The sequence below is a fragment of the Streptomyces sp. NPDC005408 genome (assembly GCF_040606445.1).
In the GTDB taxonomy this organism is placed as follows: domain Bacteria; phylum Actinomycetota; class Actinomycetes; order Streptomycetales; family Streptomycetaceae; genus Streptomyces.
Map to the genome: position 1 here is coordinate 56,185 of NZ_JBEXEX010000016.1, position 56,203 is coordinate 112,387.

54 protein-coding genes, 3 pseudogenes and 1 riboswitch (2 of these 58 running past the window's edge) are annotated in these 56,203 nt (G+C 69.2%); of the genes and pseudogenes, 41 read left to right on the forward strand and 16 right to left on the reverse strand.

What is annotated here, in order from left to right; translation table 11 throughout:
* A protein-coding gene (gene ffh, locus ABZS64_RS17470; RefSeq protein WP_355829763.1) for a signal recognition particle protein crosses the window boundary here: on the forward strand, positions 1–635 show its final stretch. Its footprint begins 916 nt before the window's first position; the window shows 635 of its 1,551 coding nt (coding positions 917–1,551); its start codon lies off the left edge, out of view; the stop codon is at positions 633–635.
* A gap of 165 nt (positions 636–800) precedes the next feature.
* Positions 801–2,723, forward strand: a complete 1,923-nt coding sequence (ftsH, locus tag ABZS64_RS17475) for an ATP-dependent zinc metalloprotease FtsH (protein WP_355829765.1) — start codon at positions 801–803, stop codon at positions 2,721–2,723.
* Positions 2,724–2,789: 66 nt separating this feature from the next.
* Here ftsH and ABZS64_RS17480 read toward each other — a convergent pair whose 3' ends face one another.
* Positions 2,790–3,629 (reverse strand): SAM-dependent methyltransferase, encoded by an 840-nt coding sequence (locus tag ABZS64_RS17480; RefSeq protein ID WP_355829767.1) that lies wholly within the window; start codon positions 3,627–3,629, stop codon positions 2,790–2,792.
* Between the two features lie 211 nt (positions 3,630–3,840).
* Here ABZS64_RS17480 and proS point away from each other — a divergent pair, with 211 nt between their 5' ends.
* The 18 genes and pseudogenes from proS to ABZS64_RS17570 all read left to right on the forward strand — a co-directional run bounded on the left by proS (position 3,841) and on the right by ABZS64_RS17570 (position 18,516).
* The gene (gene proS, locus ABZS64_RS17485; RefSeq protein WP_355829770.1) at positions 3,841–5,253 is read left to right on the forward strand and encodes a proline--tRNA ligase; all 1,413 of its coding nucleotides are present in this window, start codon (positions 3,841–3,843) and stop codon (positions 5,251–5,253) included.
* A 226-nt stretch (positions 5,254–5,479) separates the two neighbouring features.
* Entirely contained in the window at positions 5,480–6,073 is a 594-nt protein-coding gene (locus ABZS64_RS17490) for a hypothetical protein (protein WP_355829773.1), read from the forward strand.
* Positions 6,074–6,291: 218 nt separating this feature from the next.
* Positions 6,292–6,729 carry a 30S ribosomal protein S16 gene (gene rpsP, locus ABZS64_RS17495; protein WP_355829776.1) on the forward strand — a complete coding sequence of 146 codons (438 nt, stop codon included), beginning with the start codon at positions 6,292–6,294 and terminating at the stop codon, positions 6,727–6,729.
* 2 nt (positions 6,730–6,731) lie between these two features.
* Positions 6,732–6,971 carry an RNA-binding protein gene (locus tag ABZS64_RS17500; RefSeq protein WP_018850017.1) on the forward strand — a complete coding sequence of 80 codons (240 nt, stop codon included), beginning with the start codon at positions 6,732–6,734 and terminating at the stop codon, positions 6,969–6,971.
* Between the two features lie 81 nt (positions 6,972–7,052).
* Positions 7,053–7,598: a ribosome maturation factor RimM gene (gene rimM / locus ABZS64_RS17505; RefSeq protein ID WP_355829779.1), complete on the forward strand. Its 546-nt coding sequence runs from the start codon at positions 7,053–7,055 to the stop codon at positions 7,596–7,598.
* A complete protein-coding gene (gene trmD, locus ABZS64_RS17510) occupies positions 7,598–8,419 on the forward strand; it encodes a tRNA (guanosine(37)-N1)-methyltransferase TrmD (protein ID WP_355829782.1) in 822 nt (273 codons plus the stop codon). The genes rimM and trmD overlap by 1 nt, the downstream gene beginning before the upstream one ends.
* A gap of 131 nt (positions 8,420–8,550) precedes the next feature.
* Positions 8,551–8,901, forward strand: a complete 351-nt coding sequence (rplS, locus tag ABZS64_RS17515) for a 50S ribosomal protein L19 (RefSeq protein WP_355829785.1) — start codon at positions 8,551–8,553, stop codon at positions 8,899–8,901.
* An 81-nt stretch (positions 8,902–8,982) separates the two neighbouring features.
* Positions 8,983–9,786 (forward strand): signal peptidase I, encoded by an 804-nt coding sequence (gene lepB / locus ABZS64_RS17520; protein ID WP_355829788.1) that lies wholly within the window; start codon positions 8,983–8,985, stop codon positions 9,784–9,786.
* Positions 9,779–10,853, forward strand: a pseudogene (lepB, locus tag ABZS64_RS17525) (signal peptidase I); the annotation flags it as partial. The gene lepB (ABZS64_RS17520) and the pseudogene lepB (ABZS64_RS17525), both read left to right, overlap by 8 nt.
* Positions 10,756–11,709, forward strand: coding sequence for a signal peptidase I (gene lepB, locus ABZS64_RS17530; protein ID WP_355829996.1), 954 nt, complete (start codon positions 10,756–10,758; stop codon positions 11,707–11,709). The pseudogene lepB (ABZS64_RS17525) and the gene lepB (ABZS64_RS17530), both read left to right, overlap by 98 nt.
* A 74-nt stretch (positions 11,710–11,783) precedes the next feature.
* Entirely contained in the window at positions 11,784–12,548 is a 765-nt protein-coding gene (gene lepB / locus ABZS64_RS17535; RefSeq protein ID WP_355829791.1) for a signal peptidase I, read from the forward strand.
* 67 nt (positions 12,549–12,615) lie between these two features.
* Entirely contained in the window at positions 12,616–13,116 is a 501-nt protein-coding gene (locus ABZS64_RS17540; RefSeq protein WP_355829999.1) for an NUDIX hydrolase, read from the forward strand.
* Between the two features lie 55 nt (positions 13,117–13,171).
* On the forward strand, positions 13,172–13,480 hold the full coding sequence (locus ABZS64_RS17545) for a DUF2469 domain-containing protein (RefSeq protein WP_003993268.1): 309 nt from the start codon (positions 13,172–13,174) through the stop codon (positions 13,478–13,480).
* 117 nt (positions 13,481–13,597) lie between these two features.
* A complete protein-coding gene (locus ABZS64_RS17550; RefSeq protein ID WP_355829793.1) occupies positions 13,598–13,960 on the forward strand; it encodes a YraN family protein in 363 nt (120 codons plus the stop codon).
* A complete protein-coding gene (locus ABZS64_RS17555) occupies positions 13,960–15,576 on the forward strand; it encodes a YifB family Mg chelatase-like AAA ATPase (protein WP_355829796.1) in 1,617 nt (538 codons plus the stop codon). Before ABZS64_RS17550 ends, ABZS64_RS17555 begins: the two co-directional genes overlap by 1 nt.
* Entirely contained in the window at positions 15,576–16,808 is a 1,233-nt protein-coding gene (gene dprA, locus ABZS64_RS17560; RefSeq protein ID WP_355829799.1) for a DNA-processing protein DprA, read from the forward strand. The genes ABZS64_RS17555 and dprA overlap by 1 nt, the downstream gene beginning before the upstream one ends.
* A gap of 243 nt (positions 16,809–17,051) precedes the next feature.
* On the forward strand, positions 17,052–17,888 hold the full coding sequence (whiG, locus tag ABZS64_RS17565; RefSeq protein ID WP_355829802.1) for an RNA polymerase sigma factor WhiG: 837 nt from the start codon (positions 17,052–17,054) through the stop codon (positions 17,886–17,888).
* Between the two features lie 70 nt (positions 17,889–17,958).
* Positions 17,959–18,516 carry a TetR/AcrR family transcriptional regulator gene (locus ABZS64_RS17570; protein WP_355830002.1) on the forward strand — a complete coding sequence of 186 codons (558 nt, stop codon included), beginning with the start codon at positions 17,959–17,961 and terminating at the stop codon, positions 18,514–18,516.
* 181 nt (positions 18,517–18,697) lie between these two features.
* Here the strand turns inward: ABZS64_RS17570 and ABZS64_RS17575 are convergent.
* Positions 18,698–19,165 (reverse strand): annotated as a pseudogene (locus ABZS64_RS17575) (M23 family metallopeptidase); the annotation flags it as partial.
* A gap of 338 nt (positions 19,166–19,503) precedes the next feature.
* On the opposite strand from ABZS64_RS17575, the gene rpsB reads away from it, so the two are divergent.
* The 9 genes from rpsB (at position 19,504) to ABZS64_RS17620 (ending at position 29,297) form a co-directional block, all read left to right on the forward strand.
* Entirely contained in the window at positions 19,504–20,460 is a 957-nt protein-coding gene (gene rpsB, locus ABZS64_RS17580; protein ID WP_355829805.1) for a 30S ribosomal protein S2, read from the forward strand.
* A 107-nt stretch (positions 20,461–20,567) separates the two neighbouring features.
* Positions 20,568–21,404, forward strand: a complete 837-nt coding sequence (tsf, locus tag ABZS64_RS17585) for a translation elongation factor Ts (protein WP_355829807.1) — start codon at positions 20,568–20,570, stop codon at positions 21,402–21,404.
* Positions 21,405–21,564: 160 nt separating this feature from the next.
* Positions 21,565–22,347, forward strand: a complete 783-nt coding sequence (gene pyrH / locus ABZS64_RS17590) for a UMP kinase (protein WP_355829810.1) — start codon at positions 21,565–21,567, stop codon at positions 22,345–22,347.
* A 124-nt stretch (positions 22,348–22,471) separates the two neighbouring features.
* Positions 22,472–23,029: a ribosome recycling factor gene (frr, locus tag ABZS64_RS17595; protein WP_142213399.1), complete on the forward strand. Its 558-nt coding sequence runs from the start codon at positions 22,472–22,474 to the stop codon at positions 23,027–23,029.
* Positions 23,029–24,138 carry a phosphatidate cytidylyltransferase gene (locus tag ABZS64_RS17600; RefSeq protein WP_355829814.1) on the forward strand — a complete coding sequence of 370 codons (1,110 nt, stop codon included), beginning with the start codon at positions 23,029–23,031 and terminating at the stop codon, positions 24,136–24,138. The genes frr and ABZS64_RS17600 overlap by 1 nt, the downstream gene beginning before the upstream one ends.
* 79 nt (positions 24,139–24,217) lie before the next feature.
* Positions 24,218–25,324, forward strand: coding sequence for a 23S rRNA (adenine(2503)-C(2))-methyltransferase RlmN (gene rlmN / locus ABZS64_RS17605; RefSeq protein ID WP_355829817.1), 1,107 nt, complete (start codon positions 24,218–24,220; stop codon positions 25,322–25,324).
* Between the two features lie 19 nt (positions 25,325–25,343).
* A riboswitch (TPP riboswitch) is annotated at positions 25,344–25,453 on the forward strand.
* 69 nt (positions 25,454–25,522) lie between these two features.
* A complete protein-coding gene (locus ABZS64_RS17610) occupies positions 25,523–26,614 on the forward strand; it encodes a thiamine ABC transporter substrate-binding protein (RefSeq protein ID WP_355829819.1) in 1,092 nt (363 codons plus the stop codon).
* A gap of 38 nt (positions 26,615–26,652) precedes the next feature.
* Positions 26,653–28,269, forward strand: coding sequence for an iron ABC transporter permease (locus tag ABZS64_RS17615; protein ID WP_355829822.1), 1,617 nt, complete (start codon positions 26,653–26,655; stop codon positions 28,267–28,269).
* Positions 28,269–29,297, forward strand: coding sequence for an ABC transporter ATP-binding protein (locus ABZS64_RS17620; RefSeq protein WP_355829825.1), 1,029 nt, complete (start codon positions 28,269–28,271; stop codon positions 29,295–29,297). The genes ABZS64_RS17615 and ABZS64_RS17620 overlap by 1 nt, the downstream gene beginning before the upstream one ends.
* On the opposite strand, the gene ABZS64_RS17625 is transcribed toward ABZS64_RS17620, so the two are convergent.
* The 6 genes from ABZS64_RS17625 to ABZS64_RS17650 form a co-directional block, all read right to left on the reverse strand.
* Positions 29,284–30,225: a hypothetical protein gene (locus ABZS64_RS17625; protein WP_355829828.1), complete on the reverse strand. Its 942-nt coding sequence runs from the start codon at positions 30,223–30,225 to the stop codon at positions 29,284–29,286. The two genes, ABZS64_RS17620 and ABZS64_RS17625, sit on opposite strands and share 14 nt — an antisense overlap.
* 84 nt (positions 30,226–30,309) lie before the next feature.
* Positions 30,310–31,452 carry an LOG family protein gene (locus ABZS64_RS17630; RefSeq protein ID WP_355829831.1) on the reverse strand — a complete coding sequence of 381 codons (1,143 nt, stop codon included), beginning with the start codon at positions 31,450–31,452 and terminating at the stop codon, positions 30,310–30,312.
* Between the two features lie 80 nt (positions 31,453–31,532).
* Positions 31,533–32,735 (reverse strand): hypothetical protein, encoded by a 1,203-nt coding sequence (locus ABZS64_RS17635; protein ID WP_355829834.1) that lies wholly within the window; start codon positions 32,733–32,735, stop codon positions 31,533–31,535.
* A complete protein-coding gene (locus tag ABZS64_RS17640; RefSeq protein ID WP_355829837.1) occupies positions 32,717–33,445 on the reverse strand; it encodes an ATP-binding cassette domain-containing protein in 729 nt (242 codons plus the stop codon). The genes ABZS64_RS17635 and ABZS64_RS17640 overlap by 19 nt, the downstream gene beginning before the upstream one ends.
* A 222-nt stretch (positions 33,446–33,667) precedes the next feature.
* Entirely contained in the window at positions 33,668–35,047 is a 1,380-nt protein-coding gene (locus ABZS64_RS17645) for an aspartate aminotransferase family protein (protein WP_355829840.1), read from the reverse strand.
* Entirely contained in the window at positions 35,032–35,523 is a 492-nt protein-coding gene (locus tag ABZS64_RS17650; RefSeq protein WP_355829843.1) for an Lrp/AsnC family transcriptional regulator, read from the reverse strand. Before ABZS64_RS17650 ends, ABZS64_RS17645 begins: the two co-directional genes overlap by 16 nt.
* A gap of 180 nt (positions 35,524–35,703) precedes the next feature.
* On the opposite strand from ABZS64_RS17650, the gene ABZS64_RS17655 reads away from it, so the two are divergent.
* Positions 35,704–37,143, forward strand: a complete 1,440-nt coding sequence (locus ABZS64_RS17655; RefSeq protein ID WP_355830005.1) for a gamma-aminobutyraldehyde dehydrogenase — start codon at positions 35,704–35,706, stop codon at positions 37,141–37,143.
* A gap of 82 nt (positions 37,144–37,225) precedes the next feature.
* Here ABZS64_RS17655 and ABZS64_RS17660 read toward each other — a convergent pair whose 3' ends face one another.
* Both ABZS64_RS17660 and ABZS64_RS17665 read right to left on the reverse strand, forming a co-directional pair.
* A complete protein-coding gene (locus tag ABZS64_RS17660; protein ID WP_355829846.1) occupies positions 37,226–37,792 on the reverse strand; it encodes a TetR/AcrR family transcriptional regulator in 567 nt (188 codons plus the stop codon).
* Positions 37,789–38,151 (reverse strand): DUF1304 domain-containing protein, encoded by a 363-nt coding sequence (locus ABZS64_RS17665; RefSeq protein ID WP_266488906.1) that lies wholly within the window; start codon positions 38,149–38,151, stop codon positions 37,789–37,791. The genes ABZS64_RS17660 and ABZS64_RS17665 overlap by 4 nt, the downstream gene beginning before the upstream one ends.
* 161 nt (positions 38,152–38,312) lie before the next feature.
* On the opposite strand from ABZS64_RS17665, the gene ABZS64_RS17670 reads away from it, so the two are divergent.
* Together ABZS64_RS17670 and ABZS64_RS17675 are read left to right on the forward strand one after the other, a co-directional pair.
* Entirely contained in the window at positions 38,313–39,467 is a 1,155-nt protein-coding gene (locus ABZS64_RS17670; RefSeq protein WP_355830008.1) for a spermidine/putrescine ABC transporter substrate-binding protein, read from the forward strand.
* A 36-nt stretch (positions 39,468–39,503) separates the two neighbouring features.
* Positions 39,504–40,037: a hypothetical protein gene (locus ABZS64_RS17675; protein WP_355829849.1), complete on the forward strand. Its 534-nt coding sequence runs from the start codon at positions 39,504–39,506 to the stop codon at positions 40,035–40,037.
* Positions 40,038–40,288: 251 nt separating this feature from the next.
* Here the strand turns inward: ABZS64_RS17675 and ABZS64_RS17680 are convergent, their stop codons facing one another.
* From ABZS64_RS17680 to ABZS64_RS17690, 3 genes are read right to left on the reverse strand one after another with little or no spacing between them, the layout of a single operon-like run.
* Complete coding sequence (locus tag ABZS64_RS17680) at positions 40,289–41,074, reverse strand: SAM-dependent methyltransferase (protein WP_355829852.1); 786 nt, start codon at positions 41,072–41,074, stop codon at positions 40,289–40,291.
* 46 nt (positions 41,075–41,120) lie between these two features.
* Complete coding sequence (locus ABZS64_RS17685) at positions 41,121–41,831, reverse strand: glycerophosphodiester phosphodiesterase (protein WP_355829855.1); 711 nt, start codon at positions 41,829–41,831, stop codon at positions 41,121–41,123.
* Between the two features lie 21 nt (positions 41,832–41,852).
* Positions 41,853–42,878, reverse strand: coding sequence for an adenosine deaminase (locus ABZS64_RS17690; RefSeq protein ID WP_355829858.1), 1,026 nt, complete (start codon positions 42,876–42,878; stop codon positions 41,853–41,855).
* Positions 42,879–42,990: 112 nt separating this feature from the next.
* On the opposite strand from ABZS64_RS17690, the gene ABZS64_RS17695 reads away from it, so the two are divergent.
* Positions 42,991–43,701: a DUF4190 domain-containing protein gene (locus ABZS64_RS17695; RefSeq protein ID WP_355829861.1), complete on the forward strand. Its 711-nt coding sequence runs from the start codon at positions 42,991–42,993 to the stop codon at positions 43,699–43,701.
* Positions 43,702–43,828: 127 nt separating this feature from the next.
* Here the strand turns inward: ABZS64_RS17695 and ABZS64_RS17700 are convergent, their stop codons facing one another.
* Positions 43,829–44,377 carry an NADAR family protein gene (locus ABZS64_RS17700; protein WP_355829863.1) on the reverse strand — a complete coding sequence of 183 codons (549 nt, stop codon included), beginning with the start codon at positions 44,375–44,377 and terminating at the stop codon, positions 43,829–43,831.
* A 175-nt stretch (positions 44,378–44,552) separates the two neighbouring features.
* Here ABZS64_RS17700 and ABZS64_RS17705 point away from each other — a divergent pair, with 175 nt between their 5' ends.
* The 8 genes and pseudogenes from ABZS64_RS17705 to ABZS64_RS17740 all read left to right on the forward strand — a co-directional run bounded on the left by ABZS64_RS17705 (position 44,553) and on the right by ABZS64_RS17740 (position 54,208).
* Positions 44,553–46,067 carry a gamma-aminobutyraldehyde dehydrogenase gene (locus ABZS64_RS17705; RefSeq protein ID WP_355829865.1) on the forward strand — a complete coding sequence of 505 codons (1,515 nt, stop codon included), beginning with the start codon at positions 44,553–44,555 and terminating at the stop codon, positions 46,065–46,067.
* A gap of 55 nt (positions 46,068–46,122) precedes the next feature.
* Positions 46,123–47,370 (forward strand): spermidine/putrescine ABC transporter substrate-binding protein, encoded by a 1,248-nt coding sequence (locus ABZS64_RS17710; RefSeq protein WP_355829868.1) that lies wholly within the window; start codon positions 46,123–46,125, stop codon positions 47,368–47,370.
* A gap of 39 nt (positions 47,371–47,409) precedes the next feature.
* The gene (locus ABZS64_RS17715; RefSeq protein WP_355829871.1) at positions 47,410–48,579 is read left to right on the forward strand and encodes an ABC transporter ATP-binding protein; all 1,170 of its coding nucleotides are present in this window, start codon (positions 47,410–47,412) and stop codon (positions 48,577–48,579) included.
* Complete coding sequence (locus tag ABZS64_RS17720) at positions 48,576–49,511, forward strand: ABC transporter permease (RefSeq protein ID WP_355829874.1); 936 nt, start codon at positions 48,576–48,578, stop codon at positions 49,509–49,511. The genes ABZS64_RS17715 and ABZS64_RS17720 overlap by 4 nt, the downstream gene beginning before the upstream one ends.
* A complete protein-coding gene (locus ABZS64_RS17725) occupies positions 49,511–50,308 on the forward strand; it encodes an ABC transporter permease (protein WP_355829877.1) in 798 nt (265 codons plus the stop codon). Before ABZS64_RS17720 ends, ABZS64_RS17725 begins: the two co-directional genes overlap by 1 nt.
* Positions 50,309–50,327: 19 nt before the next feature.
* On the forward strand, positions 50,328–51,740 hold the full coding sequence (locus tag ABZS64_RS17730) for an FAD-binding oxidoreductase (protein WP_355829880.1): 1,413 nt from the start codon (positions 50,328–50,330) through the stop codon (positions 51,738–51,740).
* A 113-nt stretch (positions 51,741–51,853) separates the two neighbouring features.
* A pseudogene (locus tag ABZS64_RS17735) lies at positions 51,854–52,311 on the forward strand (hypothetical protein).
* 94 nt (positions 52,312–52,405) lie between these two features.
* Positions 52,406–54,208, forward strand: coding sequence for a glycoside hydrolase family 18 protein (locus ABZS64_RS17740; protein WP_355829882.1), 1,803 nt, complete (start codon positions 52,406–52,408; stop codon positions 54,206–54,208).
* Here the strand turns inward: ABZS64_RS17740 and ABZS64_RS17745 are convergent.
* The gene (locus ABZS64_RS17745) at positions 54,144–54,950 is read right to left on the reverse strand and encodes a phosphatase PAP2 family protein (protein ID WP_355829885.1); all 807 of its coding nucleotides are present in this window, start codon (positions 54,948–54,950) and stop codon (positions 54,144–54,146) included. The genes ABZS64_RS17740 and ABZS64_RS17745 overlap by 65 nt on opposite strands.
* Before the next feature lie 124 nt (positions 54,951–55,074).
* Positions 55,075–56,203, reverse strand: the 3' portion of a protein-coding gene (gene gabT / locus ABZS64_RS17750; RefSeq protein ID WP_355829887.1) for a 4-aminobutyrate--2-oxoglutarate transaminase. It continues 206 nt past the right edge of the window; the window shows 1,129 of its 1,335 coding nt (coding positions 207–1,335); its start codon lies beyond the right edge, outside the window; it ends in the stop codon at positions 55,075–55,077.

Sequence of the window (56,203 nt, forward strand, 5' to 3'; positions counted from 1 at the left end):
TCGAGAAGGCCGAGCAGACCTTCAGCCAGGAAGAGGCCGCCAAGATGGCCTCCAAGCTGGCGAGCAGTCAGGGCAAGGACTTCACGCTCGACGACTTCCTGGCCCAGATGGAGCAGGTCAGGAAGATGGGTTCCATCTCCAAGCTGCTCGGGATGCTGCCCGGGATGGGCCAGATCAAGGACCAGATCAACAACATCGACGAGCGGGAAGTGGACCGTACCGCCGCGATCATCAAGTCGATGACCCCGGCCGAGCGCCAGGACCCGACGATCATCAACGGCTCGCGCCGGGCCCGTGTCGCCAAGGGTTCGGGCGTCGAGGTCAGCGCCGTGAAGAGCCTGGTGGAGCGGTTCTTCGAGGCCCGCAAGATGATGTCGAGGATGGCCCAGGGCGGCGGGATGCCGGGTATGCCCGGCATGCCGGGCATGGGTGGCGGCCCCGGCCGCCAGAAGAAGCAGATCAAGCAGGCCAAGGGCAAGCGCAAGAGCGGCAACCCGATGAAGCGCAAGGCCGATGAGCAGGCGGCAGCGGCCCGCCGCGAGCAGGCGGCGCAGGGCGGGGCGTTCGGGCTGCCGGCCGGTGAGCAGGGCAAGGACTTCGAACTGCCGGACGAGTTCAAGAAGTTCATGGGCTGACGTCAGCCCTCAGACAGAGCCTTGAAGGGCCCGCGGCCAGTACCGGCCGCGGGCCCTTCTGCTCACTCGGGCCCGGCGGCCAGGCCCCGTCTCCTCGGCTGGCGACGCAAAAGGATCCATGCGGTCATGGGCAGAGGGGCCCAGGCAGGGCGGAGGAGAGCAGGCGTGGCCAACCCCGTACCCCCACGCGACCGGACGGACCAGCCGTGGCGCTCCGAGGGCGCGCCCCCGCCGCCTCCGCCCAGGAGGAAGATGCCCGGCGGCTGGATCGGGCTGGTCCTCACCGCGCTCGTCGTCTATCTGATCGCCAACCTCCTGCTGTCCTTCTTCAACGGCGTCGGCGAGCCCACCATCCCGTACACGGAGTTCAGCAAGCAGGTCACGGCGGGCAACGTCTCGAAGATCTACTCCAAGGGCGACGCGATCCAGGGCCAGCTCAAGAAGAAGGCCCCGGCCCCCGACGGCGAGGGTGACTACACCAAGTTCAAGACCCAGCGTCCCGCCTTCGCCGACGACAAGCTGTGGGACGAGCTGAGTCGGCAGAAGGTCACCGTGACGGCCCAGCCGGTCGTCCAAGAGCGCAGCTTTCTGGCCAATCTGCTGATCTCGCTCGCACCAATGGCGCTGCTCGTACTGCTGTGGGTGTTCATCGCCCGTCGTATGGGCGCCGCGTTGGGCGGCGGCTTGGGCGGCATGCTCCGGCCCAAGCCGCCGCCCAGACCGGTCGAGCTCGAGCCGGGCAAACGCACCACGTTCGAGGACGTCGCCGGGATCGACGAGGTCAAGGGCGAGCTCGATGATGTCGTCGACTTCCTCAAGAACCCGCAGGTGTACCGGCGGATGGGCGCGAGGATGCCGGGCGGGGTACTGCTCGCAGGGCCGCCCGGGACCGGGAAGACGCTGCTCGCGAGGGCGGTCGCGGGCGAGGCAGGGGTGCCGTTCTTCTCGGCGTCGGCGTCGGAGTTCATCGAGATGATCGTCGGCGTCGGCGCGAGCCGCGTCCGCGAACTCTTCGCCGAGGCGCGCAAGGTGGCCCCCGCCATCGTCTTCATCGACGAGATCGACACCATCGGGCGGGCTCGCGGCGGCGGCGCGGGCATGGGCGGGCACGACGAGCGCGAGCAGACGCTCAACCAGATCCTCACCGAGATGGACGGCTTCACCGGCTCGGAGGGCGTGATCGTCCTCGCCGCCACCAACCGCGCGGACGTTCTCGACCCCGCGCTGACCCGGCCCGGCCGCTTCGACCGGGTCGTCCAGGTCTCACCGCCGGACAGGGCAGGCCGGGAGGCGATCCTCAGGATCCACACCCGGGAGATCCCGCTCGCCGATGATGTCGACCTGGGCCGGATCGCAGGCGCGACACCGGGAATGACGGGCGCGGACCTCGCCAATCTAGCCAACGAAGCAGTGCTTCTCGCGGTCAAGCGCAAGCAGCCCGCGGTCACTCAGTCAGCTCTCTTCGACGCCCTGGAGAAGGTCCAGCTCGGCGCGGAGCGCCCGCTGGTGATGCCGGAGGAGGAACGCCGCCGCACCGCTTACCACGAGAGCGGCCACGCCCTGCTCGGCATGCTTAAGCCGGGCGCCGACCCGGTCCGCAAGGTCACCATCGTGCCGCGCGGCCGGGCGCTCGGCGTCACGCTCTCCACCCCGGACGCCGACAAGTACGCGTACACCGAGGAGTATCTGCGCGGCCGCATCGTCGGCGCGCTGGGCGGCATGGCGGCCGAGCATGTCGTCTACGACGTGATCACGACGGGCTCGGAGAGCGACCTCGAACAGGTCACCCAGCTGGCCCGGGGCATGGTCGGCCGCTGGGGCATGAGCCAGCGGGTCGGCAGACTGACCGCGATCCCGGGCGACCCCCAGCAGCCGTACGGCCTTGCGGCGGCCCCCGCGACCCTGGACACCGTGGACCACGAGATGCGCCGCATCGTCGACGAGTGCTACGAGAGCGCCTGCCGCCAACTCCGCGACAACCGCGACCGGTTGGACGCACTGGCCACGGCGCTCCTGGCCCACGAAACGCTGGACGAGGACGCGGCATACCGAGCGGCGGGCATCGCGCGCCTCGACAAGGACGCGTAGGCGCCGCCGGGGGACCGTAAGCTGCGGAGCGTCCCTCACCCCACCGCGGCCGCCGGACCGCCTCCCTCAGCGCGTCCGCGCGATCAAGTACCGGAACACATTCGGCATCCACACGGTCCCGTCCCGCCGTCGATGCGGATGCAGCGCCTCCGTAATCTCCTTCTCCACCTGCGACTGATCCGTCGCCCGCACCGCCGCCCCGTACAGCCCCGTCGACAGCAGTCCGCGCACCGCGCTCTCCATGTCCGCGTAGCCGAAGGGGCAGGCCACACGCCCCGAGCCGTCCGGCTTCAGGCCGGCACGGGAGGCGACGTCCTCCAGGTCGTCCCGCAGGGCCGGGCGCCAGCCGCCCGTGCGCAGAGGGTCGGTCAGCCGGCCCGCCACCCGCAGCACGCCCGAAGTGGCGCACCGCTCCGGTGGGCCCCAGCCGGTCAGGACCACCGCGCTGCCGTGGTCGGCCAGTTCGACGGCCGCCGCGAGCGCCGGCCCCAGGCCCTCCGAGTCACCCGCCGCACACCCGATCGGCTGGAACGCGGTGATCAGGTTGTACGGAGGCCGCGCGGGATCCGCCGCAGGATCGCCTTCCACCAGCTCGACGTCACGGCGCTCACCCGCGTCCGGAGCCATCCGTTCCCGCGCCAGCGCGAGCCGCTCGCGGTGCGTGTCGCAGCCGGTCGCGCTCGCACCGCGCGCGGCCGCGATCAGCAGCGCCAGACCGGACCCGCAGCCGAGGCCGAGCAGTCGCGTCCCCGAACCGACCTCCAGGCGCTCGTACACCGCCTCGTACAGCGGCACCAGCATCCGTTCCTGGATCTCGGCCCAGTCACGGGCCCGCGCACACGCCTCCGCCGGGGACGGAGCCGCGGACGTCGCGTGGGGTCGGTGCTGGACGAGCGTTGGTGTCATCAGAAAGCGCCCCAATCCGCCAAGAGGTCAGCCGAGCCCTGAAGGACAGCCCCCCGTGTGCGTACGCCTGCGCTCCCCCCGTATGCCAGAGAACTCCGCATGCGTCCGCAAGTCCAGGGGTTGAAAGGCAATGCTTGCGTGCCACCGGCGTGCGCCCCCAGGGCGCAGGCCGATTCACGTTCGGTACCGCTGTCGCCGTACGATGCGCGCCATGGCAAAGGCACCCGTTCTCACGCCCCAGGCGGAAGACTTCCCACGCTGGTACCAGGACCTGATCAACAAGGCCGAGCTGGCGGACAACGGCCCGGTGCGCGGCACCATGGTCATCCGACCGTACGGATACGGCCTGTGGGAGCGGATGCAGCAGGAGATGGACGCCCGCATCAAGGACGCGGGTGCCCAGAACGCCTACTTCCCGCTCTTCATCCCCCAGTCTTACCTGACTCGGGAAGCTGAGCACGTCGAGGGCTTTGCGCCCGAGCTCGCGGTCGTCACCCACGGTGGCGGCAAGGAGCTCGACGAGCCCGTCGTCGTACGCCCCACCTCCGAGACGATCATCAACGACTACTTCTCGAAGTGGATCCAGAGCTACCGCGATCTGCCGCTCCTGATCAACCAGTGGGCCAATGTGGTCCGTTGGGAGATGCGCCCGCGGGTCTTCCTCCGTACGACGGAATTCCTCTGGCAGGAGGGCCACACGGCCCACGCCACCTACGAGGACGCCCGGGACTACGCCGCGTACATCCACAGGGATGTCTACGCGGACTTCATGGTCAACGTCCTCGGCATCGACGTGGTGCTCGGCCGCAAGACGCCCAGGGAGCGCTTCGCCGGAGCCATCAATACCCTTACGCTCGAAGGCATGATGGGCGACGGCAAGGCTCTTCAGATGGGTACGAGCCATGAGCTCGGCACCAACTTCTCCAAGGCCTTCAACACCACGTATCTGTCGAAGGACGGCAAGCAGGAGCTGGCCTGGCAGACCTCGTGGGGCAGCTCCACCCGGATGGTCGGCGGCCTGATCATGTCGCACGGTGACGACAACGGACTGCGCGTCCCGCCCCGCCTCGCCGCCGTCCAGGTCGTCGTCATGGCCATCAAGGGCGACGAGGCCGTCGCAAAGGTCCGCGAGATCGGCGACCGGCTCAAGGCCGCGGGCCTGCGGGTGCAGGTCGACGACCGCACCGACACCCCCTTCGGCCGTCGCGCTGTCGACTGGGAGCTCAAGGGCGTTCCGGTACGGATCGAGATCGGCCCGCGCGACCTGGAGGCGGGCACCGCGATGCTCGCCCGCCGTATCCCGGGAGGCAAGGAGCCGGTCCGGCTCGATGTCCTGGCCGAGCTGCTGCCCGCGCTTCTGGAGGAGGACCAGGCGCAGTTGCTGCGGGAGTCGCGGGAGCGCCGTGAGTCCCGTACGACCGAGGTGAGCACGATCGAAGAGGCCGCCGAGGCGGCAGTCGCGGGCGGCTGGGCCCGTATCCCCTGGTCGACGCTGGGGCAGGACGGCGAGGCCAAGCTCGCCGAGCAGGCCGTGTCCGTACGGTGTCTGGTCGCCGAGGACGGGTCGGTGCCCGAGGCCGACGACGCCCCCGGTACTGTCGCGATCGTGGCCCGCGCCTACTGAGGCTTGAGCGACCCGGTACCGGGTAGCAGCCCCGGCGCGCGGACGTTGTCTACGCGCTGGGGCGTACGCGCCGCTACGTACCACCTTGTTGTGAGCTGCGAAGCTTCTCCGCAGATCAGCGCACCCGCCCTCGTCAGGACGCATCAGTGGCAACTGACGGGTACGTGCAAATTATTTGGGATGCCCCGGAATGGAACCCGCGAGCGCCTCGGCTCGTTATCACGACGTGAGCACGACACCACCTGTTCTCGCCGCAGAGCTGGCACAGGCGTGGGCCGATATTCAGCGGCACCACCCCGAGTTGCCGGATCTTGCCGCGCCAGAGTCCCTGATCGGAGAGTCCTCGTCCGCCTGTGGCGCCGAGCTCTCCTTCGAGCGACTGCTCCATGAGGCAGTCCACGGCATCGCCGCCGCCCGAGGTGTCCGCGACACCTCACGCGCCGGCCGCTATCACAACCGCCGATTCCTGGCGATCGCCGAGGAGATGGGCCTGGACCATGTCGACGAGCCGCATCCCAGCAGCGGCTTCTCGCTGGTCGCGCTCAATCCCGAGGCAAAGAGGCGGTACCGACCCACGATCGAGAGACTTCAGCGCGCCCTCAAGGCGCACACGGTGGCCACGGCCTCCGACACCAAGCGCACCTTCCGCGGGCCTGCCGCCCGGCACGGCTCGTCCGGCGGCGGTGTGCGCGTGAAGGCGGTCTGCGACTGCGGGCGCAATGTCCGGGTCGTTCCGTCCGTTCTCGCCCAGGCACCCATCGTCTGCGGCGGCTGCGGCAAACCCTTCCGGATCCCGGAAGTGGTCGCCGCGGCGAGCTGATCGCCGACGCCCGCCGGGTCGGGCCGCCGACGGGGGCGGTGCGAGCCGGCCGGGTGCAAGCCCGCCGCAGGTGTGTGGCACAATGGCTAGCTGTACTCGACAGCCGCACAGGAACCCTCTCGCCTCCGGCTGACGCGTCCATCGGGCACCCGAGTACCGCAACCCCACGTGGCATCTCGTTGTGCCCAACCACGTCAAGACCAGGAGACACCACTCCCGTGGCAGTCAAGATCAAGCTGAAGCGTCTGGGCAAGATCCGTTCGCCTCACTACCGCATCGTCGTCGCCGACTCCCGTACCCGCCGTGACGGCCGGGCCATCGAGGAGATCGGTCTGTACCACCCGGTTCAGAACCCCTCGCGCATCGAGGTCGACTCTGAGCGCGCGCAGTACTGGCTTTCCGTCGGCGCCCAGCCGACCGAGCCCGTCCTCGCCATCCTGAAGCTCACCGGCGACTGGCAGAAGCACAAGGGCCTGCCGGCCCCGGCGCCGCTGCTCGTGGCCGAGCCGAAGGACAAGCGCGCCGCGTTCGAGGCCTTCACCAAGGCCATCGAGGGCGACGAGCCGAAGGGTGAGGCGATCACCCCGAAGGCGAAGAAGGCCGACAAGAAGGCGGACGAGGCCGAGGCCGCGTCCACCGAGTCGACCGAGGCCTGAGCATGCTCGAGGAGGCTCTCGAGCACCTCGTGAAGGGCATCGTCGACAACCCGGACGATGTGCAGGTCGCCTCGCGCAACCTGCGCCGCGGGCGTGTGCTCGAGGTCCGGGTCCACCCCGACGACCTCGGTAAGGTGATCGGCCGCAATGGCCGCACCGCACGCGCCCTGCGTACCGTCGTGGGCGCCATCGGTGGCCGTGGCATTCGCGTCGACCTCGTCGACGTGGATCAGGTTCACTGACACGTTGTTGAACACCGGCTCGGGCCGGGGAGGGCTTACGAGCCCGCCCCGGCCCGTAGTCGTATCGGAGGAGAGAGAAGAGTGCAGCTGGTAGTCGGGCGGATCGGCCGCGCCCACGGCATCAAGGGCGAGGTCACCGTCGAGGTGCGCACGGACGAGCCGGAACTGCGGCTCGCCCCCGGCGCCGTACTGGCCACCGACCCGGCCGGCACGGGGCCGCTGACGATCGAGACCGGCCGGGTGCACAGCGGCCGTCTGCTGCTGCGTTTCGAGGGCGTACGGGACCGCAACGCCGCCGAAGCCCTGCGCAACACTCTGCTGATCGCCGACGTGGACCCCGAGGAGCTCCCCGAGGGACCCGAGGAGTACTACGACCACCAGCTGATGGACCTCGATGTCGTCCTCTCCGACGGCACCGCGATCGGCCGGATCACTGAGATCAGCCACCTTCCCTCGCAGGACCTCTTCATCGTCGAGCGGCCCGACGGCAGCGAGGTGATGATCCCCTTCGTCGAGGAGATCGTGAGCGAGATCGACCTGGAGAAGCAGCGGGCCGTCATCACACCGCCGCCCGGGCTCATCGACGACAGCGAGGCGGAGATCGCATCGTCGAGGGACGAGAACTGATGCGGCTCGACGTCGTCACGATCTTCCCCGAGTACCTCGAACCGCTGAATGTCTCGCTCGTCGGCAAGGCACGCGCGCGTGGACAGCTCGATGTCCATGTGCACGACCTGCGCGCGTGGACGTACGACCGGCACAACACCGTCGACGACACCCCCTACGGCGGCGGTCCCGGCATGGTCATGAAGACCGATCCCTGGGGCGACGCTCTCGACGACGCGCTGGCGAGCGGCTACGAGGCGGGCGCGCACGGACCGGTCATGGTCGTGCCCACCCCCAGCGGCCGGCCCTTCACCCAGGAACTCGCCGTCGAGCTCTCCGAGCGGCCGTGGCTGATCTTCACGCCTGCCCGCTACGAGGGCATCGACCGCCGGGTCGTCGACGAGTACGCGACCCGGATTCCGGTCTACGAGGTGTCCATCGGCGACTACGTCCTGGCCGGCGGTGAGGCTGCCGTACTGGTGATCACCGAGGCCGTGGCCCGGCTGCTGCCGGGCGTCCTGGGCAACGCCGAATCGCACCGGGACGACTCCTTCGCCCCCGGCGCGATGGCCAATCTGCTCGAAGGTCCCGTGTACACGAAGCCGCCCGAGTGGCGTGGTCGCGCCATTCCGGAGGTGCTGGTCAGCGGGCACCACGGGAAGATCGCGCGCTGGCGGCGGGACGAGGCGCTGCGGCGTACGGCCGCCAACAGGCCCGATCTGATTGAGCGTTGCGATCCGTCCGCCTTCGACAAGAAGGACCGGGAGATCCTGTCCATCCTGGGCTGGGCACCGGAGCCCGGCGGCCGATTTTGGCGCAGGCCCGAGGCCGTGGAAGAATAGGCCGCTGCTGTACGTCCAGTGGGCGCCCCTGCCACAGGGGGAACGACGCCCGCTCGATGTGGACAGCACCCTGATTCTCATCTCGATCATTCCGCTGATGACCTGTGGCATCGGCGAGGAAGCAGACCTTCATGGCCAGCCTGCTCGACTCCGTCAACTCCACGTCGCTGCGCAGCGACGTCCCCGCCTTCCGTCCGGGCGACACCGTGAACGTCCACGTTCGCGTCATCGAGGGCAACCGCTCCCGTATCCAGCAGTTCAAGGGCGTTGTCATCCGCCGCCAGGGCTCGGGCATCAGCGAGACCTTCACGGTCCGCAAGGTCTCCTTCTCCGTCGGCGTCGAGCGCACCTTCCCGGTGCACAGCCCGATCTTCGAGAAGATCGAGCTCGTCACCCGCGGTGACGTCCGTCGCGCGAAGCTGTACTACCTCCGCGAGCTGCGCGGCAAGGCCGCCAAGATCAAGGAGAAGCGCGACAACTGAGCCTCGGCTCGCCTCTCGCGCCTGAGCTTCGGCTCACACTCACGCCGGGTTCACATGGTCGCCGGATAGGCTCTGGCCCCGATGGACACCGAAGCGAAGCACACGGAGCGCGACCGCTCTCCCGCCCCCGAAGCCGGGGAAGAGGGAGAGGGGTCGCGCTCTGTGCGTTCATCGCGCCCCTCCGGACAGCGGGGTAAACGTCTCTCCGGGATGTCCTGGAACAGGGCCGGGCTGCTCGGTCTCGGATGCACCGTCGTCGTGCTGCTGTTCAGCCATTTCGTGGTGCAGCCCTTCCAGATCCCCAGCAGCTCGATGGAGCCCACCCTTCAGGTCGGGGACCGGGTGCTGGTGAACAAGCTGGCGTACCGTTTCGGTTCGGGGCCTGAGCGGGGGGATGTCGTCGTCTTCGACGGCACGGGATCCTTCGTACGGGAGGGCCTGGAGGAGAACCCGGTCAGTGCGGCGACGCGCGGTGTGTTCGCGGCGCTGGGGCTGGCCGAGCCCGCCGAGACCGACTTCGTCAAGCGCGTGGTCGGCGTCGGCGGTGACCGCGTGGTCTGCTGCGACAAGGGGGGAAGGGTCGAGGTGAACGGCGTACCCGTCGACGAGAGATATCTGCATCCCGGCGACGTCCCTTCAGAGGTCCCCTTCGACATCGTCGTCCCAGAGGGCACTTTGTGGGTCATGGGGGACCACCGGAGCAAGTCGCGCGACTCCCGCGACCATCTCGGGGAGCCCGGCGGTGGCATGGTGCCCGTCGACAAGGTGATCGGGCGCGCGGACTGGATCGGCTGGCCGGTCGGCCGCTGGACTTCGCTGGAGCCGTCCGGCGCCTTTGCGCGCGTTCCGGAGGCGGAACGAATGCCGGGCGGCGCCCATGGGTAACCGCGGGCGTCGAGCGAGCCACCGGTCCGACACTCGGCTGCCCACCGGGACCCGGCCGACGAACGGCAGCCGGACACTGCCGGGCCGTGCCGAACGGCGCAGGCTCGCCCAGAAGGTGAAGCGCAAGCGCCGCCGTTCGGCCGTGAAGGAGATACCCCTCCTGATCACCGTGGCGCTGATGATCGCTCTCGTTCTGAAGACGTTCCTGGTGCAGGCCTTTGTGATCCCGTCGGGCTCGATGGAGCAGACGATACGGATCCAGGACCGCGTGCTGGTGGACAAGCTCACCCCCTGGTTCGGTTCGAAGCCGCAGCGGGGGGACGTCGTCGTGTTCAAGGACCCGGGCGGCTGGCTCCGGCAGGAGCAGAAGCCGAAGAAGGACGACCCGGTCGTCGTCAAGCAGGTCAAACAGGGCCTGACCTTCATCGGACTGCTGCCCTCCGACGACGAGCAGGATCTGATCAAGCGGGTCGTCGCCGTCGGCGGGGACACCGTCAAGTGCTGCGACAAGGACGGCAGGGTAACCGTCAACGGCGTACCGCTCATCGAGCCGTATCTGAACCCCGGAAACGTTCCCTCGACGCTGAAGTTCGAGGTCAAGGTGCCGGCCGGGCGGATCTTCGTCATGGGCGACCACCGGGCCAACTCGGCTGACTCGCGCTTCCATCTCGACGAGAAGGACCGCGGCACGGTCTCGGAGGGCGAGGTCGTCGGACGCGCGGTCGTCATCGCCTGGCCGCTCGGCCACTGGCGGAAGCTGGAGGAGCCCGAGACGTACGCCTCCGTACCGAATGCGCGTGCCGGGTCGACATCAGCACTCCAACCGTCGAATAGGGTGTCACCTCAGGATCTGAACGGAATGATCCCGCTCCCGAGCCCTGCGGAACTCCCGCTCGTTATGGGAGTAGTGGGCCTGCTCCGCCTTCGGGGCAGGCGGTTCGCACGGAGTGAGGAGTGGATGTGGGGGATGTGGCGGTCGGCGCACGATCCGGACACGACGGGCCGGAGGAGAGGCCGGGGGAACCCGCCGAGTCGCCCGCAGCCGTGACGGACGAATCGGCGGCGGGTACGCCGGGGACGGCGGGCACCGTGGACGACGACAGCGTCGAGGGCGCTGAGGGCGGATCGTCCGAGGGCAGTGGTACGGGACAGAAGAAGCAGCGATCCTTCTGGAAGGAACTGCCGCTCCTGATCGGTATCGCGCTGCTTCTCGCGCTGCTCATCAAGACGTTCCTGGTGCAGGCGTTCTCGATCCCCTCGGACTCGATGCAGAACACCCTGCAGCGGGGCGACCGGGTGCTGGTCGACAAGCTCACCCCGTGGTTCGGCTCGGAGCCCGACCGGGGCGAGGTCGTCGTCTTCCACGACCCGGGCGGCTGGCTGGAGGGTGAGCCCACCCCGACCCCGAACGCCGTGCAGAACTTCCTCAGCTTCATCGGCCTGATGCCGTCGGCCGAGGAGAAGGACCTGATCAAGCGGACGATCGCGGTCGCAGGCGACACCGTGGAGTGCAAGAAGGGCGGCCCGGTCAAGGTCAACGGGAAGGCGCTCGACGAGCCGTACATCTTCCCCGGCGACACCCCCTGCGACGACCAGCCCTTCGGCCCCTTCAAGGTGCCCAAGGACCGGATCTGGGTGATGGGCGACCACCGGCAGAACTCCCGGGACTCCCGCTACCACATGGAAGACAAGAACGGCGGCTTCGTACCGGTCGACAAGGTCGTCGGACGCGCCGTGGTGGTGGCCTGGCCGCTGAACCGCTGGGCGACGCTGCCGGTCCCCGACACCTTCGACCAGCCGGGGATCAATTCCGCTGCCGCCGCTGCCACCACGGCCGCGCCCCTGGCCATGGGCGCGATCGGTGCACTGCCGATCGTGCTCTGGCGCAGGAGGAGGCTGACCTCCGGGCGTACCGCCGGGTAGGGTGCCGTCCCAGATCGCCGATCCCCGGGGCCCGGATGCCCGGGGACTGAATCTCCGAGGTGGGGAGCGCTGGGATGAGCGGAACAGTACGTACGGACGACGGCCGCGGCCGGCTCGGCAATGCACTGTCGGGCCTGGCCGTGGCCGTCGGCTGTGTGCTCTTCCTCGGAGGGTTCATCTGGGGGGCCGTGGTCTACCAGCCGTACACCGTGCCGACCGACTCGATGACCCCGACCGTGCAGGCGGGGGACCGGGTGCTGGCCGAGCGGATAGACGGCGACCAGGTGCGGCGCGGGGACATCGTGGTCTTCCGCGACAAGCAGTGGGGCGATATGCCGATGGTGAAGCGCGTGGTCGGCGTGGGCGGCGACACGATCGCCTGCTGCGGCGACGGCGGCAAGCTGACCGTCAACGGCAAGGCCATTGATGAACCGTATCTGCGCACCAAGGGACCCGCGTCGAACAAGTTCACGGCGACCGTGCCCGATGGCCAGCTGTTCATGCTGGGCGACGAGCGCATGGGCTCGCTGGACTCCCGCGTACACCTTCAGGACCCCGGGCAGGGGTCGGTGCCGCGCTCGGCCGTGAAGGCGCGTCTGGACGCCGTGGCGTGGCCTCTGAACGGCGGTCTGCTGGAGCGGCCCAAGGGCTTCGCCGCGCTGCCGGGAGGCGTGTCCCAGCCGGGGCCGGTGAAGCTGGTGGTCGGGTCGGTGGTGGTCGGGGCCGCGCTGATCGTGGGCGGGGCGCTGTACGGTCCCATCTCGACGCGGCTCTTCAGGAAGCGGCGCGGGGCGCCGGGCGGCGGCGGACGCAGGAAGGCGACCGCCGGTGTCGGATGAGGTACCGGGGCCTGGCGAGCTGCGGGAGCGGAAGGCGGGCGAACCGGGGCAGCCGGAGACGGGCGAGCTGCGGGAGTCGGAGACGGGCGAGCTGCGGAGGGTGGCCCGGGTCGTACTGCTCGATCCCCAGGACCGCATTCTGCTGATGCACGGGTACGAGCCGGAGGATCCGGCCGACCGCTGGTGGTTCACGCCGGGCGGCGGTCTGGAGGGCGACGAGACCCGGGAGGAGGCCGCGCTGCGCGAGCTGGCCGAGGAGACCGGGATCACAGAGGTCGAGCTGGGACCGGTGCTGTGGCGGCGGACCTGCTCGTTTCCGTTCGACGGATGCCGCTGGGACCAGGACGAGTGGTACTTCCTGGCGCGTACGGCACAGACGACCACGGCCCCGGGCGGGCTGACGGAGCTTGAGCAGCGCAGTGTCGCTGGTCTGAGGTGGTGGACCTCCGCCGAACTGTCGGCGGCCCGTGAGACGGTGTATCCGACCAGGCTCGCCGAGCTGCTGCGCACGCTGCTCGACGAGGGTCCTCCGAGTACGCCGGTCGTCCTGGCCCCCGAAATCGTCTAGGGGTGCATGGGGCTGGCGCACAATGGGGGGACGCACGGCTGAAGGGGAACATGCCATGAGCGCCGAGGACCTCGAGAAGTACGAGACCGAGATGGAGCTGAAGCTCTACCGGGAGTACCGAGATGTCGTCGGGCTGTTCAAATATGTGATCGAGACCGAGCGCCGCTTCTACCTCACCAATGACTACGAGATGCAGGTGCATTCGGTGCAGGGCGAGGTCTTCTTTGAAGTCTCGATGGCGGACGCCTGGGTCTGGGACATGTACCGACCGGCCAGGTTCGTCAAGCAGGTGCGGGTGCTCACGTTCAAGGACGTGAATATCGAGGAGCTCAACAAGAGCGATCTCGAACTGCCGAGTGGCTGATCTCGCGGGTGGCTGATCTCCAAGGGTGAGCGGGTTATCCACAATGAACAGGCTGTCCACCAAGATCCACTAAGGATGGTCTGACGCGTCACAGTCGGTGCCGGAGGTGGTGCCGATATGAACGCGACGGGGGCACTGGGGCGGTACGGCGAGGATCTGGCGGCGCGGCTGCTGGCCGAGGCCGGAATGACGGTGCTGGCCAGGAACTGGCGCTGCGGGCGGGCCGGTGAGATCGACATCGTGGCCCGTGACGGCGGCACGGTGGTCGTCTGCGAGGTCAAGACCCGCAGGGCGGGCCCGTTCGAGCATCCGATGGCCGCAGTCACGCCGGCGAAGGCGGAGCGGCTGAGACGGCTCGCCGAATGCTGGCTTGACCGCCACGGCGGGCCGCCGCCCGGGGGCGTGCGCATCGACCTGGTGGGAGTGGTGCTGCCCAGGCGTGGCGCACCCCTGGTCGAGCATGTGCAGGGGGTGGCCTGATGGGGTTCGCGCGAGCGTGTTCCGTGGCGCTGGTCGGCGTCGAGGGTGTGGTGGTCGAGGTCCAGGCGGACCTGGAGCCGGGCCTGGCCGCCTTCACGCTGGTGGGGCTGCCGGACAAGAGCCTTTCGGAGAGCCGGGACCGGGTCAGGGCGGCAGTGGTGAACTCCGGCGCCGAGTGGCCGCAGAAGAAGCTGACCGTGGGGCTCAGCCCGGCTTCCGTGCCGAAAGGGGGAAGCGGTTTCGATCTCGCGGTGGCCTGTGCGGTGCTCGGTGCGGCGGAGCGCATCGACGCCAAGGACATCGCCGATCTGGTGCTGATCGGCGAGCTGGGCCTGGACGGCAGGGTGAGGCCGGTACGTGGCGTGCTTCCGGCCGTCCTCGCGGCCGCCGAGGCGGGCTACCGGCAGGTGGTGGTCCCGGAGCAGACGGCGGGGGAGGCCTCGCTGGTGCCGGGAGTCTCCGTGCTCGGCGTCCGCAGTCTGCGCCAGCTCATCGCCGTACTGACCAATGAACCGGTGCCGCAGGAGGAGCCGGTCCCGGAGGGCAGTCCGGACCCCATGCTGGCGGGGCTGATGGTGCCTGGCGCGGGCGTGGGCGCGGGGCTGGCGAGGGAGCCCGCCGAGGGGCCTGACCTGGCCGATGTCGCAGGGCAGCGCGCGGCGCGGACGGCGCTGGAGGTCGCGGCGGCGGGCGGCCACCATCTGCTGCTGCACGGGCCGCCCGGCGCCGGCAAGACGATGCTGGCGGAACGGCTGCCCGGGGTGCTGCCTCCGCTGACCAGGCGGGAGTCCCTGGAGGTCACAGCCGTTCACTCGGTGGCGGGCATTCTGCCGCCGGGCCAGCCTCTGGTGCGGACGGCTCCGTACTGCGCGCCGCACCACTCGGCGACGATGCAGTCGCTCGTCGGCGGGGGGAACGGTCTGCCGAGACCGGGAGCAGTATCGCTCGCCCATCGGGGCGTGCTGTTCCTCGATGAGACTCCCGAATTTTCGGGCAAGGCGCTGGACGCTCTGAGGCAACCGCTGGAATCGGGGCATGTGGTGGTGGCGCGGAGTGCGGGAGTGGTGCGGCTGCCCGCCCGCTTCCTGATGGTCCTGGCGGCGAATCCCTGCCCCTGTGGGCGGCACACCCTGCACGGCGCGGGGTGCGAGTGCCCGCCGTCGGTGATCCGGCGCTATCAGGCGCGGCTGTCCGGGCCGTTGCTCGACCGGGTCGATCTGCGGGTCGGGGTCGAGCCCGTCACCCGCGGCGACTTGATGTGCCAGGGCGGCCGGGGCGAGCCGACGGCGACCGTCGCGGCCCGGGTGCGGGAGGCCAGAGAGCGTGCCGCGGCCCGGCTGCAGGGCACACCGTGGACCGTCAACAGCGAGGTGCCGGGCCATGAACTGCGTACGCGCTGGCAGGTCGCGCCCGGGGCGCTGGCCGCGGCGGAGCGGGACATGGAACGGGGACTGCTGACGGCTCGGGGCCTCGACCGGGTGCTGAGGGTGGCGTGGACGATCGCGGACCTCGGGGGAAGAGACCGGCCGCAGGCGTACGACGTCGATCTGGCCCTGGGGCTGCGTACGGGCATCTCGCGTGGTGCATCGATGCCGGTCGGCGCGGGAGGACCGTGATGCCCGAAGCAGGGACAGCAGGGGGAGCGGCAGAGGCGGGGGCAGGCTCAGGGACAGGGAGAGATGCGCGGGCGGGCGCAGGGGAGCAGGAGCGGTTTGCGCGGGCTGCGCTGACGCGGGTGATCGAGCCGGGCGACGAGCACGGCGGGCGATGGCTGCGCGAGTTAGGCGCCCGGGAGCTCATGGCGCGGCTCACCGCACCGGAGCATGAGGAGGACGCGCTGACGGGACCCAAGGCGAGACGGCTCGCGGGCTACCGGATACGGGCGGCGGCGGCCGACCCCGACCGCGATCTGGCGGCGGTCGCAGCGGTCGGAGGCCGCTTCGTCTGCCCCGGTGACCAGGAATGGCCGACCCAGCTGGACGATCTCGGTGATGCCAGACCGATCGGACTCTGGGTGCGAGGACGGGCCGACCTGCGGAAATGGGCGCTGCGCTCGGTCGCCGTCGTCGGGGCGCGGGCCTGCACTCCGTACGGGGCGCACATGGCGGCCACTCTCGGTTCGGGGCTCGCGGAGCGCGGCTGGGTCGTGGTGTCGGGGGCGGCCTTCGGGGTCGACGGCTCGGCGCACCGGGGCGCATTGGCCGCGGGTGGCGCCACCGTCGCCGTACTCGCCTGCGGGGTCGATGTCGTGTATCCGCGCGGCCATGCCGAGTTGATCGGACGCATCGCCGAACAGGGGCTGGTCGTTGGGGAGTTACCACCGGGGGACCATCCCACGCCCAGCCGATTCGTCCTGCGGAACCGGGTGATCGCAGCCCTCACCAGGGGCACCGTCGTCGTGGAGGCCGAATACCGCAGCGGTTCGCTCGTCACGGCACGCAGCGCACTGACCCTCGGCCGCTACACGATAGGAGTCCCGGGACCGGCCACCAGCGGGCTCTCGGCGGGCGTTCACGAACTCCTGCGCGGGGAGGGTGTGCTGGTCACGGACGCCGCCGAAGTGGCCGAGCTGGTCGGGGACATCGGCGATCTCGCCCCGGAGCGCCGGGGTCCCGTGCTCCCGAGGGATCTGCTGGATCCCGTCAGCGCCCGGGTCCTTGAGGCCCTGCCCGCCCGTGGCACGGTCGACGGGGAGCGCCTCGCCCGGGCCGCCGGGACGACGACCGACGAGACGCTCGGCAGGCTGTACGAACTGCACAGCCTGGGGTTCGTCGAACGGCACGGGGACGGATGGCAGTTGACCCACAGCGCCATCCGCGGTTCGAACGCGCGGCGAGGCGGTCCTTGACCTGGAGCATTCGGGTGAAAAGGTGATGCCGATGACCTTTGCAAGCCTCTCTGCGACGCCTCGGGGGCCGGCGCGCGCGGCGTCGGCCCCGGTTCGAAGGTGTGGGCGAGGGCGGATACCCGCAGAGGTGCGTTCCCCCGTCCTTCGCCCACCGCGACACCACAGTCACGCTACGCTCACCTGGTTCCCGGCCCAGACGCTCGTCCCCCTCCCCCCTCACAGCAGAACGGCTCAAGGCAACGCATGCCCCAGCACACCTCCGGGTCTGATCGCGCGGCAGTGCCACCCGCTGCCCGTGGCACCGTGCGGCCCCCCGCTCCCTCGTCGCTCGACGAGTTGTGGCGGTCGTACAAGGGCACGGGTGACGAGCGGCTGCGCGAGCAGTTGATCCTGCACTACTCACCTCTGGTGAAGTACGTCGCGGGACGGGTGAGCGTGGGGCTTCCGTCCAATGTTGAACAGGCGGACTTCGTCTCCTCGGGAGTCTTCGGACTCATCGACGCCATCGAGAAGTTCGACATCGAGCGGTCCATCAAGTTCGAGACGTACGCGATCACCCGGATCCGTGGCGCGATGATCGACGAACTGCGTGCCCTGGACTGGATCCCGCGGTCCGTGCGGCAGAAGGCGCGGGCCGTGGAGCGCGCCTACGGCACTCTGGAGGCGCAGCTGCGGCGTACGCCGACGGAGTGCGAGGTCGCCGCCGAGATGGGGATCCCGGTGGACGAACTGCATGCGGTTTTCAGCCAGTTGTCACTGGCGAACGTCGTCGCGCTGGAGGAGCTGCTGCATGTCGGCGGCGAGAGCGGTGACCGGCTCAGCCTGATGGACACCTTGGAGGACACGGCCGCCGACAACCCGGTCGAGGTGGCCGAGGACCGGGAGTTGCGCCGACTGCTCGCTCGCGCCATCAACACCCTGCCTGAGCGGGAGAAGACCGTCGTCACCCTCTACTACTACGAGGGCCTCACCCTCGCCGAGATCGGCAATGTCCTCGGGGTCACCGAGAGCCGGGTCAGCCAGATCCACACGAAGTCGGTGCTGCAACTGCGCGCCAAGCTGGCCGACGTCGGGCGCTGACGCGGAATCGTCCCTGCCTCATTCGCCACATCCGTACAGTGGAGGCGTGCCCAGGATTCGAGCGGCCTCCGTGGCCGAGCACCGGACCATGCAGCGAGGCGCCCTGCTGGACGCCGCGCGCTCCCTGCTGTCCGAGGGCGGTACGGAGGCGCTGACCTTCCCCGCCCTCGCCGAGCGCACGGGCCTGGCCAGGTCTTCTGTCTATGAGTACTTCCGCTCGCGAGCCGCGGTCGTCGAAGACCTGTGCGCGGTCGACTTCCCCGTCTGGGCTGCCGAGGTCGAGTCCGCGATGCAGCAGGCGGACACGGCCGAGGGCAAGGTCGAGGCGTACGTACGCAAGCAGCTGGAGCTCGTGGGCGACCGGCGGCACCGGGCCGTTGTCGCGATCTCCGCGAGCGAGCTGGACGCAGGTGCGCGGGAGAAGATCCGCGCCGCGCACGGCGGGCTGATCGCGATGATCGTGGAGGCGCTGGGCGAGCTGGGCCAGGAGCAGCCCCGGCTGGCGGCGATGCTGCTGCAGGGTGTGGTGGACGCGGCGGTGCGCCGCATCGAGATCGGCGCGGCGGAGGACCCGGAGGCGATCGCCGAAGCGGCCGTGTCGATGGCACTGCGAGGCGTACAGGGCTGACCCCGCGAAGGCGCGGACCCGTCCCGCGCGGAAATGTCGCCCGGCCCTGCCGCAGTACCCACTGGGACACCGCGGCCGCCGCCACCAGTAGCGCCGTGTGCAGCGCCCCGCCCGCCCCCGCCAGAACCGGTGCGCGTACCGGTGTGCCAAGCGGCTCGCCGACCTGATCGACAGGCGCTGCAGCGGCCGGATCGACAGGCGGGACGCCGAACACCGGCAGCAGCCGGGACGGCGCGCGACGCAGCAGCGAGGGCGGCAGCAGTGACAGCGGATTGAGATACTCGCCCCCGCGCAGCAGTCCCCAGTGCAGGCACCCCGACGCACAGTGCGAAGGCCCCGGCTCGACGGCCGCCACCACCTGGCCTGCGCTGACCTGTGCGCCTTCGGGCAGCAGCGGGCGCACCGGTTCATAGGTCGTGCGCAGCGGCGGGTCCCCCGTACCGGTGAGGGTCAGGGTGAGCACGCCCCGGCCCGCGACCCGGCCGGCGAACGAGACCCGGCCGGGCGCGGCCGCCCGTACCTCTGTGCCCGGCCGCGCGGCAAGATCCACCCCGCGGTGCCCCGCCCCGTATGCCGAGGCCGGCGGCTCCCACCCCCACACGACCACGGGACGCGGCGGCCCCAGCGGCCAGCTCCGGCCGCCGGAATCGTCGGCCCGGGCCGGGCCTGTGCCAGCCCAGAGCAGGGTCAGCAGCAGGACGAGAAGTCTCAGACACATGGCGCGGTACATGGCACAGACCGTCCCGCGAAATCCGCAACAGAGTGGATCATGGTCCAGATCTGTGGAGTACCGGCCGGTTGTGGACAGCGCCGTCACCCGGCACTGCGCGGGTCCCGTACACTTCTTCTGGCGATCCGGGTCACCGGGTCGACTTCGCACGCCCCGCCACCACACCCTCTTCAGGTCGGTGGCCGCGCTCCTCGGTCCCTTGTGGCACGGCGCGTCGGGGCGTCAGGACATAACCGAGAATCCAAGGAGATACGGCCATGGCCGTCGTCACGATGCGGGAGCTGCTGGAAAGCGGCGTCCACTTCGGTCACCAGACCCGTCGTTGGAACCCGAAGATGAAGCGATTCATCTTCACGGAGCGCAACGGCATCTACATCATCGACCTGCTCCAGTCGCTGTCGTACATCGACCGCGCCTACGAGTTCGTCAAGGAGACCGTCGCCCACGGCGGCTCCATCATGTTCGTCGGCACCAAGAAGCAGGCCCAGGAGGCCATCGCCGAGCAGGCGACGCGCGTTGGTATGCCGTACGTCAACCAGCGTTGGCTGGGCGGCATGCTCACCAACTTCTCCACCGTCTACAAGCGCCTTCAGCGTCTGAAGGAGCTTGAGCAGATCGACTTCGAGGATGTGGCCGCGTCCGGCCTCACCAAGAAGGAGCTCCTGGTCCTCTCCCGCGAGAAGGCCAAGCTGGAGAAGACCCTCGGTGGTATCCGCGAGATGCAGAAGGTGCCCAGCGCCGTCTGGATCGTCGACACCAAGAAGGAGCACATCGCCGTCGGTGAGGCGCGCAAGCTCCACATCCCGGTCGTCGCGATCCTGGACACCAACTGCGACCCCGACGAGGTCGACTACAAGATCCCGGGCAACGACGACGCGATCCGCTCCGTCACCCTGCTCACCCGCGTGATCGCCGACGCCGTCGCCGAGGGCCTCATCGCCCGTTCCGGCGTCGCCACCGGTGACTCCAAGCCGGGCGAGAAGGCCGCCGGCGAGCCGCTCGCCGAGTGGGAGCGCGACCTCCTCGAGGGCGAGAAGAAGGCCGACGACGCCGAGGCTCCGGCCGCCGCCGAGGCCGAGAAGCCGGCCGAGGCCGCTGCTGAGGCTCCGGCTGCTGAGGCCCCGGCCGCCGCCGAGGCTCCGGCTGCTGAGGCTCCGGCCGCCGCCGAGGCCCCGGCTGACGAGGCGCCGGCCGCGGACGCCGAGCAGGCCTGACCTCAGAGGTTCGGTAGTTGACGGCGGGGGACGGTGCCACAAGCACCGGCCCCCGCCGCTCACCCGTAGATCTTCGACTTTCGACTTTCGAGAGAGATTCAAAGGACATGGCGAACTACACCGCCGCTGACGTCAAGAAGCTCCGCGAGCTCACCGGCGCCGGCATGATGGACTGCAAGAAGGCGCTGGACGAGGCCGAGGGCAACGTCGACAAGGCCGTCGAGGCTCTGCGCATCAGAGGCCAGAAGGGCGTCGCCAAGCGCGAGGGCCGCTCCGCCGAGAACGGCGCCGTCGTCTCCCTGATCGCCGACGACAACACCTCCGGTGTCATCCTCGAGCTGAAGTGCGAGACGGACTTCGTCGCCAAGGGCGACAAGTTCCAGGCCGTCGCGGGCGCGCTCGCCGCGCACGCCGCCGCCACTTCTCCGGCGGACATCGAGGCGCTGCTCGCCTCCGAGATCGAGCCCGGCAAGACCGTCCAGGCGTACGTCGACGAGGCCAACGCCAACCTCGGCGAGAAGATCGTCCTGGACCGCTTCGCGCAGTTCTCCGGTGCCTATGTCACGGCGTACATGCACCGCACCATGCCCGACCTCCCGCCGCAGATCGGTGTCCTTGTCGAGCTCGACAAGGAGAACGCCGAGATCGCCAAGGGCGTCGCTCAACACATCGCCGCCTTCGCGCCGAAGTACCTCTCCCGTGAGGACGTCCCGGCCGAGGTCGTCGAGACCGAGCGCCGCGTCGCCGAGGAGACCACGCGCGCCGAGGGCAAGCCCGAGGCCGCCCTCCCGAAGATCGTCGAGGGTCGCGTGAACGGCTTCTTCAAGGAGGCCACCCTCCTGGGCCAGCCGTACGCGCTCGACAACAAGAAGTCCGTCCAGAAGGTCCTGGACGAGGCCGGTGTCACGCTGAAGCGCTTCGCGCGCATCAAGGTCGGCATCTGACCCGTTAAGCGATCGACACGGGAGCCCGCTAGGGTTCCTTACGCAGTCGCCGGTCGCGCTCGCGCCGGACGACCGCAGATCTGACGAGGAGGCCATTGCCGACAGGGACACCAGCACCCCAAGGCAATGGCCTTCTTTGTATGTGCACGAGGAGATCTCCATGAACAAGGGCGCGGACGCCAACCAGGCTGCCGACGACAAGAGCGACCACGACGTCAAGAACGCCGGGCGCTTCATGCTGAAGCTGTCCGGTGAGGCCTTCGCCGGTGGCGGCGCACTCGGTGTCGACCCCGACGTCGTACACGCCATCGCGCGCGAGATCGCCGCGGTCGTCCGCGACGGTGCGCAGATCGCGGTCGTCATCGGTGGCGGCAACTTCTTCCGCGGGGCCGAGCTGCAGCAGCGCGGCATGGACCGGGCCCGCTCCGACTACATGGGCATGCTCGGCACGGTGATGAACTGCCTCGCCCTCCAGGACTTCCTGGAGAAGGAGGGCATCGACTCCCGCGTCCAGACCGCCATCACCATGGGGCAGGTCGCGGAGCCGTACATCCCGCTGCGCGCCGTGCGCCACCTGGAGAAGGGCCGCGTCGTCATCTTCGGCGCCGGTATGGGCATGCCGTACTTCTCCACCGACACCACCGCGGCGCAGCGCGCCCTGGAGATCGACGCCGAGGCCCTGCTGATGGGCAAGAACGGTGTCGACGGGGTCTATGACTCCGATCCCAAGACCAACCCCGACGCGGTGAAGTTCGACGCGCTGGAGTACGGCGAGGTGCTCTCCCGCAACCTCAAGGTCGCCGACGCCACGGCCATCACGCTCTGCCGCGACAACGCCCTTCCGATCCTCGTCTTCGAACTGCTCGCCGAAGGCAATATCGCGCGGGCCGTCAAGGGTGAGAAGATCGGCACGCTCGTGAGCGACCAGGGCACCAGGGCCTGACCCGGGGGACGTCCCGAGGGATGGACAAAGTCCTGCCGGTCGGACACCGTGCAGGAAAGACGCGACACAGGTTCCGCCGGCCCAGTCGAACGCCGGGCCTACTCAAGACACGCAGGAGCAAGTGGTGATCGAAGAGACCCTCCTCGAGGCCGAGGAGAAGATGGAGAAGGCCGTCCTGGTCGCCAAGGATGACTTCGCCGCGATCCGCACCGGACGTGCGCACCCGGCGATGTTCAACAAGATCGTGGCGGACTACTACGGTGCGCTGACTCCGATCAACCAGCTGGCCTCGTTCTCGGTACCCGAGGCGCGGATGGCCGTGGTGACCCCGTTCGACAAGAGCGCGCTGCGCAACATCGAGCAGGCCATCCGCGACTCCGACCTCGGCGTCAACCCGAGCAACGACGGCAATATCATCCGGGTGGTGTTCCCGGAGCTGACCCAGGACCGCCGCAAGGAGTACATCAAGGTCGCCAAGACCAAGGCCGAGGACTCCAAGATCTCGATTCGCTCCGTGCGCCGCAAGGCCAAGGAGACCATCGACAAGTTCATCAAGGACGGCGAGGTCGGCGAGGACGAGGGCCGCCGTGCCGAGAAGGAGCTCGACGACACCACCGCGAAGTACGTCGCGCAGGTGGACGAGCTGCTGAAGCACAAGGAAGCCGAGCTGCTCGAGGTCTGATGAACGACTCTTCCTGGGGGGCCCCGCCGAGAGCCGGTTTCTGGGGACCGCCCGACCAGGGACCTGCCCCGGCGGGTCCCGCATACGATGAGCATGACGCACAGCAGACTCGGCCCATGCCCATCGTGCCGGACTTTCCCGACGCAGGTAGAGACGCCGAAGACCGTAATGACCGCGACCAGAACGACGACCGCGACCGGGGGGCCGCTCGGCTGAGTGGCCCTCTGTTCCGGGACGAGATGCCGCAGGAGCCCATGCCCACCCCGCCGCCGGCGCCAGAGCCGCCGCAGAAGAAGCGGGCCGGCCGTGATCTGCGGGCGGCCATAGGGGTCGGTGTCGGGCTCGGCGCGGTGATCGTGGCATCGCTCTTCATCGTCAAGGCCGTGTTCGTCGGCGTGATAGCGGTCGCCGTCGTCGTCGGGCTGTGGGAGCTCACCTCGCGTCTCGAGGAGCGCAAGCAGATCAAGGCGCCGCTGGTGCCGCTCGCGGTGGGCGGCGCGGCAATGGTCGTGGCCGGCTATGTGCGCGGTGCGGAGGGCGCCTGGGTCGCGATGGCACTCACAGCGCTCGCGGTGCTGGTCTGGCGGATGACGGAACCCCCCGAGGGATATCTGAAGGACGTCACGGCAGGCGTCTTTGCTGCGTTCTACGTGCCGTTCCTGGCGACGTTCGTCGCGATGATGCTCACCGCCGACGACGGGCCGCAGCGGGTGCTCACCTTCCTGGTGCTGACCGTGGTGAGCGACACGGGTGCGTACGCCGTCGGCTGGCGCTTCGGCAAGCACAAGCTCGCGCCGCGCATCAGCCCCGGGAAGACCCGCGAGGGCCTGGTCGGCGCGGTGGCGTTCGCGATGGTGGCGGGCGCGCTGCTCATGGAGTTCGTGATCGACGACGGCACCTGGTGGCAGGGTCTGCTGCTCGGCTTCGCGGTCGCGGCCAGTGCGACGCTCGGCGACCTGGGCGAGTCGATGATCAAGCGGGATCTCGGCATCAAGGACATGGGCACGCTGCTGCCGGGACACGGCGGCATCATGGACCGTCTCGACTCGCTGCTGCCCACCGCTCCGGTGGTGTGGCTGCTGATGGTGATCTTCGTCGGGTCCGGCTGACCTGCGCGTTTGACGTGAGGGGTTCGTTGTCCACAGGGCGGCGAACCCCTCTTCGTATCTCTGCGACACTGGTAGGACCATGCCCAAGCCCGGAGAACTCATTTTCGTCGCGCCCCGCGGAGCCAAGAAGCCCCCGCGGCACCTTGCCGACCTCACGCCCGCCGAGCGCAAGGACGCCGTCGCCGCGATCGGCGAGAAGCCGTTTCGCGCCAAGCAGCTCTCGCAGCACTACTTCGCGCGGTATGCCCACGACCCCGCCCAGTGGACCGACATCCCCGCGGCCGCGCGCGAGAAGCTCGCTTCCGAGCTGCTGCCCGACCTGATGTCGGTCGTTCGGCACATCTCGTGCGACGACGACACCACCCGCAAGACCCTGTGGCGGCTGCACGACGGCACGCTCGTCGAGTCCGTGCTCATGCGCTACCCGGACCGGGTGACGATGTGCATCTCCTCGCAGGCCGGCTGCGGGATGAACTGTCCGTTCTGCGCCACCGGGCAGGCGGGTCTCGACCGGAATCTGTCGACCGCCGAGATCGTGCACCAGATCGTCGACGCCATGCGCGCCCTGCGCGACGGCGAGGTGCCGGGCGGCCCGGCGAGGCTGTCCAACATCGTCTTCATGGGCATGGGCGAGCCGCTCGCCAATTACAAGCGGGTCGTCGGCTCCATCCGCCGTCTGACCGACCCGGAGCCGGACGGTCTCGGACTCTCGCAGCGTGGGATCACCGTCTCGACCGTCGGTCTGGTGCCCGCGATGCACCGCCTCGCCGACGAGGGCTTCAAGTGCCGTCTCGCCGTTTCGCTGCACGCACCGGACGACGAGCTGCGCGACACCCTGGTCCCGGTCAACACACGCTGGAAGGTCCGCGAGGTCCTGGACGCAGCCTGGGAGTACGCGGAGAAGTCCGGCCGCCGTATCTCCATCGAGTACGCGCTGATCAGGGACATCAATGACCAGGCGTGGCGGGGCGATCTGCTCGGCCGCCTGCTGAAGGGAAAGCGGGTCCACGTCAATCTGATCCCGCTCAACCCGACGCCGGGATCGAAGTGGACGGCATCCCGCCCCGAGGACGAGAAGGCCTTCGTGGAGGCGATCGCGGCCCATGGTGTGCCCGTGACCGTCCGGGACACCCGTGGCCAGGAGATCGACGGAGCCTGCGGACAGCTCGCGGCATCCGAGCGGTAGTCTGGGCTCGAACATTTGCATATTCCGACAGGGGAGCGCCACAGCGCTGAGAGTGCGACGCCGTCAGGTCGCAGACCCTCTGAACCTTGCCCAGGTCATTCTGGGTAGGAAGTTCGGTCACCACTCAAGCTGTTGCGCCCTGCTCACACCGTGTGAGCAGGGCCGCGTCTCTTCCTGGTCACTCCAGGAGGAATTTCAGTGAGCACCACCAAGAAGTGGGCGGTTTCCACCATTGCCGTCGCGCTCGGCGTCTCGACGCTCGCCGCGTGCGGGGAGTCCAAGAACTCCTCGACCGACAGCGGCCCGAAGTCCAAGACCGTGACGCTCGTCAGCCACGACTCGTTCGTCGCCTCCCCCGCCGTACTGAAGCAGTTCACCAAGGAGACCGGCTACACGGTCAAGCTGCTCCAGAGCGGTGACGCGGGCGCCGCCCTCAACAAGGAGATCCTCACCAAGGGCTCCCCGCAGGGCGATGTCTTCTTCGGCGTCGACAACACCCTTCTCTCGCGCGCTCTGGACAATGATCTGTTCACTCCGTACGAGGCCAAGGGCCTGGACCAGGTGCCCGACGAGGTGCAGCTCGACAAGGACAAGCACCGCGTCACGCCCGTCGACACCGGCGACATCTGCGTCAACTACGACAAGAAGTACTTCGCCGACAAGAAGCTGGCGCCGCCGCAGTCCTTCGACGACCTGATCAAGCCCGAGTACAAGAACCTGCTGGTCACGGAGAACGCGGCGACGTCGTCGCCCGGCCTCGGTTTCCTCCTCGGCAGCGTCGGCAAGTACGGCGAGGACGGCTGGCAGGACTACTGGAAGAAGCTGAAGAGCAACGGCGTCAAGGTCGTCGACGGCTGGGAGCAGGCGTACAACAACGAGTTCTCCGGTTCCGCCGGCGGCAAGAAGGCCAAGGGGGACCGGCCGCTCGTCGTCTCGTACGCCTCCAGCCCGCCGGCCGAGGTGGTCTTCGCCAAGCCGCAGCCGACCGGGGCGCCGACCGGGGTCGCGACCGGAACCTGCTTCCGCCAGACGGAGTTCGCGGGCTTGCTGAACGGCGCGAAGAACGAGGAGGGCGGCAAGGCCCTGCTGGACTTCCTGATCTCCAAGCAGTTCCAGGAGGACATGCCGCTCAACATGTTCGTCTACCCGGTGGTCAAGGGCGCGAAGCTGCCCGAGGCGTTCACCAAGTTCGGCGCCGTCATCGACAAGCCGGAGACCGTCGCCCCCGACAAGATCGCCAAGAACCGTGAGCAGTGGGTCCAGTCATGGTCCTCGCTCGTACTGAAGTAACGAAGTCCGTCCGCGGGAATGCGGCGCGGCTCGGGCTGATGGCCGGGCCCGTCGTGTTCTTCGCGGTCTTCTTCGCCTACCCCGTCGTCTCGATCGTCGGCCGCGGCCTCCAGGTCGACGGGGTATGGCAGTTCGGCCGGATCGGCGAGGTGCTGAGCCGCGCCGACATCCAGCACGTGCTCTGGTTCACCTTCTGGCAGGCCCTCGCCTCCACCGCGCTCACGCTGCTGATCGCGCTGCCCGGCGCGTATGTCTTCGCACGCTTCGACTTTCCTTGCAAGCGGCTGCTGAAGGCGGTGGTGACCGTCCCGTTCGTGCTGCCGACCGTCGTCGTGGGGACCGCGTTCCTGGCGCTCCTCGGCCGAGGCGGACTGCTCGACGAGCTGTGGGGCATCAGGCTGGACACCACCGTGTGGGCGATTCTGCTCGCACACGTCTTCTTCAACTACGCCGTGGTCGTACGGACCGTGGGCGGCCTGTGGTCACAGCTCGACCCGCGTCAGGAGGAGGCCGCCCGGGTGCTGGGTGCCGGGCGGCTCGCAGCCTGGCGGCGGGTGACGCTGCCCGCGCTCGGGCCCGCCGTCGCCGCGGCCGCCCTGATGGTCTTCCTCTTCACCTTCACCTCGTTCGGCGTCGTACAGATCCTCGGCGGGCCGACTTTCTCCACGCTTGAGGTGGAGATCTACCGGCAGACCGCCCAGCTGCTGGATCTGCCGACGGCGGCCGTGCTCACCCTGGTGCAGTTCGCCGCCGTCGGCGCGATCCTCGCCGTTCACGCGTCGATGGTGCGGCGGCGGGAGAGCGCGCTGAGACTGGTCGACCCCGCGCAGACCGCACGCAGGCCGCGTGGCGCCGGGCAGTGGGCGCTGCTCGGCGGGGTGCTGCTCACCGTGCTGCTGCTGATCCTGATGCCGCTGGGGGTGCTCGTCGAACGCTCGTTGGACGGGCCGGGCGGTTACGGATTCGACTTCTACCGGGCCCTGCATTCGACAGGTGATGCGGGCAGCAGCTTCCTCGTCCCGCCGATCGAGGCGATCTGGAACTCGATGCAGTACGCGCTGGCGGCGACGGCTGTCGCACTGGTCGTCGGCGGGCTCGCGGCGGCAGCGCTCACCCGGCGCGCGGGGCGGCTCGTGCGCGGGTTCGACGCGCTGCTGATGCTTCCGCTCGGGGTCTCCGCGGTGACCGTCGGCTTCGGTTTTCTGATCACCCTCGACAAGCCGCCGCTCGATCTGCGGACGTCGTGGATTCTCGTACCGCTGGCGCAGGCACTGGTCGGTATCCCGTTCGTCGTACGGACCATGCTGCCGGTCCTCCGGGCGGTCGACGAGCGGCTGCGCGAGGCCGCTGCCGTGCTCGGGGCCTCGCCGCTGCGCGTGTGGCGTGAGGTCGACCTGCCCATGGTGCGGCGTGCGCTGCTGATTGCGGCGGGGTTCGCCTTCGCCGTCTCGCTCGGCGAGTTCGGGGCGACCGTCTTCATCGCCAGGCCCGACAATCCGACGCTGCCGGTCGCCGTGGCACGCCTGCTCGGCCGACCCGGCGAGCTCAACTACGGGCAGGCGATGGCCCTTTCGACGATCCTGATGATGGTGTGCGCGGCGGCACTGTTGCTCCTCGAACGCATCCGTACCGACAAGACCTCCGGGGAGTTCTGATGGCCTTGCTGCGACTGGAGGACGTGACCGTACGGTTCGGGGCGCGGGCGGCCCTCGACTCGGTGGACCTGGAGGTCGCCGAGCACGAGATCGTCTGCGTGGTGGGGCCGAGCGGCAGCGGCAAGTCCACGCTGCTGCGGATCGTCGCCGGGCTCCAGTCCGCCGACGCCGGACGGGTGCTGCTGTCCGGCGTCGACCAGGCAGGGGTGCCGGTGCACCGGCGCGGAGTCGGCCTGATGTTCCAGGACCACCAGCTCTTCCCGCAGCGTGACGTCGGCGGCAATGTCGCCTTCGGGCTGCGGATGCGCGGTGTCGGCCGGGCCGAACAGGCGCGCCGCGTCAACGAGTTGCTGAAGCTCGTCGGGCTGCCGGCCGCTCAGCGCCGGGCCGTGGCCTCGCTTTCCGGCGGCGAGCAGCAGCGGGTGGCGCTGGCGAGGGCGCTCGCGCCGGAGCCCCGGCTGCTGATGCTGGACGAGCCGCTGGGTCAGCTGGACCGGGGGCTGCGCGAGCGGCTCGTCGTCGAACTGCGCGAGCTGTTCGGGCGGTTGGGCACCACCGTCCTCGCCGTCACCCACGACCAGGGCGAGGCCTTCGCGCTCGCCGACCGTGTCGTGGTCATGGGGGACGGCCGGATCGCCCAGGCGGGCACCCCGCTGGAGGTCTGGCAGCGGCCCGCGTCCGAGTTCGTCGCCCGCTTCCTCGGCTTCGACAACGTCGTCGCGGCGACGGTGAGCGGGACGGCCGCCGACACGGTGTGGGGCAAGATCCCGGTTCCGGACGGTTCGACGCAGGGCGAGTGCAAGGTGCTGGTCCGGCCCGCGGGCGTACGGCTGGACGACGCGTCTGCCGGGCTGCCGTGCAGGGTCGAGGGGCGTACGTTCCGCGGCAACCACGTCGCCGTACGGCTGAGGCCCGCTGACGCGCCGCCGCTGGAGGCGGAGTGCTCGCTGCGGGACGCGCCAGAGGAAGGGGCCGAGGTGGGCGTGGTTTTCGAAGCCGAGGATGTGGTCGTGCTCAGCGAACGGTGACCATGTCTGCCGGACGCGTCTCGTCTGCGCCGGGCGGCTGCGGCTCTGACTCCGGCTCCGTGCCGTGGGCCTCCGGAGCGCCGAACCAGGCGACCGCGACCGCGCCCGTCACCGCCAGTACGAAACCGAGGATCGCCATCCACGCGAAGCCCGAGCGGGACGAGTCACCCAGCCACAGCACGCCGATCATGCCCGGCAGTACGGTCTCGCCCACGACCAGCGCGGCCGTCGCACCGTTCACGGAGCCGATCTGCAGGGCCACCGTGTGCAGATACATGCCGCCGATCCCGGCCACCAGGATCGCGTACAGCGCCGGGTCCGAGAGCAGAGCGCCCAGGTCGAAGGGGTCGATGCCGTTCAGTACCCGTACGCCGACACCGAGCGCGCCGAAGCCGAGCCCCGACAGCAGACCGGCCAGGATCGCGGCGCGCGCGCCGAGGAGGCGTACGACGACGGTGCCACCGGCCATCAGCAGCACGGAGATCGCCAGCAGCCACCAGTGGGTCGCGATCGGGGTGTGACCGCTGCCCTCCGGGCCCGCCGCCGTGGCCAGCAGCACGAGTGCCGAGCAGACGACGGCGATCGACGTCCACTCGGCGCGGGTGAGCCGGATGCCGAGCAGCTTGACGCTCAGCACGGCCGTGATCACCAGATTGGCGCTGATCACGGTCTGCGAGAGGAAGAGGGGGAGCAGGCGGGCGGCCAGCGCGCCCAGGCCGAAGCCGACGAAATCCAGGATGGTGCCGACGATGAACTCCCAGGTCATCGCCGCCTTTGCGGTGGACGAAAGGCTCGGCCCGCCGTGCTGCGTGACGCCCGCCGCGGCCGCCTCACGGCGCGCGGACTTGCGGGATCCGACAGCTTGGAGCACCGACCCCGTGCCGTAACAGATCGAGGCCGCGACAGCGGTCAGTAGGCCGATCAGCACCAAGGGCTCCGTTCACGTGGGGTCAGTCCAACTCCGGCTGGACTGCCAGACGCGTCTTCGGCCTCGCAAGTTGCTTTTCGGCGACTACTTGCCGCGCTGCTCGCCGGACTGATCGCCGCCGGTCAGGCTCATGAGCGCCGCCGGAGCCTCGTCGACCGAGTCGACGAGCGCGATACGGGACTCCATCGGGCGGCCGGCCGAGAGGGACTGGAGCAGCGGCCAGGTGGGGAGCGTCTGCGTCCAGTGCGCGCGGTTGACGAGGACCATGGGGGTCGGCTCGCCGCGGGACTCGTAGTAGTTCGGGGTCGCGTTGTCGAAGATCTCCTGGACGGTGCCTGCGGCGCCGGGCAGGAAGATCACGCCCGCGTTGGAGCGGGCGAGGAGGCCGTCCTCGCGGGTGGCGTTGGCGAAGTACTTGGCGATGTGGCCCGCGAAGGCGTTCGGCGGCTCGTGGCCGTAGAACCAGGTGGGGATGCCGATGGAGTCACCGCCGCCGGGCCAGCGGTCGCGGACCTCGAAGGCGGCGTCGGCCCAGTCGGTGACGGACGGGGTGAACGAGGGGGCCTTGGCGAGTAGTTCGAGCGCCTCGTCGAGCATCTCGTCGGGATGCGGTGCGGCGTACGCGCCGAGGTTGGCGGCCTCCATCGCGCCGGGGCCGCCGCCGGTCGCGACGGTGAGCCCGCTCCTGGCGAGGACGCGGCCGAGGCGGGCGGCGCCGGCGTAGGCGTCCGTGCCGCGGGCCATGGCGTGGCCGCCCATCACACCGACGACGCGGGCGCCGACGAGGTGCTCGTCCAGGGCGTCGGAGATGGCGTCGTCGTGGATCGAGCGGAGCATCGAGGCGAAGATGTCGCCGTCGGCCTTGGTCTCCTGGAACCAGGCGTAGGCGCGGGCGTCCGGGGTGGCCTCGTAGCCGCCGGTGGTGAGGCCTTCGAAGAGCTCGTCGGGGGAGTAGAGGAGCCCGCGGTACGGGTCGAAGTGCAGATCGGGAACGGGCGGAAACACGAGCGCACCGTCGGCCCTGACCTTGGCGGCGGCGTCGGGCTGCATGGGGCAGCCGAGGAATACGGCGCCGGTGGTGTCGGCGGTGAACAGCGCGAAGGTGCGGTCGGTGAGGTCGACGGACTGCACGCGGTGTCCGGCGAGGGTGCCGCGGGTGACGGCGAGATCGAACTCTTCGAGGGATTCGATCTCGCGGTCGGGGTGGGGTCCGGGTGGAGGCGCCATGCGGCCACGATAGGGGGTGGGGGTGGGTTTCCCCCCACCCCTACCCCTTCCGGAAGCCGGGCCCAGGGCAGCCCGAGCCGTCAGCCCGAGAGGGGAAACGCCGCAAGCGCGCCCACCGCGCAGGTCAGCGGGGTGAAGATCACGAGCAGCGTTCCCGCGCGCAGGGCCGCTGCTTGGCGCAGGAGGGCCGGGGGAGTGCCCAGGCGGCGGAGGGACTCCGTCGTCGTGGCGCGGGCCTCCTTCGCCTCCAGGGCCGAGACCAGGAGCGTTGCCGTGGTGCAGGTGATGACCAGGGCCGCGCCCAGGCTGGTGAGGGGGCCGAGGGAGCGGGGGGCCGACTCGTCGTAGAGGGTGGACGCCGCCAGGGCCGCCGCGGCGACCGCGCACACCACGCCCAGCGGGCGGCCGATGCGGCTCGATTCCTCCATCAGGGTGCGGCCCGCCAGCAGGCGGGTCGGGCCCGGGCGGTGGGACTGGAGCAGGCGGCCGCAGAAGCGCGTGATGCCGGGGCCCGCCAGGGCGAGGCCCAGGGCGGTCAGGGTCCAGCCCGCGAGCACGCCGGCCGGGTTGCCCTCGAAGTGGCCCTCGAATTCGCCCGGAAGAGGGAGCGGGGATCCGGACCCGCCACGGCTCGCGTACGTCTCGGCGGCCAGGCCCAACGCCATCAGCGCGACCCCCCACGGCAGTCCGCTCGCAGGAGAAGCCGCGGGAGCAAGGACTGGAGAGGGGGCTGGAAAGGAGGCCGGAGAGGGTGCGGGCGAGGGCAATGGAGCGCGGCGCGGGCGCAGCGTCAGCGCCGCCGCCACCGACGACGCCACCGGCACCAGCGTGAGCAGCGTCAGCGCCGCGGCGAGCGGCAGTGGCTGGTCCGCCGCCAGTGCGTCCGCCGCCGCCCCGTCGAACGGCAGCCCTGTCAGATCGCCCCGCAGATGCAGGAAGAACAGCAGCGCGACCATGCTGCCGAGCGTGCCGGACACGGCAGTCGACACCGCGGCCAGCGCGCTGAGCCGGGCGGGCCCCAGGCCGATCGCCGAGAGCCCCGCTCTGGGACGCGTACTCGGATCCGTACGCGCCACCGCCACCGCGAAGTGCACCGTCGCCGCGAGCGGGATCAGACACCACAGCAGCCGTACCCCTGACGTACCGGAGTCGGTGGGATGGGACAGCGCGTACGTCAGCGTGCACAGCAGCAGGAAGCCGACGCCCGCGGATGCCGCCGCCACCATCAGCCGGCGCAGCAGGACCAGTGGCTGCGAGCCGCGGGCTAGACGGAGAGCGAGCACTCGGCCCGGCCTTCCGCGTCGGCGGTCGCGAGGGAGTTGACGCGCCGTCCGTCGACGAGCGCGATCGAACGGTCCGCGAGCGCCGCCACCTCCAGGTCGTGCGTGGCGAGCACGACGGTGATGCGGTGCGAACGCGCGGCGGCCGTGATCGTACGCAGCACATGCGCCCGGTCCGCGCGGTGCAGCGTCGCCGTCGGCTCGTCCGCGAACAGCACCGACGGCGTACCGGCCAGCGCACGCGCGGTCGCGACCCGCTGCCGCTGCGCCTGCAGCAGCGCGTGCGGCCGCTTACGGGCGCACGCGCCGATGTCGAGCCGCTCCAGCCACTCCATCGCAGCGGTCTTCGCCGCGCGGTGCGAGATGCCGCGCAGCAGCAGCGGCAGGGCGGCGTTCTCCCATGCCGTCAGCTCCGGGACCAGCGTCGGCTCGGGATCGATCCACCCGAAGCGGTCCCTGCGCAGCCGCTCGCGCCGCGGCGGGCTCAGCGTGTGCACGGGGGAGCTGTTGAACCAGACCTCGCCGTCCTGCGCGACGAGTTGACCGGAAAGGCATCTCAGGAGCGTGGTCTTGCCGCTTCCGCGCGGCCCGCACACGGCGAGGATCTCGCCCTCCCGTACGCCCAGCGATACGCCGACGAGCGCGGGCGAGCCGTTGTGGGAGTGGTGCAGGGACCGTGCCCAGAGCACATCGTTGTCCGGCGGAGCCACCATGGCGTACACCTCGGTTCTGATCAGATTTCCCCTCCCCCGTCCGGGGGAACGAAGACAGGGCCGATCGGTCACTCGGCACGCTAAGGATTCAGAACCGGGGTGGCGGGAAGCACACGGCCCGGGTGCACCCCATCTCACTCGGATGGCCGAATGAGTGAGGGTGCCCCGGGCCGTTCGCCGTAAGCAACCAGCCGTAAGCAACCAGGGGTGAGCCGGCAGCGGCTAGAGCTTCGTCCAGGCCTCCGTGAGGACGCTGCGCAGAATGCCTTCGATCTCGTCGAAGGTCTCCTGCGTGGAGATCAGCGGCGGCGCCAGCTGCACGACCGGGTCGCCACGGTCGTCGGCGCGGCAGTAGAGGCCGGAGTCGTAGAGCGCCTTCGAGAGGAAGCCGTAGAGCACGCGCTCGGTCTCCTCGTCGGTGAAGGTCTCCTTGGTGGCCTTGTCCTTCACCAGCTCGATGCCGTAGAAGAAGCCGTTTCCGCGGACGTCGCCGACGATCGGCAGGTCGTGGAGCTTCTTCAGGGTGTTGAGGAACGCGCTCTCGTTGTCGAGGACGTGCTGGTTGAGGCCTTCCTTCTCGAAGATGTCGAGGTTGGCCAGGCCCACCGCCGCGGAGACCGGGTGGCCGCCGAAGGTGTAGCCGTGCAGGAAGGTGTTGTCGCCCTTGTAGAACGGCTCGGCGAGACGGTCGGAGACGATGCACGCGCCGATCGGGGAGTAGCCCGAGGTCATGCCCTTGGCGCAGGTGATCATGTCCGGTACGTAGCCGAACTTGTCGCAGGCGAACATCGTGCCGAGGCGGCCGAAGGCACAGATGACCTCGTCCGATACGAGCAGCACGTCGTACTGGTCGCAGATCTCGCGGACCCGCTGGAAGTACCCGGGCGGCGGCGGGAAGCAGCCACCGGCGTTCTGCACCGGCTCCAGGAACACGGCCGCGACCGTCTCGGGGCCCTCGAAGAGGATCTCCTGCTCGATCTGGTCGGCGGCCCAGCGGCCGAAGGCCTCGGGGTCGTCGCCGTGGATCGGAGCACGGTAGATGTTGGTGTTCGGCACCTTGTGAGCGCCGGGGACCAGCGGCTCGAAGGGAGCCTTGAGCGCGGGCAGGCCGGTGATGGACAGGGCGCCCTGCGGGGTGCCGTGGTAGGCGACCGCACGCGAGATGACCTTGTACTTGGTCGGCTGGCCCTTGAGCTTGAAGTACTGCTTGGCCAGCTTCCAGGCGGTCTCGACCGCTTCACCGCCACCGGTGGTGAAGAAGACCTTGTTCAGGTCGCCCGGGGCGTGCTGCGCCAGTCGCTCGGCCAGCTCGACGGCCTTCGGGTGGGCATACGACCATACGGGGAAGAAGGCGAGCTCCTGAGCCTGCTTGTACGCAGCCTCGGCGAGCTCGTGACGGCCGTGGCCGGCGTTGACCACGAACAGGCCGGAGAGGCCGTCGAGGTAGCGCTTGCCCTTGTCGTCGTAGATGTAGGTCCCCTCACCACGCACGATGGTGGGGACAGGTGCGTTCTCGTACGACGACATCCGCGTGAAGTGCATCCACAGGTGGTCGTACGCGGTCTTGGAGAGGTCCTTGCTCACGGCTATCGGGTTCCCCACATATAGGTCTGCTTCTTGAGCTTGAGGTAGACGAAGCTCTCGGTGGAGCGCACGCCGGGGAGCGTGCGGATCCGCTTGTTGATCACTTCGAGCATGTGGTCGTCGTCCTCGCAGACGATCTCCACCATCAGGTCGAAGGAGCCCGCGGTCATGACCACGTACTCGCATTCGGCCATAGCGGTGAGTGCATCGGCCACCGGGTCGAGGTCTCCCTCGACCCTGATGCCGACCATCGCCTGGCGTCGCAGGCCCACGGTGAGCGGGTCGGTGACGGCGACGATCTGCATCACGCCTTGGTCGAGCAGCTTCTGGACGCGCTGGCGCACGGCCGCTTCGGAGAGGCCGACGGCCTTGCCTATCGCGGCGTACGGGCGGCGCCCGTCCTCCTGGAGCTGTTCGATGATTGCTAGGGACACGGCGTCGACCGTCGGGGACGATCCGCTGCCGTTCCTGGAGTCTGGGTTACGACTGGCCACGAGCTCACTCTGCACTGCGACTCGTCTGTCCCGCAACCCTTGAGCGATGAAATTCGTTGTTCAAGAGGTCGAATCTTACTGAATCCGAAGTTGTGGAGGGTCGGCACTGTCGAAAGCGCCACCAGAGAGATTAGGGTGGGTATCTCACCCATCGGACATCTGACAGGAGGGGTGGCAACAGTGACCACCGAGCTGCGTCGTCTGCGCAACTACATCAACGGGGAGTTCCGGGACGCCGCCGACGGGCGGACCATCGAGGTCGTCAATCCGGCCACGGGCGACGTGTACGCCACGTCTCCGCTCTCCGGGCAGGCCGACGTCGATGCCGCCATGGATGCTGCCGCGGCCGCCTTCCCCGCCTGGCGCGACACCACCCCGGCCGAGCGCCAGAAGGTTCTGCTGAAGATCGCGGACGCCTTCGAGGAGCGGGCCGAGGACCTGATCGCCGCCGAGTCGGAGAACACGGGCAAGCCGCTGGAGCTGACCCGTACCGAAGAGATCCCGCCGATGGTGGACCAGATCCGCTTCTTCGCGGGTGCGGCCCGGATGCTCGAGGGCCGCTCGGCCGGCGAGTACATGGAGGGCATGACCTCCATCGTCCGGCGTGAGCCGGTCGGCGTCTGCGCGCAGGTCGCGCCGTGGAACTACCCGATGATGATGGCCGTCTGGAAGTTCGCGCCCGCGCTGGCTGCGGGCAACACGGTCGTCATCAAGCCCTCGGACACCACCCCCGCGTCGACCGTGCTGATGGCCGAGATCATCGGCGCGATCGTGCCCAAGGGTGTCTTCAACGTCCTCTGCGGCGACCGGGACACCGGCCGCGCGATGGTCGAGCACCCGATTCCGGCGATGGCGTCGATCACCGGTTCCGTACGGGCGGGCATCCAGGTCGCCGAGTCGGCGGCCAAGGACGTCAAGCGCGTGCACCTGGAGCTGGGCGGCAAGGCGCCGGTCGTCGTCTTCGAGGACACGGACATCGCCAAGGCCGTCGAGGACATCGCGGTGGCGGGCTACTTCAACGCGGGCCAGGACTGTACGGCCGCGACGCGTGTGCTCGTGCACGAGTCGATCCACGACGAGTTCGTCTCGGCGCTGGCGAAGGCCGCCGCGGACACGAAGACGGGCGCGCCGGACGACGCGGACGTGCTGTACGGCCCGCTCAACAACGCCAACCAGCTCAAGCAGGTCAGCGGCTTCATCGAGCGGCTTCCCGCACACGCCAAGGTCGAGGCGGGCGGCCACCAGGTCGGCGAGAAGGGCTACTTCTACGCCGCGACCGTCGTCTCGGGCGTCAAGCAGGACGACGAGATCATCCAGAACGAGGTCTTCGGCCCGGTCATCACCGTCCAGTCCTTCACGGACGAGGCGCAGGCCCTGAAGTGGGCGAACGGCGTCGAGTACGCCCTCGCTTCCTCCGTGTGGACCAAGGACCACGCGCGCGCGATGCGCATGTCCAAGAACCTCGACTTCGGGTGTGTGTGGATCAACACGCACATCCCGCTGGTCGCGGAGATGCCGCACGGTGGCTTCAAGAAGTCCGGTTACGGCAAGGACCTTTCGTCGTACGGCTTCGACGACTACACGCGGATCAAGCACGTGATGACGTCGCTCGACGCGTAAGCCTTGTGGACGGGGCGCGGGAACTGTTCCCGCGCCCCGTACTCATGCCGCCTCATGCCGCCTCATGCCGCCTCATGCCACCTCACGCAGGCGGTGTGCGGTGCAACGCCAGCAGCAGGCGCCAGATCTGAGCTGCCATCAGTTCCGGCGTCGCCTCGATCGCGCCGTGGAGCCAGTCCGCCAGGACGCCCGCGAAGGTCGCCGCCACCGCCGAAGCGATCAGGGGCGCAGCCGGGGCTCCGGCGAGCTCGCGCTCCTTGCGGCTGCGGTCGCGCAGTTCGCGGTGGAGCAGGTCGCCCAGGGGGCCGCTGCCGCCCTCGCGCAGCAGCGCCCGGTAGAGCGCGGCGTGCGGGGCCAGCTCCGTGAAGAAGGCCGTCAGCGCGGGCGGGGGAGCCGCCGGATCCGGTGTGCCGCGCCAGGCGTGGAGTGCGTCCACCGCATCTCGTACGACCTCGGCGCAGGCGTCGACCGCCAGGGCTTCGAGGTCCGCGTAGTGCAGATAGAACGTGGCCCGTCCCAGGCCCGCCCTGCGGACCAGCGCCGCGACGCTCACCTCGTCGAGCGGGCGCTCGGCGCACTCCTCCAGCAGGGCTTCGCGCAGCCTGGCCCGGGTGCGTTCGGCTCGCGGGTCTCCCGCGGGCGCGCTCATCCCGCCACCAGTACGGCCGCCAGCGCGAGCGCCCCCGGGAGCGCCTGCGCGACCAGGATGCGCCGGTTCGCGGTGAAGCCGCCGTACAGGCCCGCGACGAGCACGCAGCTGAGGAAGAAGACCTGCACGCGGTATCCCGTCGGGTCGGCGGCGATCAGCCCCCAGATCAGGCCCGCGGCGAGGAAGCCGTTGTAGAGCCCCTGGTTCGCGGCGAGCGGGGCGGTCGCGCGCGCCATCTCTGCGTCGAAGCCCGAGAGTTCACGGCCGGGCCTGCGCTCCCAGAGGAACATCTCCAGAACCAGGATGTATATGTGCAGCGCGGCCACCAGGCCGACCAGGACGTTTGCCGTTGTGTTCATCGTCGATCCTCAGCTCATGGACAGATGTCCGGTAAGTATAGACACATGCCCAGGATCGACAGGGTGTCGGGCGGTGTGCGTACGGATCGACGCAGCGTCCATTGCTGCGCGCACATACCCGGCGGCATGCTTCGGACGTGCCTGCGATCCGGATGAACCCCATGTCACGGCGGTCCCTGCTGCTCGGCCTCGCCGCCGGCGCCGCGCTCACCGGCTGCGGAGTGCCCGCGGCGTACGTTCAGCCAGGTGACCGCGCCCGGCGCGACGACTCGCAGCGCGACCGGAGCCTCGACTTCGCCAACTGGCCGCTCTACATCGACACCGACGACGAGAACACCTCCGAGCGGCCGACCCTCAATGCCTTCACCGAGCGCACCGGGATCTCCGTCCGCTACACCGAGGAGATCAACGACAACGACGAGTTCTTCGGGAAGATCAGCCCCGCGCTGATGAACCATCAGGAGACGGGCCGCGATCTGATCGTGGTCAGCGACTGGATGGCCGCGCGCTTCGTACGGCTCGGCTGGGTGCAGGAGATGGACCGCGCGAAGCAGCCCAACGTCGCCAAGTACCTCGACCCGCAGCTGCGAACCCCCGCCTTCGACAAGGGGCGGCGGCACAGCGTCCCGTGGCAGTCCGGGATCACCGGCATCGCGTACAACCGCAAGAAGCTCGGCCGCGAGATCCGGCACACCGGCGAACTGTGGGCGGACGATCTGCGCGGCAAGGTCACGCTGCTGTCCGGGCTCGACGAGTCCTTCGCGCTGCTCATGCAGGGCAACGGCGTCGATGTCACCCGCTGGACCGCGGACGACTTCCACGCCATGTGCGACCAGGTGGAGCGGCTGGTGAAGACCGAACACATCAGGCGCTTCACCGGCAACGACTACATCAAGGACCTCTCCACCGGCGATGTGCTGGCCTGTCAGGCCTACTCCGGCGATGTCATCCAACTCCAGGCCGACAACCCGGACATCGAGTTCGTGGTGCCCGAGGAGGGCGCGGAGCTCTGGGCGGAGAGCCTGATGATCCCCGACCTCGCCCGCCACAAGAGCAATGCGGAGGCGCTCGTCGACCACTACTACGAGCCGGAGGTCGCGGCCGAACTCGCGGCCTGGGTCAATTACGTCTGCCCGGTGCCGGCCGCGCGCGATGTCCTGGCCTCCTCGAAGGACGAGGAGACGGCGGCGCTCGCGGAGGATCCGCTGATCTTTCCGGACGAGGCGATGCGTGGGCGTCTCGCGATCGCCAGGGACATCACGTCGCAGGAGCGGGCGCCGTTCGCGAAGCGATGGAACTCCATCGTCGGACTCTAGTTTTGAACATGTTCAAGCCAGCGGTACGCTGCGGACATGAACGAGCGAAGCGTCCTCTTGCGGCGTATACGCGTGTGGTTGGCCGTCTTCATCGTGGGTCTGGTGCTGAGCGGGCTCACCGCCTTCCCGCTGGTGCACGAACTGCACTGGCTGGAAGACCTGCTGGGCTCCACGGGCACCGGTGACCGGTTCCCGGCGCTGATGGAGTGGATCGAGCGAGTACGGGCCGGGCTCGACGCCGCCGACGAGAAGTACGCCTTCGTGCTGTACGGCACGGACTGGCTCGCCTTCGCCCACCTGGTGATCGCGGTCGCCTTCTACGGCCCGTACCGCGATCCCGTACGGAACATCTGGGTCGTCGAGTTCGGGATGATCGCCTGCGCCGGGATCATCCCGCTGGCCCTGATCTGCGGTCCGATCCGCGGAATTCCCGTCTGGTGGTCGGTCATCGACATGTCGTTCGGGGTGTTCGGAGTGATCCCGCTGTACGTCGTGCGCCGGATGATCAAGCAACTCGAGGCCCTGACACAGCAGGCGACCGGTCAGGAACCAGCCGCCGCCCTGGGCTAGGGGGTGTCTTTCGAATCTTGCCGGGCTCGCGTGCTCTGGCACGCACTCCCCCGTAGCCCTTCGGGCACGGGAGGTGCCCCCACGCTGCGTTGTCGTCAGTCGCCACGCTCCGCGTCGGCTCTCCCCCTGCCTTCGGCGGGGGGACCCCCATCCTCCGCCTTGCGATCGCACGCACCGCAGTGACATCAGCCGCTCCGCGGCGGGCCGCTCACTGATCCGGCCTGATCCAAAAGACACCCCCTGGTTCAGATCTACGGCTTGCGGCCGACCGCGCCGAACTGGGCCACCAGTGCGGGCTCGCCCGCCGTCGGGTCGTGGCGCCAGTGGGCGCACGAGACGATGCCAGGGGCCAGGATCTCCAGGCCGTCCAGGAACGCCGAGAACTCGGCGCCGGTGCGCGTCCTGATCGGCGGCGTCGCGTTCTCGTTCCAGAAGTCCATCGCCGCCGCGTTGCCCTCGCCGCCCAGCTCGAGGGTCGGATGCGTGAGGACCAGATAGCTGCCGGACGGCACCGCGTCCATCAGCCGGCGCACGATCGAGAGCGCCTCGTCGGTGTCCAGGACGAAGTTGAGGATGCCGAGCATCATCACCGCGACCGGCTGCTTCAGATCCAGCGTCGCCGAAACGGAGCCGAGGATCGCCTCCGGGTCGTGCGCATCGGCGTCCAGATACTCGGTCGCGCCCCGGGGGGAGCCGGTGAGCAGGGCGCGGGCGTGTGCCAGCACGATCGGGTCGTTGTCGACGTAGACGATCCGGGCGTCCGGCGCGATGCGCTGGGCGACCTCGTGAGTGTTCTCGACGGTGGGCAGCCCGGTGCCGATGTCCAGGAACTGCCGTACCCCCGCCTCAGCCGTCAGATGCGTCACCACGCGGCCCAGGAACGCCCGGTCTGCTCGCGCCACTTCACCGATGCTCGGGTAAAGGCCGGTGACATGGTCACCCACAGCGCGGTCGACCGCGTAGTTGTCCTTGCCGCCCAGCCAGTGGTTCCAGACCCTGGCGTTGTGCGCTACGTCGGTGCGGATCCTGTCGGTCACGTTGTGCTCCTCGGACGGCTGCGTGGGGCCCATCATGCCGGACGGATCAAGAGGGTTCACCGACAGGGGAGTTCGGCCGTGGAGTGACGACACCGTGCAGGGCGTCGACGCGGTTGGTGGTGATCGAGTCGACGCCGTATCCGACCAGCCGCCGCATGTTGCGCCGGGTGTCCGCCACCCAGGCCGAGACCAGCATGCCGTCCCGGTGGATACGGTCCGTCAGCTCCTGGTCGAGCACGCTGAAGCGGTAGTTGAGCCAGCGCGGGCCCACCGCTGAGAGCAGCGCGGGGCGCGGCGGGGCGAACGACGTCCAGGTCATCGCGATCTCGGCCGACGGATCGGCGGCCCGCACCGCCAGCATGGTGACCGGGCCCGCGCAGTAGTACGCCCGCTCGCCCGCGCCGCACTCGCGGACCGTGCCCACCACCGTCCGCACCGACTCCCGCGTGGCGCCGGGCAGATCGATCATCACGCGGTGCGCCCCGAGGGTGAGCAGCGCCTCTCGCAGCGTCGGCACCCCGCCACCGGTGAGTTCGTGCAGCTCGTCCTGGGTGAGCTTGGCGAGCGGCAGGTCGTGGCCCCACAGCCGTTTCAGCGAGTCGTCGTGCAGGAGCACGGGCACGTCGTCCCGGGTGAGGCGTACATCGATCTCCACCGCGTCCGCGCCCTGCTCGACGGCGGAGCGGAGCGAGGGAAGGGTGTTCTCACGGACGCGGTACGGATCGCCGCGATGACCCACGACACTGACTCTGCGCATGGGCCCCATTGTCGGGGTCGGTCAGCGCGTGAGCCAGGCGGCGGTGTACGTGTCGATCTCGGCCGCGATCCGTGCCTTGCCCGCCGGGTCGAGGAAGGAGGCCTCCACGGCGTTCTTGGCGAGGTCGGCGAGACCGCGCTCGTCCAGCCGCAGCAGCCGGGCTGCGACCGCGTACTCGTTGTTCAGGTCGGTGCCGAACATCGGCGGGTCGTCGCTGTTGATCGTCACCAGCACACCGGCCGCGACCATCTCCTTGATGGGGTGCTCGTCGAGGTCGGCGACGGCGCGCGTGGCGATGTTCGAGGTCGGGCAGACCTCCAGCGCGATCCGGTTCTCCGCGAGGTGGGCGAGCAGCTTCGGGTCCTGCGTCGAGCTGGTGCCGTGGCCGATGCGCTCGGCGCGCAGGTCGTTCAGCGCGTCCCAGACCGTCTGCGGGCCCGTCGTCTCACCGGCGTGCGGTACGGAGTGCAGTCCCGCCGCGATCGCACGGTCGAAGTACGGCTTGAACTGCGGCCGCGGCACACCGATCTCCGGGCCGCCGAGCCCGAAGGAGACCAGGCCTTCCGGGTGCAGGTCCACGGCGAGCCGCGCGGTCTCCTCGGCCGCTTCGAGCCCGGCCTCGCCGGGGATGTCGAAGCACCAGCGCAGTACGACACCGAGCTCGGCCTCGGCCGCACTGCGGGCGTCCTCGATCGCCGCCATGAACGCCTTCTCGTCGATCCCGCGGCGGGTCGAGCTGAAGGGCGTGATGGTCAGCTCCGCGTAGCGGATGTTCTGGCGGGCCATGTCACGGGCCACCTCGAAGGTGAGCAGCCGTACATCCTCCGGCGTGCGGATCAGGTCCACGACCGAGAGATAGACCTCGATGAAGTGCGCGAAGTCGGTGAAGGTGAAGTAGTCGGCGAGCGCCTCGGGGTCGGTGGGGACCTTCGAGTCGGGGTGGCGGGCGGCCAGTTCGGCGACGATGCGCGGCGAGGCCGAGCCGACGTGGTGCACATGCAGTTCGGCCTTGGGGAGCCCCGCGATGAAGGGGTGCAGATCGGTCATCGGGGTCCTCCGTGTTCAATGCGCCGCTCGGGTCAGGGATCATCGTAGGGGGCCCGGCCGAGGACAGGTTGAGGGGCCGTAGCATGACGGCGAACCACGATGGGGGAGAACCATGTCTGACTACCAGGCCCAGCCGCCGGGCGGGCCCGAGCCCCGCGACCGCGACCCGTGGGCTCCGCCGGAGAGCAGTGCGGCACAGAACAAGGTGCCGCTGGACAAGCCAGCCGCGCAGCAGCCGCCGACCTCGCCGGTGCACGACCAGCAGACGGTCACGTCGATGCCGGGTGTCGGTCCGGTTCCCGACGCGGGCACCGTGCCGCCGCCCCCGATAGCCCCGGGCGGACCGGCCCAGCCCACCGCGGGTCCCTACGGCTACCCCGCCGCCCCGAGCTTCCCGCAGCCCGGCGCCGGCACCGGCACCGGCGATCCGTACGGCGGCTACCCCGGATACCCGGGCTACCAGAACTTCGGCCAGCCGGGCTGGCAGTCCCAGCCGGCGAACGGCATGGGCATCACCGCGATGGTGCTCGGCATCCTCTCCGTCTGCCTGTTCTGCCTGTACGGCATCGTGTCGATCGTCCTCGGAGTGCTCGCCCTGATCTTCGGCATCCTGGGCCGCAAGCGCGCCCAGCGCGGCGAGGCGACCAACGCCGGCATGGCACTCGCGGGCATCATCACCGGCTCCATCGGCATCGTGCTCGGGCTGGTCGTCGCGGGCCTGATGGCCTGGGGCATCACCGAGGCGATCAAGGACGGGCACAACAACGACGACGGGTACGACGACTACTCGAACACCCTGGTGCTCGACGACGTAGCCCGCTAGCCGGCCAGGCTCCGAAGCGCGGAGTCCGAAGCGCGGAGTCCGAAGCGCGGAGTCCGAAGCGCGGAGTCCTGGGCGCGGGCTCCGGAGTTCCGGGGACTGGGCCCGGGGTCCGGCGGCAGAGCCCCTGCTACGGGGCCGCCCGCAGCTCCTCCCGCGCCTCCATCAGCGCGAACCCCAGCAGATTGAGCCCGCGCCAGCGCGCGGGATCCTGCGCCCGCTCGTCGTCCGCGGCCAGCCCGATGCCCCACACTCGGTCGAGCGGGCTGGCCTCCACGAGCACCCGGTCCCCCGTGCCCAGCAGATAGTCGCGCAGCTCGGCATGCTGAGCGAACTTGTGCACACTGCCCGAGCGCACGATCGCGAACCGCTCGCGGTCCCATATCGCGTCGTCGAATCCGCGCACCAGCCGCCCGGCCCGCTTCGCCGCCGCAGGGCTGGTGGCCGCGAGGGCTTGCCGCTCGGCTTCCGCGTCGCCGAAGAGCCGTGCCTTTCCCGCCATCATCCAGTGCTCCGCCGTGGCATACCGAACGCCCTCGACCACGAAGGGTGACGGCCACCACTGGCTGAGGCAGCTCGGGCCGATGCTCCCGTCCCGGCGCGGCGCATGCCCCCAGAAGTGCAAGTACTTGATTCGCTTCTCATCGCTGACCTGCTGGATCAGCTCTTCCATCCCCATGCACGCGAGTCTGGCAGCCACCACTGACACTCCGTACGGGTATTTGCCGCCCGACCCGACACATGGTCGACCGATTCCGTCGCGTAACCAAAAGGCAACAACGGAATCACTTGTTGGGGGATGGTTGCTCTGTCAGGATCGGCACTCAATTCGAGCTGGAACAACGGAGAGCTTCATGGGCAACCGCTTCCAGGTGCAGGACCGCTACGCGGACGGCGCACAGTACATCGACGGGCAGCTGCGGCCCGGCACCTCAGGACGTACGCAGGACATCGTGAACCCGGCCACCGGCGAGACGGTCCACAGCTATGAGGCGGCCGGGACCGCCGACGTCGACGCGGCCGTCGCCGCCGCCCGCGCGGCCTTCCCCGGCTGGGCGGGCGCGACCCCGGGCGAGCGCTCCGACGCACTGCACCGCTTCGCCTCCGTCCTCTCGGACCAGGCCGCCGACTTCGCGTACGCCGAATCCCTCCAGTGCGGCAAGCCGATACGGCTCACCACCGAGTTCGACGTCCCGGGCACAGTCGACAACACCGCCTTCTTCGCCGGGGCCGCCCGTCATCTCCAGGGGCAGTCGGCCGGTGAGTACAGCGGCGACCACACCTCGTACGTACGCAGGGAACCGATCGGCGTCGTCGGCTCCATCGCGCCCTGGAACTACCCGCTCCAGATGGCCGCCTGGAAGGTCCTCCCGGCCATCGCCGCAGGTAACACGATCGTGCTCAAGCCCGCCGAGATCACCCCGCTGACCTCGCTGATGTTCGCCGAGGCTGCGAAGACGGCCGGGATCCCCGACGGCGTCGTCAACATCATCAACGGCACGGGCAAGGAGGCGGGCGAGCATCTCGTCGGCCACCCCGATGTCGCGATGACGTCCTTCACCGGCTCCACCCCGGTCGGCAGGCGCGTGGCCGAGATCGCCACCGCCACTGTCAAGCGCCTCCATCTGGAGCTCGGCGGCAAGGCCCCCTTCGTGGTCTTCGACGACGCCGACCTCGAGGCCGCGGTCCACGGCGCGGTCGCGGGCTCGCTCATCAACTCCGGGCAGGACTGCACGGCCGCCACCCGCGCCTATGTCCAGCGGCCGCTGTACGACGCCTTCGTCAGCGGTGTCGCCGATCTGATGGCGAGTGTCCGCCTCGGCGACCCCCTGGACCCGGCCACCGACCTCGGCCCGCTCGTCTCGCACCTCCAGCGCGACCGCGTCGCCGGCTTCGTCGACCGGGCCCGCGCCTACGCCACCGTCGTCACCGGCGGCGAAGCCCCGGGCGGCGAACTGGAGAAGGGCGCGTACTACCGGCCCACCCTCGTCGCGGGCGCCGCGCAGGACAGCGAGATCGTCCAGTCCGAGATCTTCGGCCCGGTCCTCGCCGTCCTCCCCTTCGACTCCGACGACGAAGGCATCGCGCTGGCCAACGACACCCCCTACGGCCTCGCGGCCTCCGCCTGGAGCCGCGACGTGTTCCGCGCGAACCGTGCGACCCGCGAGATCAAGGCCGGATGCGTCTGGGTCAACGACCACATTCCGATCATCAGCGAGATGCCCCATGGCGGATACAAGGCCTCAGGCTTCGGCAAGGACATGTCGGCGTATTCCTTCGAGGAGTACACGCAGGTCAAGCACGTGATGTACGACAACACCGCGGTAGCCAGGAAGGACTGGCACCGCACCATCTTCGGGGACCGATAGCCAGCCCAGCCCAGCGCCGCACCACCGGCGGCACCATCCCGAAAGGGCACAGCGCATGGATCAGCACGAGCCGGACGTCCTGTCCGAGGCCCAACTGGCGGCGATGCAACGGAGCATCACCAGCGGCCGGGGCGCCCTCACCCGGCGCTCGATGCTGCGCGCCGGCGGAATCGGCGCGCTCACCATAGGCGGCCTCGCCTCCCTGAGCGCCTGCGGCATCCCGCCCGCCAAGCGGGAAGGGGGCGCACAGGTCTCGAACGACCACTCCGACCAGGAGAAGCAGATCAACTTCTCCAACTGGACCGAGTACATGGACGTCAGCGAGGACGAGAAGAGCCGTCCTACGCTCAACCAGTTCACGCGGCGTAGCGGAATCAAGGTCAAGTACACCGAGGACATCAACGACAACGTCGAGTTCTTCGGCAAGATCCAGCCGCAGCTCGCCGCGGGCCAGGACACCGGCCGCGACCTGATCTGCGTCACCGACTGGCTGGCCGCCCGGATGATCCGGCTCGGCTGGGTGCAGAAGCTCGACGCATCGCTGCTGCCGCACGCGTATGCCAATCTCTCCGCGCAGTTCCGCAGCCCCGACTGGGACCCGGGGCGCGCCTACTCCTACCCCTGGACCGGCATCTCGACCGTCATCGCCTACAACGTCAAGGCGACCGGCGGGAAGAAGGTCGACTCCGTCACGCAGCTCCTCGACGACCCCACGCTCAAGGGCCGGGTCGGCTTCCTCACCGAGATGCGCGACAGCGTCGGCATGACGCTGCTCGACCTCGGCAAGGACCCGTCGAACTTCACCGACGCCGACTACGACGCGGCGATCGGACGGCTCCAGAAGGGCGTCGACAAGAAGCAGATCCGGCGCTTCACGGGCAACGACTACACCTCGGACCTGGACAAGGGCGACATCGCAGCCTGTCTTGCCTGGGCCGGGGACATCATTCAGCTGCAGGCCGACAACCCTGACATCAAGTACGCGATCCCGGCGGCCGGTTACATCACCTCCAGCGACAATCTGCTGGTCCCGGCCAACGCCAGGCACCAGAAGAACGCCACCCGGCTGATCGACTACTACTACGAGCTTCCCGTCGCCGCCCAGCTCGCCGCGTACATCAACTACGTGTGCCCGGTCGAGGGCGTCGCCGCCGAACTCACCAAGATCGACAAGTCGCTTGCCGAGAACACGCTGATCCTCCCGGACAAGGCCATGGCCGCCAAGTCCCACGCCTTCCGCTCGCTCAGCAGCAAGGAAGAGAAGGCGTACGAAGAGAAGTTCGCCAAGCTCATAGGCGCCTGACCATTCCTGCTCCCCTCGACACCACTGGGACCGCGACCCATGACTGAAAAGACAGAGGGCGGCGATGTCCGCCTCTCCGGGATCAGTAAGACCTTCGGCTCGTTCACGGCCGTCCAACCGCTCGACCTGACCGTCCCGCAGGGCTCGTTCTTCGCTCTGCTCGGCGCTTCCGGCTGCGGAAAGACCACCACCCTGCGGATGATCGCCGGTCTTGAGGACCCGAGCACCGGAACGGTGTTCCTCGGCGACAAGGACGTCACCGGCCTGCCGCCGTACAAACGCCCCGTCAACACGGTCTTCCAGAGCTACGCGCTCTTCCCGCACCTCGACATCTACGAGAACGTCGCCTTCGGACTGCGCAGGCGCGGCATCAAGTCGGTGAAGAAGCAGGTCGGCGACATGCTCGACCTCGTGGAGCTCGGCGACTTCGCCAAGCGCAAGCCGCACCAGCTCTCCGGCGGCCAGCAGCAGCGTGTCGCCGTGGCCCGCGCGCTCATCAACCACCCCCAGGTGCTGCTCCTCGACGAGCCGCTCGGCGCCCTCGACCTCAAGCTGCGCCGTCAGATGCAACTGGAGCTAAAGCGCATCCAGACCGAGGTCGGCATCACCTTCGTGCATGTCACCCACGACCAGGAGGAGGCCATGACCATGGCCGACACGGTCGCGGTGATGAACGGCGGACGGGTCGAGCAGCTCGGAGCGCCCGCCGAGCTCTACGAGAACCCGCAGACCACCTTTGTCGCCAACTTCCTCGGCACCTCCAACCTCATCGAGGCCGAGGTCGCGTCCAACAGCGGCGGCGAGGTCGTCGTCACGGCCGCCGACGCCAAGCTGCGGCTTCCCGCCGAGCGCTGCGCCACCCAGCCCCGCACCGGCGGGAAGCTGCTGGTCGGCGTCCGCCCGGAGAAGATCTCGCTGGCACACGCGGACGACACGGGCACGATCAACGACGGCCGCAACCGCATACCCGGCACGATCGCCGACTCCAGCTTCATCGGTGTCTCCACGCAGTTCATCATCGACAGCCCGGTCTGTCCGGACCTCGAGGTGTACGTCCAGAACATCGAGCGGGACCCGCGCCTGGTGCCGGGCGCCGAGGTCGTTCTGCACTGGAACCCGGAGCACACCTTCGGCCTCGACGCCGCCCAGGCTGTAGATGCCGGAAAGATGGGCGACGCCGGTGTGGAGACGGTGGAGGAGACGCCATGACCGTCACCGAGGCACCGCCCGCCTCGCCCGCCCCCGGGCCGGTCGAGCCGGTCGTCCACAAGCAGTCCGTGCGCCGCAAACTGGTCCCGTACTGGCTGCTGCTGCCCGGCATACTGTGGCTGGTCGTCTTCTTCGCGCTGCCGATGGTCTACCAGGCATCGACATCCGTGCAGACGGGCTCCCTCGAAGAGGGCTTCAAGGTCACCTGGCATTTCCAGACCTACTGGGACGCGCTGAGCGAGTACTACCCGCAGTTCCTGCGCTCGGTGCTCTACGCCGGCTCGGCCACGATCCTGTGTCTGCTGCTCGGCTACCCGCTCGCGTATCTGATCGCGTTCAAGGCGGGCCGCTGGCGCAATCTGCTGCTCGTACTGGTCATCGCGCCGTTCTTCACCAGCTTCCTGATCCGCACGCTCGCCTGGAAGACGATCCTCGCGGACGGCGGCCCGGTGGTGAACGTGCTGGACGGCGTCGGCTTCCTCGACGTCACCAGCTGGCTGGGGATGACCGAAGGGAACCGGCTGCTCGCCACCCCGCTCGCGGTGGTCTGCGGTCTCACGTACAACTTCCTGCCGTTCATGGTGCTTCCGCTGTACACCTCGCTGGAGCGGATCGACCCGCGGCTCCACGAGGCTGCGGGAGACCTGTACGCGAAGGGGTCCACCACCTTCCGCAAGGTGACCTTCCCGCTGTCCATGCCGGGCGTCGTCTCCGGCACGCTGCTCACCTTCATCCCGGCCAGCGGCGACTACGTGAATGCCGAACTGCTCGGCTCCACCGACACCAAGATGGTCGGCAACGTCATCCAGTCGCAGTTCCTGAGAGTGCTCGACTACCCGACAGCGGCCGCGCTTTCGTTCATTCTCATGGCGGTCGTGCTGATCATGGTCACCGTCTACATCCGCCGGGCCGGAACGGAGGACCTGGTCTGATGCGTTGGATAAGGCACAACCTCGTGGTCATCGCGGGGCTGCTCACGCTCGCGTACATGATCCTGCCGAACATCGTCGTGATGGTGTTCTCGTTCAACAAGCCCGCCGGGCGGTTCAACTACTCCTGGCAGGAGTTCTCCCTCGACGCCTGGAAGGACCCGTGCGGAGTCGCCGACATGTGCGGCTCGCTCACCCTCTCCCTCCAGATCGCGTTCTGGGCCACCATCGGCGCGACCGTCCTCGGCTCGATGATCGCCTTCGCGCTGGTCCGCTACCGCTTCCGGGCGCGCGGCGCGATCAACTCGCTGATCTTCCTGCCGATGGCCATGCCCGAGGTCGTCATGGCCGCCTCCCTGCTCACCCTCTTCCTCAACCTGGGTGCGCAGCTGGGCTTCTGGACCATCCTCATCGCGCACACCATGTTCTGCCTCAGCTTCGTGGTGGTCGCGGTCAAGGCGCGTGTGCTGTCGATGGACCCGCGACTGGAGGAAGCCGCACGCGATCTCTACGCGGGACCCGTGCAGACCTTCGTACGGGTCACGCTGCCGATCGCCGCCCCCGGCATCGCGGCCGGCGCGATGCTCGCCTTCGCGCTCTCGTTCGACGATTTCATCATCACCAACTTCAACTCCGGCAACACCGTCACCTTCCCCATGTTCGTGTGGGGCTCGGCCCAGCGCGGCACGCCCGTCCAGATCAACGTCATCGGCACAGCGATGTTCGCCATCGCGGTGCTGATCGTGGCCGGTGGCCAGATCATCAGCGGCCGGCGGAAGAACAGCGCACTGTCCAAGTAGCTCCGAAGGAGTGGAAACCATGGCCCCAGCTGCCATGACCTTTGCCTCATCACTCTCCGACGCCCAGCCCCTCTCCTATTGGCTGGACGACCCCGCGAAGCCCGGCGCACTGCCGGCACTGACCGGCGACGAACACTGCGACCTCCTCGTCGTCGGCGGCGGATACAGCGGACTGTGGACCGCGCTGCTCGCCAAGGAGCGAAACCCCGGGCGGGACGTCGTACTGATCGAGGGGCGCGAGGTGGGCTGGGCCGCCTCGGGCCGCAACGGCGGCTTCTGCGCCGCATCCCTCACCCACGGCTTCGGCAACGGACTCGCCCGCTGGCCGGGGGACATGGTGAAGCTGGAGGAGCTCGGCGAACGCAATCTCGACGCCATCGAGGCCGCGGTCGAGAGGTACTCCATCGACTGCGACTTCGAGCGCACCGGTGAGATCGACGTCGCCACCGAGCCCCACCAGCTCGAAGAGCTCCGGGAGATGTACGAGGAGGCGACACGGCTCGGCTTCACCGGCCTCGAACTCCTCGACCAGGACGCGGTAAGGGCCGAGGTGAACTCCCCGACCTTCCTCGGCGGCCTGTGGGACCGGCGCGGTGTCGCGATGCTGCACCCCGCCCGGCTCGCCTGGGGTCTCAAGCAGGCGTGCCAGGACCTCGGCGTCCGGATCTACGAGAACACCACCGGCCGGCAACTCGCCTCGTCCGGCGCGGGGATGGCGGTCCGCACCCCCTACGGCCGCGTCTTCGCACGCCATGTCGCGCTCGGCACGAATGTCTTCCCGTCCCTGGTCAAGCGGGTGCGCTCGTACACCGTCCCGGTCTACGACTACGCCCTGATGACCGAACCGCTCAGCCCTGAGCAGCTCTCCGCGATCGGCTGGAAGCGACGGCAGGGACTCGGCGACAGCGCCAACCAGTTCCACTACTTCCGGATCACCGCAGACCACCGCATCCTCTGGGGCGGTTACGACGCGATCTATCCGTACGGCGGCAAGGTCAGCGCCGAGATGGACCACCGGCCCGAGACCTATCTGAAGCTCGCGGAGCACTTCTTCCGCTGCTTTCCGCAGCTGGAGGGGCTGCGCTTCAGCCATGCCTGGGGCGGTGCCATCGACACCTGTTCGCGCTTCTCGGCCTTCTTCGGGACCGCCCACGGCGGCAAGGTCGCCTACGCCGCCGGGTACACGGGTCTGGGCGTCGGCGCGACCCGCTTCGGCGCGGACGTCATGCTCGATCTCCTCTCCGGCGAGCCGACCGAGCGCACGGAGCTGGAGATGGTGCGCAGCAAGCCGCTGCCGTTCCCGCCCGAGCCGGTCGCGTGGGCCGGTATCGGTCTCACCAAATGGGCGCTGGCCAGGGCTGACGCCAATGGCGGCCGTCGCAATGTGTGGCTGAAGGCGATGGACAGGCTCGGCCTGGGCTTCGACAGCTAGAAGTTACGCAGTTCACTGCCAACTGGTAGTCAGAACCCGCGTAATCCTTCGCGCCCACCCCGCTCTCCCCGAGTGAACGCACCGTCTGCGTACACGGAATGGAGGCCGGGGCAATGACTGGCTCGGGGGCCAAGACCGCGGTGGAGTGGCTGGCGTCGGTGGCACCGGACCCGGACGCCTGCCGGTGGGAGTGGGAGCGCAACCCCCTCGGGGTCGCGCTCCTGCCCGCCGGCCGGCGCTGGGACGTGCTGATCCTGCCGGGCGAACTGGGCTATCCGACTCTCGACGTACTGACCCGGCTGGTCGACCGGCCGGGACCGGTGCTCGCCGACTTCGGCGATGCGCGCATGGGTTTCTTCGTACCGCCGGGCACGGCCGGACGCTGGGTCGGCACGGGCGTACGCAGCGCGGGCCTGGGCACCTGATCGTCGTCCCGTACCCGGGACGGGCCGGTGGAGTCGCGCGCTGGCTGATCGCCCCTGACGGCTCCGGCACGCTCAACGATCCCTCGCTGCTGGAGCTGGCGATGCACGAGGCGGCGGCGGGAATCGCGCGCGACGCGGGGGAGTGAGGGGCCCGGGCGCTGCCAGAGGTCTTGACAACCACATTGGTCTGGACCATGTTGAGCGCGCTCCCCCTCAATCCCCCCATGCCCGGAGGCAGTTGTGGACCGCACCAGACTCTTGGCCGCCCTTTCGGCGGCCGCCCTCGCCATCAGCGGACTCGTTGCCACGGCGACCTCGGCCGGAGCGGCCGACACCGAACTCGCGCGCAACGGCGGCTTCGAGACGGGTCTCGACGGCTGGAGCTGTACGGCGGGCAGCGGCGTTGTCGTCAACTCACCGGTCCACGGCGGAAGTTCCGCACTCAAGGCCACACCTGCGGGCAGTGACAACGCCAAGTGCAGCCAGACCGTCACGGTCAAGCCCAACTCCGACTACACGCTCAGCGGCTGGGTCCAGGGCAGCTATGTCTACCTCGGCGCATCCGGCACCGGCACGACCGACGTCTCCACCTGGACGGCTTCCGCGCCGAGCTGGCAGAAGCTCTCGACGACCTTCCGCACGGGCGCGTCGACCACCTCGGTGACGATCTACACCCACGGCTGGTACGGCACCCCCGCCTACACCGCCGACGACATCTCCCTGCTCGGCCCGGGCGGCGATCCGATCCAGATACCGGCCGCCCCCACCGGCCTGACCGCCGGATCCCCGAGCTCCACCTCAGTGCCGCTGAGCTGGTCCCCCGTCTCCGGCGCCACCGGCTACAACATCTACCGGAGCGGCACCAAGGTCCTTGCCGTCACCGGGACTTCGGCCACCGTCACCGGACTCACCGCCTCCACCTCGTACAGCTTCCAGGTCACCGCGACGAACAGCGCCGGAGAGTCCCCGAAGTCCGCCGCCGTCGGCGCGACGACCACCAGCGGCGGCGGCAACCCCGGCACCGGCCTCCCCGCCCACGCCCTCGTCGGCTATCTGCATGCCAGCTTCGCCAACGGCTCCGGCTATACGCGCATGGCGGACGTGCCCGACTCCTGGGACATCATCAACCTCGCCTTCGGCGAACCCACCTCGGTCACATCGGGCGACATCCGCTTCAGTCTCTGCCCGGCCTCCGAGTGCCCGAACGTCGAATCCCTCGCCGACTTCAAGGCCGCCATCAAGGCCAAGCAGGCGGCGGGCAAGAAGGTCCTGATCTCCATCGGCGGTGCCAACGGTCAGGTGCAGCTGTCCACCACGGCCGCCCGTGACACCTTCGTCTCCTCGGTCTCGAAGATCATCGACGAGTACGGACTCGACGGCCTGGACATCGACTTCGAGGGCCACTCCCTGTCGCTGAACACCGGCGACACGGACTTCCGCTCCCCGACCTCGCCGGTGATCGTCAATCTGATCTCGGCGGTCAAGACCCTCAAGGCGAAGTACGGCGCCGGCTTCGTGCTCACCATGGCGCCGGAGACCTTCTTCGTGCAGCTCGGCTACCAGTACTACGGCTCGGGCCCCTGGGGCGGACAGGACCCGCGGGCGGGCGCGTACCTCCCGGTCATCCACGCCCTGCGCGACGACCTCACGCTGCTGCACGTCCAGGACTACAACTCGGGCTCGATCATGGGTCTGGACAACCAGTACCACTCCATGGGCGGCGCGGACTTCCACATCGCCATGACCGACATGCTGCTGACCGGCTTCCCCGTCGCCGGCGACACCACCAAGGTCTTCCCGGCCCTGCGTCCCGATCAGGTGGCGATCGGACTGCCCGCGTCCACCCAGGCGGGCAACGGCCACACCTCGCCCGCCGAGGTGAACAAGGCGCTCGACTGCCTGACCAGGAAGACCAACTGCGGCTCGTACCAGACCCATGGCAGCTGGCCGTCCCTGCGCGGCCTCATGACCTGGTCGATCAACTGGGACCGCTACAACCAGTGGGAGTTCTCGAAGAACTTCGACGCATACCCGTGGAGCTGATCAGCAGCAGCATCACGCACAGGCACCAACTGCCCAGCACATCAAGGGGCCAGTGGTAGCCGCGCAGCACGAGGCCGATGCCCGTCGCCACCGTCAGCAGGACGGCGACGGGCATCAGCCGTACGGATACGAGCAGGGCGGCGCCGCAGTACGCCACCATCGCCGTCGCCGTGTGGCCCGACGGGTAGTAGCCGACCGCTTCGGTGAGCGGCCCCTGCCGGTCGATCAGGGCTTTCAGGGGCGAGACGAGCAGGGGAACGGCGGCCATGGCGAGCGCGGCGTACAGGGCCTCGCGGCGTCGGCGCTGCCACAGGGCGTACGCGATCGCCGCGGCCAGCACCGGCAGCGCGACCTCCATATTGCCGAGGTCCGCCATCAGATCCGTCAGCCGCCTGGGCCCGTGCCCCACGATCCTGTGCTCGATGCGTTCGTCCAGGGACCGCAGCCGTCCGCCGACGGCCACCTGCCGGGTGACCACCGCGAAGACGAGGGCGTGGAGCGCTCCGAGCGCCACAAGAGGAAAAGCCGGCCGCCTCGGAACAGGGGGGGTGGTTCCGAGGGGGCCGGCCGGACCGGTTTGCCGCGCGCCCCGGGGGGTTTGGGGCGGGCGGCCATCCGATCGGTGAGGAGTTCCGGAGCCAGAGGCTCCAGTGGTGTGCGCGAGGGCACGACCAGGACGCAGCTGGGGAGGCTCCGACCTGGGATCGCCCGCAGTCCCCTGCGAGCGGGGTGTTTCTCTCATCTGCAGAAACCGTACGGCAGGGGCCGGGGGGCCGACAGTCGGATCTCCATCCCGCCATCGGCCCCCCACAGAGTCTTCACAGGCCCCGACCGTTCGCCTCCGTCAGTCGCCGCTCCGGTGCCGGTCACACGCCCGCGAAGGCCTGCTCGATGATGTCCAGACCCTCGTTGAGCAGGTCCTCGCCGATCACCAGCGGGGGCAGGAAGCGCAGCACATTGCCGTACGTGCCACAGGTGAGGATGAGCAGACCCTCGGCGTGGCAGGCCTTGGCGAGCGCGGCGGTCGCGGCCGCGTTCGGCTCCTTGGTGTCCCGGTCCTTGACCAGCTCGATCGCGATCATGGCACCGCGGCCGCGGATGTCGCCGATGATGTCGAACTTCTCGGCCATTGCGGTGAGGCGGCCCTTCATGACCTCCTCGATGCGCTTGGCCTTGCCGTTGAGGTCGAGCTCCTTCATGGTCTCGATGGAGCCGAGCGCACCGGCGCAAGCCACCGGGTTGCCGCCGTACGTACCACCGAGGCCGCCCGCGTGCGGGGCGTCCATGATCTCGGCGCGACCGGTCACGGCGGCGAGCGGCAGACCGCCCGCGATGCCCTTGGCCGTGGTGATCAGGTCGGGGACGATGCCCTCGTCCTCACAGGCGAACCACTGGCCGGTGCGGCAGAAGCCGGACTGGATCTCGTCCGCGACGAAGACGATGCCGTTGTCCTTCGCGAACTGCGCGATGGCGGGCAGGAAGCCCTTGGCGGGCTCGATGAAGCCGCCCTCGCCGAGGACCGGCTCGATGATGATCGCGGCGACGTTGTCGGCGCCGATCTGCTTGTTGATCATGTCGATGGCCTGGGCGGACGCCTCGGCACCGGCGTTCTCGGCGCCGGTCGGCCAGCGGTAGCCGTACGCCACCGGCACCCGGTAGACCTCGGGCGCGAACGGCCCGAAGCCCTGCTTGTACGGCATGTTCTTGGAGGTCAGCGCCATCGTGAGGTTGGTGCGGCCGTGGTAGCCGTGGTCGAAGACGACGACCGCCTGGCGCTTGGTGTAGGCACGGGCGATCTTGACGGCGTTCTCGACGGCCTCGGCGCCGGAGTTGAACAGCGCGGACTTCTTCTCGTGGTCGCCCGGGGTCAGCTCGGCGAGGGCCTCGGCGACCTCCACGTACCCCTCGTACGGCGTGACCATGAAACAGGTGTGGGTGAAGTCGGCGAGCTGCGCGGAGGCACGGCGTACGACGGCCTCGGCGGAGGCGCCGACG

Bases quoted from the DNA above. Each gene is read 5' to 3' on its own strand.
- ABZS64_RS17480 (WP_355829767.1), bottom strand. From the start codon at position 3,629: ATGACACCAACGCTCGTCCAGCACCGACCCCACGCGACGTCCGCGGCT.
- proS (WP_355829770.1), top strand. From the start codon at position 3,841: ATGGCAAAGGCACCCGTTCTCACGCCCCAGGCGGAAGACTTCCCACGC.
- ABZS64_RS17500 (WP_018850017.1), top strand. From the start codon at position 6,732: ATGCTCGAGGAGGCTCTCGAGCACCTCGTGAAGGGCATCGTCGACAAC.
- trmD (WP_355829782.1), top strand. From the start codon at position 7,598: ATGCGGCTCGACGTCGTCACGATCTTCCCCGAGTACCTCGAACCGCTG.
- rplS (WP_355829785.1), top strand. From the start codon at position 8,551: ATGGCCAGCCTGCTCGACTCCGTCAACTCCACGTCGCTGCGCAGCGAC.
- lepB (WP_355829788.1), top strand. From the start codon at position 8,983: ATGGACACCGAAGCGAAGCACACGGAGCGCGACCGCTCTCCCGCCCCC.
- lepB (WP_355829791.1), top strand. From the start codon at position 11,784: ATGAGCGGAACAGTACGTACGGACGACGGCCGCGGCCGGCTCGGCAAT.
- ABZS64_RS17545 (WP_003993268.1), top strand. From the start codon at position 13,172: ATGAGCGCCGAGGACCTCGAGAAGTACGAGACCGAGATGGAGCTGAAG.
- ABZS64_RS17550 (WP_355829793.1), top strand. From the start codon at position 13,598: ATGAACGCGACGGGGGCACTGGGGCGGTACGGCGAGGATCTGGCGGCG.
- ABZS64_RS17555 (WP_355829796.1), top strand. From the start codon at position 13,960: ATGGGGTTCGCGCGAGCGTGTTCCGTGGCGCTGGTCGGCGTCGAGGGT.
- dprA (WP_355829799.1), top strand. From the start codon at position 15,576: ATGCCCGAAGCAGGGACAGCAGGGGGAGCGGCAGAGGCGGGGGCAGGC.
- whiG (WP_355829802.1), top strand. From the start codon at position 17,052: ATGCCCCAGCACACCTCCGGGTCTGATCGCGCGGCAGTGCCACCCGCT.
- rpsB (WP_355829805.1), top strand. From the start codon at position 19,504: ATGGCCGTCGTCACGATGCGGGAGCTGCTGGAAAGCGGCGTCCACTTC.
- tsf (WP_355829807.1), top strand. From the start codon at position 20,568: ATGGCGAACTACACCGCCGCTGACGTCAAGAAGCTCCGCGAGCTCACC.
- pyrH (WP_355829810.1), top strand. From the start codon at position 21,565: ATGAACAAGGGCGCGGACGCCAACCAGGCTGCCGACGACAAGAGCGAC.
- ABZS64_RS17600 (WP_355829814.1), top strand. From the start codon at position 23,029: ATGAACGACTCTTCCTGGGGGGCCCCGCCGAGAGCCGGTTTCTGGGGA.
- rlmN (WP_355829817.1), top strand. From the start codon at position 24,218: ATGCCCAAGCCCGGAGAACTCATTTTCGTCGCGCCCCGCGGAGCCAAG.
- ABZS64_RS17615 (WP_355829822.1), top strand. From the start codon at position 26,653: ATGGCCGGGCCCGTCGTGTTCTTCGCGGTCTTCTTCGCCTACCCCGTC.
- ABZS64_RS17620 (WP_355829825.1), top strand. From the start codon at position 28,269: ATGGCCTTGCTGCGACTGGAGGACGTGACCGTACGGTTCGGGGCGCGG.
- ABZS64_RS17630 (WP_355829831.1), bottom strand. From the start codon at position 31,452: ATGGCGCCTCCACCCGGACCCCACCCCGACCGCGAGATCGAATCCCTC.
- ABZS64_RS17640 (WP_355829837.1), bottom strand. From the start codon at position 33,445: ATGGTGGCTCCGCCGGACAACGATGTGCTCTGGGCACGGTCCCTGCAC.
- ABZS64_RS17660 (WP_355829846.1), bottom strand. From the start codon at position 37,792: ATGAGCGCGCCCGCGGGAGACCCGCGAGCCGAACGCACCCGGGCCAGG.
- ABZS64_RS17665 (WP_266488906.1), bottom strand. From the start codon at position 38,151: ATGAACACAACGGCAAACGTCCTGGTCGGCCTGGTGGCCGCGCTGCAC.
- ABZS64_RS17670 (WP_355830008.1), top strand. From the start codon at position 38,313: ATGTCACGGCGGTCCCTGCTGCTCGGCCTCGCCGCCGGCGCCGCGCTC.
- ABZS64_RS17675 (WP_355829849.1), top strand. From the start codon at position 39,504: ATGAACGAGCGAAGCGTCCTCTTGCGGCGTATACGCGTGTGGTTGGCC.
- ABZS64_RS17685 (WP_355829855.1), bottom strand. From the start codon at position 41,831: ATGCGCAGAGTCAGTGTCGTGGGTCATCGCGGCGATCCGTACCGCGTC.
- ABZS64_RS17690 (WP_355829858.1), bottom strand. From the start codon at position 42,878: ATGACCGATCTGCACCCCTTCATCGCGGGGCTCCCCAAGGCCGAACTG.
- ABZS64_RS17695 (WP_355829861.1), top strand. From the start codon at position 42,991: ATGTCTGACTACCAGGCCCAGCCGCCGGGCGGGCCCGAGCCCCGCGAC.
- ABZS64_RS17700 (WP_355829863.1), bottom strand. From the start codon at position 44,377: ATGGGGATGGAAGAGCTGATCCAGCAGGTCAGCGATGAGAAGCGAATC.
- ABZS64_RS17705 (WP_355829865.1), top strand. From the start codon at position 44,553: ATGGGCAACCGCTTCCAGGTGCAGGACCGCTACGCGGACGGCGCACAG.
- ABZS64_RS17710 (WP_355829868.1), top strand. From the start codon at position 46,123: ATGGATCAGCACGAGCCGGACGTCCTGTCCGAGGCCCAACTGGCGGCG.
- ABZS64_RS17715 (WP_355829871.1), top strand. From the start codon at position 47,410: ATGACTGAAAAGACAGAGGGCGGCGATGTCCGCCTCTCCGGGATCAGT.
- ABZS64_RS17720 (WP_355829874.1), top strand. From the start codon at position 48,576: ATGACCGTCACCGAGGCACCGCCCGCCTCGCCCGCCCCCGGGCCGGTC.
- ABZS64_RS17725 (WP_355829877.1), top strand. From the start codon at position 49,511: ATGCGTTGGATAAGGCACAACCTCGTGGTCATCGCGGGGCTGCTCACG.
- ABZS64_RS17730 (WP_355829880.1), top strand. From the start codon at position 50,328: ATGGCCCCAGCTGCCATGACCTTTGCCTCATCACTCTCCGACGCCCAG.
- ABZS64_RS17745 (WP_355829885.1), bottom strand. From the start codon at position 54,950: ATGAGAGAAACACCCCGCTCGCAGGGGACTGCGGGCGATCCCAGGTCG.